We start from the raw sequence: 57,671 nt of genomic DNA on the forward strand, positions 1-57,671 counted from the left end.
TCTGGAGTATTTGGCATACTATGTCCATATTTTAATCCAATGGCCATAAGAGCGCCAGTTACAGCTCCACAGGTACTTCCACAAAACATTCCTCCTCCAAAACCAGAAGCAACCTTTTTTGCAGTAATATCATCTATGCCTAATTCTTCAGCTACACTACTAAGCACTACTTGGGAACAATCGAATCCTTGTGAGAAACACTTTAATACTTCTTCTTCTCTCATTCTAATATCCTCCATCTTTCAATTTAATTATAGCTTTTATTAAAATTATTATAATATATAGATTTTTAAATTATATAATATAAAAATCCTCAAGTAAATTCATTATAAAAATAATTTATACATAAATATCTGTGTATAAATTATTCTTATTTGACACATTTTGGTGAAAAATATACAATAGATTTAATTGTATAAAATTATTATTTTGAGAGGAGACCTATTAAATGAGTACATATTATGATCCAAAAGATTTAGCTAAATTTCCTACAATTGGAGAAGATGGTCCAGAATTATGGGGAAAATTCCTTCAATATTATGGACAAGTATTTCAAGAAGGAGCATTAACTGCTCGTGAAAAAGCTTTAATCGCTTTAGCTGTAGCTCATGCAATACAATGCCCTTATTGTATAGATTCTTATACTCAAATTTGTTTAGAAAATGCTGCAAATAAAGAACAAATGATGGAAGCTATTCATGTAGCTGCTGCAATTCGTGGTGGAGCTACTCTAGTTCACGGTGTACAAATGAAAAATGTAGCAGATAAATTAGAATTTTAATTATAAAGAGAGGTATTTCTATGACTTACAATTATCTAGAAAACTTAAATTGTATTCCTAAATTTGCAAGTAGGATAGAAAATAAAGAATTATGCAAAACTAATAACTCTTTATCCATAATGCAAGTAAATGTAGGTAAACTTTGTAACCTAGCCTGTAAACACTGTCATGTAGAAGCTGGTCCAAACCGTACGGAAATTATGTCCTTGGACACAATAAAAGATTGCCTACAAGTATTTAGAGAAAATAACTTTTCTATCTTAGATATTACAGGTGGAGCTCCTGAAATGAATCCTAATTTTGAATATTTTGTAGAAGAAGCTACAAAAATAGGAGCTAAAATTATTGTACGTTCAAATTTAGTTATATTAAATGAGGAAAAATATAAACATCTACCAGAATTTTATGCTAAAAATAAAGTAGAAGTAGTTTGTTCTCTTCCTTATTACAGTGCTAAGGATACAAATAGACAAAGAGGTAATAATGTTTTTGAAGTAAGCATTGCTATGTTACAAAAACTAAATAGCCTAGGTTACGGAAAAGATCCTAATTTAGTTTTAAATCTTGTATATAATCCAGGTGGAGCATTCTTACCACCATCTCAAGCTTCCTTAGAATCACAGTATAAACAAAAGCTTCAAAATGAATTTAATATAGTTTTTAATAATCTATTTACTATTACTAATAATCCAATTGGTCGTTTTGGCGCTTTTCTTAAAAATAGTAACAACTTAGAAAACTATATGACTAAGCTTTCTAACAGTTTCAACCCTTCTACCGTAGAAAATATGATGTGTAGGAATCAACTTTCTATTGGTTGGGATGGAAAACTTTATGACTGTGATTTCAATCAAACTTTAAATTTAACTGTAGAAGGTCCAAATCATATAAGTATGTTAAAAGGAAAAACTATCGAGAAACGTAATATTTGCTTAGGTAATCACTGTTATGCGTGTACAGCTGGAGCTGGTTCTAGTTGTGGCGGAGCAACTACGTAAAAGTATAATTTTCATAAAAGAAATGTATGTCTATAATAAAACCTTTATAGACATGCATTCTTTAAATTTTAGTTATCATATCTTAACTTTTTAACAGATAATATTAGTAATACTATGGATACTAAAATTAATAATAGTATTTCTTGTGACACATAACTTAAAGTCTCTCCATACAGCACTTCACTGCTAGCTACATTAATCCAAGTAGTTGGTATAACCTCTGATATTTTCTTTAAAAAGCTTGGCATAATATCTCTTGGCCAAAAACATCCACCTAGCATAGCAAAAGGTATATTAATTAAAGAACTTATAGCTCCAGATTGCCTTAAATCATTAGAATGACTAGATATAAATAAGCCTAGTGAAACTGTGAATACAGCAAATACTATAAATAACAATAATATGTTAAAAGGATTATCGCCTAAATTAAATTTAAATATATATTTCATAATTACAAAGAATAAAATAACCTGAGCTATTGAAACAGTTAAAAAACTTAAAAGATTTTCTGTAATATATCTTTTTCTACTTAAAGGTGTCGTAAAATATCTTGTAAATAAATTCTTCTCTTTATCTTTTATAATCATATTGGTAGTGGAAGTAGTTAAAAACAACATATTCATCACTATAAATCCAAGTGCCGCTGATGTTTTAGACTTATTCCCTTCACCTTTATCTACACTCTCATATTCCACTTTATTACTTCCATCTTTATAATAATTAAGTCCTTCATAAAATTTTTCTTTATCACCTTTAGATACAGAAGATATCTTTTTTACATTATTTAAATATGCATCTAAAGAAAGTTTTATAGACATAGATGTATTACCTTCCTTAGCCTCATAGCTTTTTAAAGAAATATCCTTGCCATCTATTATACCCTTCGTAAAACCTTTTGGTATTACTATAGCATAATCTATCTTATTATCTACTAAGTCCTTTTGAATACTTTCCTCTTTACCTAAAAACACTGTCCCTTTATTTTTTACATTATCTGTAAGCTTGCTTGAAAATTCCGTATTATCCTTATCTACTACTCTAACTTTTAGAGGTTCTTCGCCATTAGATCCTGAAAAAGCTACAATCATAAATACAAGAGGTAATATTAATATAAACATTAAATTTATCTTATTTCTAAATAATCTTTTTAAATTAGTTAAGTAAATAGTCATTATACTGTGTCCCTCCTTCCAGCTATCTTAGCGCCTATAAATAAAATTAAAGTTAAAACCCAAATTCCTAATATATTTAAAAATATTTCTTTTAAGTTTCCTCCATAAATACTTTTAAATATAGCATTTTGCGCTAAATAGTTTGGGGTTATGTGAGATAGTTTTCCTAGGAATCCATTACCAAAATCAACCTTTACAAAACCACCACCTAAAAAAGTAAGAATAGGCACCAATATATTTAAAAGAGCTAATCCGTATAAGCCTTTTTTAGTTATCATACAAGCACATATACCAAGTATTGTAGACATAATAGCTAATGATAATATAGTTATAAATATTAAGCTCATATTATTTCCGAAATTAACCTTAAATACAAATTTAGCAAATAGAAGTAGAATAACACTTTGCCATAATAGTGTAAATACAACCCCTATTCCTTCCCCTAAAAAAACTTCCCAAAGTTTTACTGGAGATGACTTAATTCTTCCACCTACTACACTATAATAATCCTTATCTATGGCAAAATTAGCATAAATAGCTCCAAACATTATAATCATAATGAGCATAGTTACAGCGTAATAATCTGTGGCTGTTGGTTTTTTACCTGAAACAGTTATTTCATTTGATTCTATATTGTTATATTTTTTAAAAGAAAAATCTCTAGTTTTTAGCTTGGATAAAGCCTCAAAACTATTTGCTTTGTCCACATAAGATTCCATTAAATTTTTAACTATAGACACCTTTAAACTATTATAATCGCTGCCAATCACTTTAAAATTTCCTTGTATATTTTCATCATATACAACTAAAGCTTCATATTCCTTTTTTTCAATAAGCTTTCTTCCCTTGTCTACATTATCTATTTTAGTAGGTTTTATAATATCAGAAAAATCCTTTAGGTTTATAAATTTTTCAAAGTTATCTCCATTTTTCCCAGAAACCTTATTTACATATAATAAATTTATACGCCCTATATTTTTAGCAGTAAAATCTCCACTATTTCCTAAAGCATTGCCTAATATAGCTATTAATACTACTGGTATTATAAGCATAGATACTAAAGATTTTTTATCCCTTATATATTGAATTATCCTATACTTAGCTATAGTAAGAAAATTCATAGTTTCACGCTCCTCTTAGTCTCTTAATTTTTTGCCAGTTAAACTTAAAAATACTTCTTCTAAAGTAGCCTTTTCCCCATTTTCCTTTTTTACAAGAGACTTTAATTCTTCTTTATTTCCCCTGGCTATAATTTTTCCATGGTCCATTATACAAATATCTGTACAAACAGCTTCTATCTCCTCCATGTAATGAGATGTGTATATTATAGTTGATCCTTGTTCATTTAACTTTTTAACTGTTTCTAATATATTGTTTCTTGATTGAGGATCAATTCCTACAGTAGGCTCATCCATTATTATTAATTTTGGTTTATGAACAATAGCACAGGCTATATTTAGCCTTCTCTTCATTCCACCTGAAAACTTTGTGAGAAAATCATTTTTTCTGTCCCACAATCCAACAAACTCTAAAGTTTCCTGTACAGATGATTTTAATTTTTCCCCTTTAAGTCCATATAATTTTGCAAAAAAAGTTACATTTTCATAAGCAGTTAAATCATCAACTAAAGCTAAATCCTGGGGAACTACCCCCATCTGTTTTTTTATATCAAAGGATTGCTTTTTTATATCTTTATTAAATATTTTTACGTCCCCTGAAAACTTAGTATATAATCCACTTAATATACTAATAGTAGTAGTTTTACCTGCTCCGTTAGGCCCTAAAAACCCAAATATTTCTCCTTCTTTTATATTTAATTCATTAATATCTACCGCCTTACAATCTTTATATTTTTTTTCAAGATTCTTTAACTCTACTAACATTTAACATTCCTCCTGTTCGTGAACGTTGTTCATTAAAATTATTATGTTCTTATTATGATATCTATAGCTTTACTTATCAAATATTATTTTTCCTTAAATAAAGTTATTATAAATGATTAACACCTCTATAGACTATTTTTTCTTTAATTTTATAACATTTCTAATATATTAAAATATGATTTATAAAAAATATCTTAATATATTATCCATTCTATATCATAATATACTTTTCACCTATTTATGGATACTTTATTCATTTTAATTTGTTAAGAAATTTGTAAGAAATATGTAAGGTTTTTTGTTAGAAACCTTTTATATAATTAGATAGTAGCTTACATAAGGAGGTAATAAAAATGGTATAATTTATTAAGTATAGAAAGGATGAGAAGTAAATGAGTAAATACAATGTTTTAATAGCTGATGATGAAGATGAAATAAGAGATGCTATAGAAATTTATTTAAAAAATGAAGGCATAAATGTTTTTAAAGCCAAAGATGGTATAGATGCTCTAATGTTATTAGAAGAAAAGGAAATTCATCTTATAATAATGGATATTATGATGCCTAGAATGGATGGAATTAAAGCTACATTTAAAATAAGAGAAAGTAAAAACATCCCTATAATAATGCTTTCAGCTAAATCTGAAGATACAGATAAAATATTAGGTCTTAATATAGGTGCTGATGACTATGTTACTAAACCCTTTAACATGTTAGAGCTAGTAGCTAGAGTAAATTCACAACTTAGAAGATATGTTAATTTTGGTAATTATAAAAAAAGTAAAGACAAGCTTATAGTAGGTGGTCTTATACTAGATAAAAAAAGAAAAATAGTAATTTTAGATGGAAAAGAAATAAAGGTTACTCCTATTGAATATAGAATCTTAGAACTTTTAATGGAGAACAAAGGAGTAGTTTTTTCTATTGATAAAATTTATGAAAGAGCATGGAAGGAACCTTACTATAATGGAGAAAACACAGTAGCTGTACATATAAGAAGAATACGAGAAAAAATTGAAATTAATCCTAGAGAGCCTAGGTACTTAAAGGTGGTATGGGGAATTGGATATAAAATTGAAGAATAAATTCATATATATTTTAACTTTTGTTATAGGAGTATATTTATTATCTCTTTCAGCTTTAACTGGTTATGATTTAATAAAAAATCAAAAGTACCTTGTTAAAGACTATTATTTTAAAAGTCCTCATTTCGATGAAGAATTATTAAATTATTCTAGAAATATATTGGCTTTTCATAAGGATTTAAAAAACTATGATAAAAAATCCTATAAAGAAAAAATAATAAACAAAAATATGATCTATAAAAAATCTGATTATACATTAAAATTGAAAGAAAAAAGTACACAAATAGAAAGTGAATATGAAGCTAAAATAAATAAAGCCCAAAATGAAGGTAATATCGCAGAATATGAAAAATTAATTTTAGAAAAAAACAAAAGAATAGAAGATTTAAGTAAGCTTACTCCCTTTAAGGAAGATGACATAAAAGATCAAGTTATTAAAGATACGGATAAGTATTATAATAACTTAAAAACTTGTTTAAATAAAAAGAATTATATTAAATATTATATTAAAGATTTAAGTAATAATAGCACTTATACTAATTTAAAAGAAAGTCCAAACGAAAATATAAATATAAAAAAATATACAAATTCTCCAAATTTATATGTAATAAAATTGCCTTATAATGATGGAAATAAATACCTTGAAGCTATAAACGCCTTGTTTAAAAATTATAATTATGAAGGATATTTTATGGTATTAAAACATTCATCAGAATATAATCCTTTAATTAATAACTATAAATACTATAATTCCATTAGGAATAGACTTATTAAAGAAATATTATTATGTACTTTTTCATTAATTATGGGATTATTTATAGTAATAAAAATAAAAAAACCTAATAACCTAAATAAACCATTTAAAATAATAAAATTATACGACTGTATGTCCTTAGATTTAAAAATATTTATGTTTGTGATTTATACAGCTATAATGGCAATTTATATAACTAATATAAGTTTTTTTTATAAACCCTTAGAAATTCAACATTTTTTAAAACTTTCAATAATATCTATTTATATTTTTTACTTTGTATATAATCTAAAATATATATTAGTATTAAAAAATAATAGGGGTTTACTGTCAACTCAATGTAATAATACCTTAATAAATAAAATGAAATATAAATTTGTTAATAAAAGCATTAAATATAAAATAATTTTTATATTATTATTATCCGGAATGATCGGTATACTCCTACTTTTATCTTTAGTATCAGGTATCCATGGCATATTAATAGCTCCTATAGGTGGTATCATTTACTTATCTTTACTTTTAATATATTTATTTAAAAAAGCAGATTATTTAAATGAAATAATAGAGGCTACCGAAGAAATGACTAAGGGCAATTTAAATTATATAATAACCAAAAATGATACTGGAGTATTGGGGAAATTAGCACTTAATATTAACAATATTAAAGAAGGATATAAAAAATCTGTAGAAGATCAAGTTAAAAGTGAACGTTTAAAATCCGAACTTATAACTAATGTATCTCATGATTTAAAGACGCCTTTAACTTCTATAATAAATTATGTTAATCTATTAAAAAATAACAATTTAGATAAGGATGAATTTAATTCTTATATTGCTATCTTAGATAGAAAATCTGAAAGACTTAAACACCTCATAGAAGACTTATTTGAAGCTTCCAAAATGTCTAGTGGCTCAATTAAATTAAATATTGAAAAAGTAGATGTAACTGCTCTACTTAAACAAGCCCTAGCAGAACTAGATGAAAAGTTAAAAAAAGCCTTCTTAGAAGTTAAATTTAACTATAGTAATAATAATATATATACAAATTTAGATGGCAAAAAAACCTGGAGGGTATTTGAAAATTTATTAAATAACATAATCAAATATTCTCAGCCTAACACTAGGGTATATATTGATTTAATAGAAGATAATCGTAAGGTAATTATAACTATGAAAAACATATCTTCTTATGAAATGAATTTTGATGCAGAAGAAATCTTTGAAAGGTTTAAACGTGGAGACACATCAAGAAATACAGAAGGATCTGGATTGGGACTTGCAATTTCTAAAAGCATAGTAGAACTTGAAGGAGGCACTTTATCTATTAAAATTGATGGGGATCTTTTTAAGGTTATAATAGAATTTAATAAAAACTAATTTATACTATACTAATTGCTTAAATAAAAATGCTAAGGTAAATATAATTTTATAGTACCCTAGCATTTTTATTTTTTATTTAGTTTTTCTAATAACTCCATTATCTAAAAAATTTTTAAAAGTTACTACGAAAATTAATGCCATAAACATAAATATTTTCATATTAACATATACTGCTACTTAGTAACTGTATTCTTATAACTATCTCTTTCATTTTTTGAAAAAACACATCCACAATAATCTTGCCTATATAAATTGTACTCATTAGAAAGTTCTATGGAACGTTTATATCCATTCTTCTTTTTAAAATCTGAATATAAATAATTAACACCATATTTTTTAGATAGCATTTCTCCAATTTCATTTAACTTCTTTGCATTCTTATAAGGGCTTATAGATAGAGTTGTTGTAAAATAATCATATCCTGCTTCTTTTGCTATAACAGCACTTTCCCTTAGCCTTAGCTCATAGCATTTAAAGCATCTCTCTCCACCTTCTTTTTCATTTTCCATTCCTTTTGCCATTTCATAGAATTTATCACTATCATATTTTCCTTCAATAAAATCTATAGCATATTTGGTATTAATACTTAAAATAAACTGTTTCTGCTCCTCTACCCTTTTTAAATACTCCTCTTTAGGATAGATATTAGGATTATAGTAAAACACAGTTATTTTAAAATAACTAGAAAGATACTCTAAAACATAACTACTACACGGAGCACAACAACTATGTAACAGTAATTTAGGTATCTCATTATTTTCCTCTAAATTTTCTATCAAAGAATCTAATTTTTTTTGAAAATTTATATTTGCATTCATCTACTTCATTCCCTCTTTAATTTATGCTTTATTATTACCAATTACTCACATACATTATAACAAATTTATTATAGTAAAAATATATTTTTTTAATTCTTATATATTTTAATTTGGCATAATCTTCTCTATTCATTAAAATTCAATCTTATAATATATACTTTTTTCAATATACATCTTTTATTTAGCTAACGTAAATCTAAGAATATTTCTTATTTTTAGTAAAATTATTTATAATCTACCTTTTATAACTTCACCACTTATAATAATATCTAATAAATCTTAAGTTTTTATTTATACTAGAGATATTAGGGTTGTTTCATTTATAATCATCTAATATAATATTTTTAGATAATTATAAAACTTATTAATCATTTTAAGAATGAAAGCATTAATAAATTAGACTTAATTATTTTTTTAATATGTATCTTTAAATTACAGAGAGGAATTTATATATATGATAACAAATGCAAAATATTTTATTGAAAAATTAGATATGATAAAACACCCTGAGGGTGGATACTATAAAGAATCTCTTATTTCCAATGAAATTATAAATGTTAATAATGGAAAAAAACAAAGAAGGCTTTGGACTAGTATTTATTTTCTATTACAAACTGGAGATGTATCACATTTTCATAAATTAGAATCAGATGAAATGTGGTATTATCATGGAGGTTCATCCCTTACTATATATATGATTGATATGGAAGGTAATCTCATTACTAAAAAGTTAGGATTAAATATAGATAAAGGAGAAGATCCACAAGTGTTAGTCCCTAAAGGATTTATTTTTGGATCTGCTATGAATAATGAGGGATATGCCCTAGTTGGTTGTATGGTATCACCAGGATTTAACTTTGAAGATTTTAAACTATTTAGCAGAGAAAAACTTTTAAAACTATATCCTGAACATTCAGATATAATATTTAAATTAACAAAAGAAGATTAAATATAGGATTTTATTTTTGGTATAATAGAAACCTTAATATAAGTTTTTCAATATCTCCTTATCACTTCTTATATGTCCGCATAACCTTATTTTATAGGTTGTTCGGGCATTTTTTCTATTGGTAGATACTTCACATTTCTTCTCATAACTCCTCATGTATTACCTTTCAAAAATGGTGAAATCCTATAGTATATTATGGTATTTATCCTTTTTATACATTATACATTCCTAAATGCAATATATAATTGACATATTGAAATATATAATGTATAATACCTTATAGAAAGGAGGTCTTTAGTTGAAAAATAAAAAACTGAAAGTCGCCAGAATTGAATATGATATGAATCAAGAGGACTTAGCTAACATTGTTGGTGTCACACGACAAACTATTGGTTTGATAGAATCTGGGAATTACAATCCAACATTGAAACTTTGCATATCAATATGTAAAGCTCTTAACAAAACTTTAAACGACTTATTTTGGGAGAAATCATAATGAAAATCAAAGATGAACGTGTTTTACAATTAAATAATAAAATTCAAAAGGAAGCCTATATTTTAGTATTATTCCTTGCTATTGCTTCTATCTGTATTAAATCCTATGTGATGGAAATGCCCTTCACTCAGTACATGACTGAACTTGGCATTATTATTTTATCAACACTTTACATTGCAGTAAGAAGTATGTTGCTTGGATACAACTTTATGAACAATTCTAAAAGCAGCAAAATATTAACTGTATCAGCTATTTTAGTTCTTAGTCTTGCTATAAGTATTATAAATGGAGTAAAAAACTATTCCCTGTATGGTAATAAATACACTGGTATATTAGACGGACATTTTATTACAGTATTAGTGGTTACTTTCATTTTTTCGGTTGTTTTTATATCTCTCATATTTGCTCTTTTATATGGTCTTAACGAAGCAGGACAACAAAGGCTTGAAAAAAAATTAAATGAAGAAGATGAAGATAAGTAAATATTTTTAATCAACTCTACTTTATCTGCTACGGAAGATATTGACTGGAGGAGTAGTATGAAAAATGATAAATTGATTTTATGCCTTATATGTAGAAATAAAACACTCCCTAAAATTAGGAAAAATATAATACTTGAAAATTTTCTGCTATTCTGTCCAAAATATGAACAAGATAACCTAATCAATGTGAAACAACTTAATGTATCAGTAATAAAATAGCAAGTATTCACAAATAATATTTATTTATGAATACTTGCTTCTTTGAGTATAATTTAATTATATGTTTTAAACATTATCTTTCACATTCATTATGGCATCCATTAGTAAAGTTGAACTATATGCCATAGCTGGACCTCCACCAAAGGCCATAGCTACTGTAGACGTCTCTAAGATTTCTTCTCTGTTAGCTCCTGCATCTAATGCATTTTTAGCATAGCATGTCCTGCTATGCAATATTGACGTCTAAAGTATTTTTTCAAAACATTTAAAAGGGAGATTTTTATGACTAAACGAAACCTCACCAACTATATTGTAACTACATTTATTATAAAAATTTATAGCATCTTCATTTTTGCAATAAGTATCTAATCTTATAGATTTATAACCATTTAATAAAGCCTTTTCCTCTACAAATTTCATAATATTTTTAGCTATACCCCTACCTTGAAAATCTGGTGATACAGCTAGTCTATGTATAACCAAACACTTTCCGTATTTCAACTGCCAATTTACATTTTCATATTCTGGTGCTTGCATTTGATTTAAAGCTATAGAAGCTACACAAACTTCTTTCTCTACTATTACATATAAATTCTTTTCTTCAATATCTAAACTTATTGTTTTTTTATCTGGATATTCTCCATCCCATTGGTCATTTCCTTTTTTTATCATATCCTTTTTACATTTAGAATACATATCCATAATTAAGTTTAAATCCTTGTCTTTTGCTAATCTTATATTCAAAATTATCCCCCCTTATTCGTATATTGAGAATTATATCATTAATTAATCCTTAAATGAACTAGTTATATATTTTTTATTTTAATACATATGAAGATATACATAATAATCTTAGATAATTAAAATAATTAAATACTAAATAAGGAAGGTCGTTTTGACCTTCCTTAAAATTATTTTTCCAATAATTCATCATATTTCCAACCAGATTGTCCATTTTCTAATATAAGTAATCTGTCTTCTTTTATTCCTTTTTCTTTAAAGTATTCATAAGTTCTTTCTGCACCTTTTTTACCTCTTGGGCAAACTATTACTACAGGATCTTCTGAACCCTTAACCTTGTCCATAACTTTATCAAGCTTAGCTTTATCTGTATCTTCTTTTACTGGGAATGCATTAGTTTCTATAGCTCCTTTAATATGGTGTTTCTTAAAGTCATCTTTAACTTGAATATCTACAATTATAACTGGTTCTTTCTTTTCTATTTTTGATTTTAACTCATCTGCTTTAATATAGTTAAATTTAGTTGCTTCTTTTTTCTTATCTTCTTGTTTTTGTTCTTGTTTTTGATCATTTTTGGCATCTTTCTTTTCTTCTGTATTTCCGCAACCTACAAGCATAAAAGAAAATAACGCTATTGCAGCTAATAATAAAGAAATTAACTTCTTTTTCATTTTACATTTCTCCCCTTTTTTACTTACTTTTTTCTATTTAGGCACTAATATTTTATCAAACTAATGGCAGAATTTCTACAATTATAAACAAACGTAATAGCTTATACACATATTATTACACTTTTTTATTAATGAAATATTATAAAGATTTAATTAATAAAACTGTATGTTATAAACATACAGTCTTAAAATATGATTTTAATTATTAATAAGATTAGATATGTCTCCAGTATAGAATATATATTCCATATGTAGAGCCCTTGTAAGTACCACATATAAAAGTCTTTTATCTAACTCATTATTGCCATAATTTTCTTCGTTACAATTATAAACTATACTACAATCAAACTCTAGTCCTTTTGTCATATAAGATGGTATTACTATATATTCACTTTTAAAATTACTTCCAGAATCTTTTATAAGCTCCCAATGGTACTTACTTTTCTTTAAAATTTTATTTATCTCATTACACTCTTTAAGATTTTTACCAATAACAGCTATAGTAATTTTCCCCTTACCTTTTACTTCTTTTACTATATTATCTAAAGTATCTATAAACTCTTCCTTTTTACTATAGTTAATTATTTTAGGTTCCATACCGTGTCTTAATACAGGCTTTGCTGGTTTTAAACTATTTTCTTGTTTTTCTAAAACTTTATTTGCAAAATTTACAATTTCTACTGTAGAACGATAACTTTGGGTTAATGGAATATACTCTATATTTCCATCATAAACTTTATCCATTAGCTTATTCCAATCATCTATTCCTTTATAATAATATATACTTTGTCCTGTATCTCCAACTATAGTAAAAGAGTTTCCACTGCTTATGTATTTCAATATATATATTTGTAATAAACTATAATCTTGAGCTTCATCTATTACTACATGTTTAAATAGTTCATCATCTACTCCCTCTACCATAAATTTTAAATATAGCATAGCTGCTAAATCATCACTATCTATACGCTTACTCTTTATATTATTATTTAATTCTTCCCTCATATAATTTGCTAACGCCTCTGGAATTTTACCATCAGTTATTATATCAAATATGTCTTCATCATTATACATATCTAAATATAGCTTTTCTATATTATCATATTGCCAATCATTAAAATATTCCTTTACAACTTTTCTTAATTCTTTTCCTAAGGATTTCTTTTTTTCATCTCTTTCATCATAAATCTCAACTATTATTCTTCTCTTTTCTTCTTCGTCTCCTATAGACTCCTTTATATCTCTTATACGATTTTGGTAGTCTAAATCTATTTTTTCTGATATAATAGCCTTCTTTTCTCTTAGCTTTCCTTTAAAATATCTCTGTATTTCCTTTTTTCTCTTTCCTATAGGTAAATGCTTTAAATCCTTCATAAATAATCTACTAATTTCTCTAGATGTAAATAATATCTGTCCAAAAACTTCTATATCTCCATGATCTAGATCTTCCATTTCTAAAAGTCCTATATATCTATCAATAATGGTTTTATACTGTATACTACCTTTTATTTTGCTAGCATTAGTAATAAACTTTACTAATTTTTTATCTGTTTGTTCCATAACATCTGCCAACTTAGCATCTTTAGTATAAACCCTATATTTTAATTTTAAAAATTCTAAAGCCATATTTTCAAAAGTCTTTTGTTGAACTTTATTAGCTCCTAAACTTGGTAATACATCTGATATATAATCTAAAAATAGCTTATTAGGTGCTATTACAAGTACATCTTCTCCGGATAAAATATCCTTATATTTATATAAAAGATAAGCTAATCTATGAAGGGCCACTGTAGTTTTTCCTGAACCCGCAGAACCTTGAACTATTATAGACTTTCCTATATCTGCTCTTATTATTTCATTTTGCTCCTTTTGAATAGTAGCAACAATATCCTTAAGCTTTTTACTAGCACTAGATTCTAAATTTATCTTAAGAAAATCATCTATAAGCTCATTTTCTTCATTGCTTTCTGCAGATTTCAATATTATTTTATTAATTCCCTCATCAAATACATCTAGAATCTCACTATTTTTTATGATAAACTTTCTCTTTAGAGAAAGCTCTCCCTCTACAACACCTATAGGTGCTTTATAAAAACAAGTACCTTCTGTTCCGCTATAATATAGATCCGCAATAGGAGCTCTCCAATCTATAACCATCTCCTCACCTTTATCCATATTATCAAGGCCTATCTTTCCTATATAAAAGCTTTCTGTATCTCTTCTTTTTTCTCTGAAATCTATTCTTGCAAAATAAGGATTTTCCGTCGCCTCTTTATATTTTTCTAAAGTGTTCTCTTGGTTTTCTTGATTTTTTAAAAGTACATCTAATTCATAATTATATTTTCCACCAGAGGATTTTTTTAAATCACTTATTTTCTTTTCTAAATTTAAATTTTCTTCATGAATTTCATTAATTCTATTATCTATCCATTTTTTAGTTTCTTCCAATCTATTTTTTTCAAAAATAAATTCTTCACTAGATACAGCCATGTAAGTCCCTCCTTAGTATCTAAACATAACAGCTGATTTTAATACTTATTTTAAAGTATTTTGTTTCAAAAAATAATGTTATCCTAGAACTTATAAAATGTCAATAAATACCCACCAGCTTAGCTGGTGGTTTTATCTATGGACAACAAAAATGCATTGTTCTTCTTAACAATGCATTCTAAATTCTTAATTCCAAAAATCCTTATATACCATTTTTATATTTTCTTTAGATCTAACCTTTATATTAAAATGTCCTGATGCTTTCTTTCCTACAATTCTAATTAGATATTTTCCCTTATGCGGCGTTACAAACTCTAAGTTTTTATTCTCATTTTCCTCTTTTATTGCTACATCTTTATAATTAGAATCCAAAACAACTATATAAAATTTACCTTTATTAATTTTAGACTTATCCTCTATAGTAATTTTATTATCCTTAGGGGAATCAAATTCAAAAACTGACCATTTTCCATTGAATATTTTAAAATCAAACTTTATACTATCACCTGTAACCTTTTGATTATAATGACCTGTAAAAGATCTCTGTTCCTCATTACTACTAGTTAAATAAGTTTTAGATAAATTTTTAGACCTAAATATATTAAATAATGCTAATATGGTCGCTACAATAATTACTAGTACAATTATAACTTTTTTACTAAATAAATTCTTCATATTTTATTCTCCTTCCTAACGTGTACATTCTTTTAAGTCATATAAACATTAATTCCCGCCAATCTAGTGGAATATAATAAATTAAGCACAAACTAACACTATTCGCTTTTAATTATATTTGATTCTCACTTTTTAGTAAATGTAAAAAAATAACACATGGTAGTATAATTTTGCTAACCCAATGTACTATTATTAGTTCTATACCAATGAAAGAGGATATTTTTAACTTTTTCTCTTAAAAATAAACAAGTTAACTATAATCATAAAAAATATTATAAATAATAATTCATACTTACCTTTAAAAAACTTTCCTTTAGTTAAACTAAAAAGATATAACTCCTTTGTATATTTACCCTTAGTTATATATCCCATAAAATAATGTCTAAAAGCATTTCTTTTAACGGTACATCATAATTTTTTCTTATATAATCTATACTTTTATTTCTTAATATTGTAAATAAGTAGGTCTTAAAAGAATACTTTTCATTATATCTTTCTTTATATACATAAATATAAGCAAAACTTTCTTGGGCAATATCTTCTGCTATATAATAATCATGAACAAATCCTTGGCAAAAATTTATAGCATTTTCCCTATACTTAATGACAAGAAGTTCAAAACTTTGATTATGTCCATTTTTAAATTTCTCCATTAACAATAAGTCATGTTCCACCTTATTCCCCCTCCCCTTACCTGAATTTCTTTAAAATATAAATTTCTAATGTTACACTATTTATTCGAAGATATTTAGAAAAAGTTACACCATAAACAAAAAAATCTAAAAAAATAATAGCTATAGTCCCAAATGTATAGCTACCATTTTTTATTTTTAATTATATTTTTTTCCATAAATCATATAAGTAAGCAATGCACCAAACACACTAAATACAAAAACCATACTTGCCATAACTGCATAAGGTCTCCAAATACCCATATCAAAATTAAATCCTGTTACTTCATTTATTACCTGTGATGCTGCCATTGGAAACATATTTAAAATAATTTGTGAAAACTTCCACGGCATCTTAATAAATAAAGCTATAATATAAAAAACATTTATACCAATTCCTATTGCTATAGATAAATCTGTCTTTCCTACTTTATAAGATATTAAAGACATAATAGTTGTTATAGCTAGTATTCCTAAGAATTCACTTACAAACATCAAAAATATTCCATGCCATAATGTAAAATTAGTTAATGAAAATAAACTAAATACTTTCAAACTACTCTTTAAAGGCTTTAAACCTGTAACTGAACCTATAACTAAAATTGTACTAAGTGTTGCCACTAAAGTTATTAATAATCCATATATTATAACAGTTATAAGACGCATAATCATAGTTTTCTTACCTAATCTTGTAGCTTGAATAATTTCCATACTACCATCTTCTATACTATCAGAGTAAATGGATGCAGCAAAAAATGTTGTCATAAACATAATTATTATATAAATCAATTTAAGATTACCAATTGCTAAGTTCCAAAAATAAGATCCTTGATATTTAACAAAAGGTGTCTTTACTTTATCTAACTCTTTTATTGCCTTTGTTCTATTTTCTTTAGGAATTTTATTTATAAGTACTATAAATTTTTCTCTCCAACATTTATAAAAGTTTTTGGCATATTTATCTGGATAATCTTCAATTCTATTTTCATAATATAAAACTCCAACGTGGTCACACACTAATCCATCTATAAAGGTTATAAGTGGGGTGTATTTTACATCTTTTGATTTTTCATCCCTAACCTTTTTAAGACCTAAATATAATTTATCTTCTGTCATTTCCCCACAATAAGTAGCTTCTTCTTTTAAAACCTTAGGTAAATTTTTATTTTTTTCTATAATCATTGAATTTAAAGAAAAGGTCAGAATAAATATACCTACTATTGATAAAAGCATGTACTTTGTAAAAAGCCCTCTTTTTAGTTCCTCATATAACATTTATTTACCTCCTCATATAGTTTAATAGTGTAAATACCATACTGAACAAAAATATAATTACACTTGATACTATAAAAATTGAACTTACAGAAAATACCTTACCCATAAATGTTATAAACGGAAACTCAAATCCTATATCTGAAAATACTATTCCTCCTGGTATAAATATCTTAATTATATCCATAATAGGATTATCTATCTTCACAAATACAAATATCAAAAAAGCTCCTATTGTTGTAAGTACTGAAATCTCAATAGCCCTTGAAGATTTTTTTACTATAGATGAAATCCAAGTAGAAAAACTTGCTGTAGTTAGAGTTCCTATAGCTCCAAAAATGAATGTCTTTTTAAGAAGTTCTAAAACATTATATGGAAGAAAGCTTGTTATACCTAAAACTTGTATTGAGGTATTTAAAGCATTTTTAGGTAACAAACTTTTAAGTAATAAGATATAAATACCCACTCCACATAAATATATAACAACCGACATAATCAAAGGTATAACAATCTTTGCTACTATAAGATTTCTTCTGCCTTTAGGTGTACTTTTAATAATTTCATCCACTTCGCTTTCCTTATCTGAAGCTATAATAGATCCTGAAAAAACACCTATTATAATCATAAGTACAAATGAAAAAAATACTATATGGGCAATTCCATCATCCCATATCTCAAATCCACTATAATAGGTGTAGGGTTTTTCCACCTTATCCCACATAGCTAAAGCTATGGTTACTTCCTTCTCATTTTTTGCATTTTGATTAATATAATTTTTATAATATAAATCCTCATTTTCATAAAAGTGTCTTCCAAAATCTTTAGAGATATGACAAACGTCCTTGGTAGATTCCCCACGCATCTTCTTTAATCTGAAATTTTGCATAACTAATTTATCTGAATAGACAGCATATTGTAATAAGTCCTTAGTAATTTTTAAATCACTTTCATCATTACCCTTTAATGCATTAAGAAATATTTCACATCCTTTTTGGAATTTATCTTCTGTCATTTTTCCTGCAGTAACATTTCTATCCTTAGCTGCTAACTCTATTGCTCCTTTACCCCTATGGCCTTTATAACATCCTGTTTGCATGAAATCTTCAGTAGCTGATCCTACAATAAACCAAGTCCATAATATAGCTAACATAATTACAATTAATATATAATTTATGAATCTTTTAAAATTAAGCTGCCTTTTTATCTCTTGCAAAAACACATCCATTTTTATACCTCCTTAACCTTTGAAAGATAAAAATCATTAAGGGAAGGCTCAACTAACTTACTATTAGGTAATGGCTCATGAGTGATATAACGAATTAAAATCTTCCCAATATCCTGATTATGAAAATTTACAATTTTATATTTATTTTCTAACTTTGCCATATCACTTTCGGAAACCACTGTTTCAAATACCTTCCCTTGAAGGCTTTCAATTAAAGATTTACTTTCTCCTTTTGCAATTACACTGCCTCTTTCCATAATAATAAGATAATTAGCAATAAACTCAATGTCCGAAACAATATGTGTAGATAAAACTACAATTTTTTCTTTACTTATTTTAGTTAAATATTGACGAAACTTTCTTCTATATCTAAACCGGCAGTAGGCTCGTCTACAATTAATATGCTAGGGTTATTTAGCATAGCCTCACATATTCCAACTCTACGTTTCATTCCACCAGAAAGATTATGAATCTTTTTTTTTCTAACTTCTGATAAATTAAATTCAGTTAATAATTCACTTATTCGTTCATTTCTTATCTTTTTACTAATTCCTTTTAATGCCCCTATATAATGGAGAAAACCTTCAACTGATTGATTCTTATCATATCCAAATTGCTGAGGTAAATATCCTATTTTATCTAAATATACACCTCCCAGTTTATTAATATCTACACCATTCAATATTATTTCTCCAATACTTGGTTTTATATTTCTAACCATCATTCTCATTAATGTGGTTTTTCCCGCACCATTAGGTCCTAAAAGTCCCCAAATTCCTGGAGTAAATTCAATTTTTACATTATCTACAGCCTTTAAATCTTTAAATTCTTTAGAAACACTATTAACAAATAAATTCATATATTTTGCCTCCTTATAAAAATAAAAAACCTCTCTTTTATCTTCAGTATAACTAAGATAAAAGAAAGGTTTATTCATAAATTATTTAGTATTTATAAAGATTTTATTAAGATTTTGGAAGGGTAATAATAAATACAATATGACCCTTGTTACTTTCAGCCTCTAATGAACCTTCATGTTTTTCCACAATTTTACGTGCAATAGCTAAGCCAAGTCCTGCTCCAGCCTCCTCACTTCTTGACTTATCTCTTCTGTAAAATTTTTTAAATATAAGCTTTAATTCCTCATGACTTATTACGTCCCCATCATTTTCTATAAATAATTGAATAGTATTTTCATTTATTTTCCCGTTAATTTCTATAATAGAATCCTTATAACTATATACTATAGCATTTTTTAATAAATTATTTAGCACCCTAGCAAATAAAGATCCATCAACATAAATCTTCATATTGGGAGGCAAATTCATATGAAACTTTAAGTTTTTCTTAATAAGTAAAGGATATAGTTCCTCAATCAACTGTTCTAAAAAAAACTCTGCATCTAATAAACTTTTATTTAAAGGAATTTCCTGAAGTCCAAAACGAGTAATATCAAAAAATTGATTAGTTAAATCTTCTAATCTATAGGATTTTTCTAAAAGTTTTTTTATATAATCTTTACGAATGTTCTCTGGTATGTCAACTTCATCTAAAATTGTTAGATATCCAATAATACTTGTTAATGGAGTTTTTAAATCATGTGCTAAATAGGTTACCAGATCATTTTTCTTGTTCATTTCTATTAACATTTCCCTTTTAACAAGTTCATTATCATGTATAATCTTATTTACTCCAGAATCAATTAGCTTTAGTTCTTTAACTTCTTCAGGTACCTGTCCTTTACTTAATAAATCTATTCTTTTCTCTAACTGATTTATTATCTTTTGTTCACTCTTATTTTTTGAATATTTTAATGTAAAATAAACAACAATCTCTAAAAGAAGAAATCCACCAATGGCCATATCTATCAAAACGTCTTTAAATCTAGGCCAATAAAAAGTTCCTCTTGTACGGTCTGTTCCACAAAATGCTACCCTTTCTTTATCAAATAACATTGTTCTTTCAAAATATTCAGCTACAACTCCCTCTAATTTAAAATCAATAAATACCATTACTCCTATAAATATAATAAAAGCTAAAATATAATAATTTATTTTCCATTTTCTACGTTTCAATAATATAACCTGCCCTTCTTTAGAGTCCATATATTTTTCTATGATTCAATAATATAACCTACTCCCCAAACAGTTTTAACATATTCAGGATGCTCAAAAGATTCCCCCATTTTTTCTCTTAAATTCCGAATATGAACTGTTACTGTATTAGTAGATTTTGAATAATATTCTTCTTGTCTTAATAAATGAAATAACTTTTCTCCACTTACTACTTGTCCCTTATTTAGCAATAATATTTCAAGAATATTAAATTCTGTAGGTGTTAATTTAAGTTCTTTATCATTTAAATTAACTTGTCTACTTTTTCTATCTAAAATCAATCCCTTATAAAATATAATATTTTCTTCTTTTGTATCTTCTCCATATTCTTTATATCGTCTTAGCTGAGCTTTAACCCTTGCTAAGACTTCTAAAGGATTAAAAGGTTTTGTAATATAATCATCTGCTCCATATGTGAGTCCTATTATTTTGTCTTGATCTGCTGTCTTTGCAGTAATCATAATTATAGGATACTTATATTTAGTACGTATACTTTTACAAATGTTTAAACCATTTATATCCGGTAGCATTAAATCCAAAATAACTAAATCCGGTTCTTTATCCTGGAGAATTTCAAAAGCTTTTTTACCATTTTCTGATTCCCATATTTCAAAGGATTCTGATTTTAAATAAATTTTTAATATATCTCTAATATCCTTATCATCTTCTATAATTAAAATTTTGTCCATTGTTTCCTCCATATGATTGCATTAAAATCTAAAAATTCCTATTTTGTATTTAATTATATCAAATAAGTTTAATGAAGTCTGCCTTACTTGAAGCTAAATATACATTTGCAGTTAATAAAAATAAACTACAATACAAAAAGCATCTCTATGGATGCTTTTAAGTACTTCAATAAAATATTAATATCTAGATTTACTTAGATTGTCTAATTTATCTGAAACTAGTTTCATGGCTATAACATCATCTAAATATCCTAAGGGGAAAACATAATCGGGAATAGTATCTGTAGGAAGAATAAAGTATAATAGCCCACTGCCAATTACAGCTCTTTTTTTAGGAGAAATATCTTTGTTACAAAATTCTTTATACATTTCCTTCAATTTTTTTATATAAATGCCTATACCACTTATTTTAACTATTTTATCTTGAAACTTTTCTAATATAATTTGAGTTCCTTCCTCAGTTAAAGCATATTGTTCATATTCAATTAATTGCTTTTCAATACATTCTACAAAATATTTCTCATCAGAAAACTGAAAATACTTAAGAGCTTCCTCAATAGCACTAGATATAATTTGTGACTTTCCTTTATTACCTTGTAAACTTTCCATATTATATCCTGCTGCCTTTAAAAGTTCTGCCATAGGTATATGTAGATGTTTAGAAAATTTATACAAATGATTAAGATTTGCTTCTTGTTTTCCATTGGTTATTCGAGAAATAGTTGATGTATCAATTCCTGTAATCTGGCTAAATTTACGCATAGATAAACTTTGCTGTTTTAATGTGTCTTTAATAACCTCCCCTAATTTTGAAGAATCCCCTTTATTTTTATCCATTTTATATTCCCCCATCATATTCCATAAACACTTATTAAATTATATGTATATAATTTAGTATTATTATAAAATTTCTATTTATTTATAACTTTATTGATATTATTTCAACATTATCTTGATATATAAGAAACATTATTGAGTTTATAGAATAGTATGGTATTAAAACTTAGGAGGGATTTTATGATAAACTCATTATTATTAGCAATTTCTTGTTCCTTAGATGCTTTTGTAGCTAGCATTGCTTATGGAACAAATAAAGTTTATATACCTTTTGGATCCGTACAAATAATTAATTTAATTTGTTCTTCTTTTCTTGGAATATCACTTTTTTTAGGTTCATTCATCAGAAGATTTATTCCTGAAAAAATAAGCATTATTATAAGTTTCATAGCTCTTTTAATATTAGGTGGTAGGTACATTTTACAAAGTGTAGTTAAACGATATGCTAAATGTAATCCTAATTCAAAGAAGATCTTAAAGTTTAATTTATTTGACTTGAATTTTGTTTTAAATATATATACAGACAATGATAGTGAAAAATTAGAAAGTAGTACAACAATTAAATCTAAAGAAGCTTTTTATCTTGCAACGGCTCTTTCCTTGGACTCCTTAGCTGTGGGATTTGCCGGTGGTCTTGGAAATATAAACTGTTTTCAGGTAGTATTATTTTCTTTAGTTACTGATGCTATAGGAGTATGGCTAGGACTACTCATAGGTAGGAAATTAGTAGAAAAAACTAATCTAAACCTATCCTGGTTATCTGGATTAATATTAATAGGGTTGGCTTTTTCTAAATTATAATATATTATAATTTAAAAATTAAACCTATAACTACTAAAATAGCTAGCTATAGGTTTAGATACATAGATTTTATTATGTTATATATTTATTTTTGGTCTATGGTTTTAACTTAAGTAATTCATCATAATCCACTTCATCTATATCTTCTGCCCCTGGCACCATAAACCCACTTAGATTCATAAATTCTTTTTTAAATATATCAAAAGCGGCCATATCTGACTTAAAGTTTTCTTTGTTTAATTTAGAAAAAAGCTCTAAAACCTTTTTCTGAGTGTCTTCTTCAAGTTCTAAACTATCTGCTCTTAAACGTCCTTTTTCATCATAAACTGGAGAATCCCCATACATCATAGTTCTAAACATTCTATCTTTGTGCATAATTGGAGTTTCATGTGTTCCCATCTCTTTCATAACCTTATATAATGCTATGCAGTAAAGAGGCATTATTGGAATGACACAACTTGCCTTTGTAGTAACAGCCTTTGATACGCATATTAAGGCTTTCCCATTTATATCTTTTAATTTATTGTTTATAGAATCCTTATGAATCTCTGCATCAGCCTTTGCAAACCCAAGAGTTCCCTTATGATAAAAATCATATGTAACTTTAGGCCCTATATATGAATAAAGTACAGTTTTAAATCCTTCATTTAATACATTTGCATCTTTTAATGAGTTTATCCATAATTCCCAGTCTTCTCCTCCCATTACTTTAATGGTATGTTGAATTTCTTCTTCTGTAGCAGGTTTTACTGTTTGCTCAAATAAAGTTTCCGTTTCAAGATCAACATTAAATCCTTTTATTTCTTTATCTATAGTCTTAATTACAGAAGTATAAATTTGTCCAGTATTAGGATCTATCCTCTTTGGTGAAGCAAGACTATATACAACTAAATCTATTTTTCCTCCAAATTGATTTTTTATATAACTAATTACCTTTTCTTTCATTTCATTACTAAAGGCATCTCCTATGAAATTTTTAGCAATTAGATTTTCCTTTTGAGCAAATTCTTTAAAGTATATATTATTATACCATCCGGCACTACCAAGCATTTCTTCATTCTTTGGTCCACGTTCAAAAGATACACCTATAGTATCAGCTCCAGCACCAAAGGCAAGAGAAATCCTACTTGCTAATCCATAGCTTGAAGATGCTCCCAGTATAAGAACCTTTTTAGGTCCATTGTATTTACCCTGTTTTTTTATATAATTAATTTGATTAAGAACTTCTTGGCGACATCCAAGGGGATTAACTGCTCTTGAAATATTTCCCTGTAATTTCGGTTTTACCTTAATTAATTTACTCATTTAAAAACTCCTTTACTTTAATAGTTTCCTATTGTTAATTTACCAAAATTGTTTATAAAATACAACATTTTAATATTATAAAAGAAACTAACTAATTTAAACTATCCCACTTATATATATTAAAATAAATTAATTGAAATTTTTACTTTTCTTAAATTATTATTTTTGTTACAATAGTTAATAATTTATAAAATAGCGTTAAAAACTATTATCTTTACTTACACTTATACATAATACACTATTACCCAAAGGAGGTCTTTTGTGGATATTAGGCAACTTGAATACTTTATTACTATTGCGGAAAATGGATTTAATCTTACTAAAGCCGCTAAAGCTTTAAATATTTCTCAACCTGCATTAAGCAAGCTAATAAAGAATTTTGAGAGAGTAGAAGGAATAAAATTATTTACATATAATAAGGGAAAACTCACAGGTCTTACAACTGCTGGGGAGAAATTTATACATAAAGGTATCTCCATAAAAAAAATGTATAATGAAATGTACCAAGAATTAAGAGAAGCAAACCGCTGTCTTAGAGGAACTGTAACTATTGGTATTCCTCCTGTTATTTTGACAGTTTTATTTGGAGAACTTATTCCAGATTTTATTATTAATAATCCTGATATAAAACTTAATATAGTTGAACTAGGAGCCTATGAATTAAAGAAAAAGTTATTACTAAATGAAATTGATGGAGCTATACTTATTGATCCTGTAAATCTTCAAAATATGAAAACTACGTTAATTATGAGTGATTCTGTATCTATATTCATGAATGAAAATCATAGTTTGGCAAAAAAGAAAGGAGCTCTATCTTTAAAAGAAATACATAGGGAAAAACTTATGATTTTAAACGATTCTTTTATGTTAACTCATCAAATAAGAAGACGATTTGATATGGAAAACTTACATCCTAATATATTTTTCCAATCTGGTTCTTGGGATTTGCTTATAAACATGTGTAATAAAACTAATGGAATTTCAATTTTACCTACACCTATAGGTGATTTCTATTCTGAATCTATAGTATTAAAACCTTTTAAACCAAACTTTGATTGGAAGGTTGTTTTTTGTAGAAATATAAACACTGTAAAAGATAAGCACCTTTTAGAATACGTTGAAGAATACTTTATTAACTTTTTTAATAATAAAGAACAAAAATAAGGTGTTGAAATTTAAATTTCAACACCTTATTTTTATTTATTATATTTTTTACTTGTTTCTGGAAGGGTTAATACCATTACAAGATATAAACAAGAAGATACAATATAGAATACTGATGCAGCATTCCAACCATATTTTCCAAGAATCAAACTCCAAATTACTGTAAGTACTGTATAGAAACTATATGCTATTGCCCATAAAAGTCCAAAAATAATTGTAAGCTTTTGTGGTGACATATCCTTCATTTCATGAGCAAGATTCATGTATATAGGATACTGTATAAACATAAAGAAACCTGATATTGCTGCAAAGACATATGCTATACTTGCACTTATATTTGAAAAATATAAGACTATAGCAAAAGATACAATCATTATAATTCCTGATATAAACATTGTCTTTTTACGAGAAATATCTGTAAGTCCTAGTTTTGTACCTAAAACAGTACCTAATATTGCAAATCCTGTTACAAGAAGGTTAATCATACTTCCATTAATTTTAGGAGCATATTGTGGAAATGCCGCTGGGAAACTTGTAATTGAAAGTATATATAAGAAAACAAATCCCGCAAATCCTAATGAATATTTCCATACAAATGAATCCTTTAATCCATCTAAATAAGTATATTCAACTATTGAATTACCTGTAACATTTGTTTTTGTATCAAAATCTTCTGATCCTGCAATCCATATAATGAATAAAACTACAGTGATTATTGAAACAGCTGTCATTGTAACTCTCCAATCAGCACGCATAACTTTATTCATACTTAAAAATAATATAGCAGTTAAAAATGCACCAAAATTATAAGATACAGTATTTAATGCATTAGCTATCATTTTCTTTTCAGGTGATACATAATTTGCAACAACCGGATTCATATAAACAACTATCATGGATCCACCTAGAGCCATTATCATACGTGCTACAGTATACGCCCAATAATTTGGCATCCAAACTGCAACTACAGATAACATTAGAAGCCCTAGAGCAATTCTAATTGCACGCTTTGGTCCTGTTTTCATTAATATAAGCGCTGCAATGAAATTTGCAAAAACTCTTGCTGCAGTTATTGTATAGTTAATAACTTGAAGAATGACTGGTGGTACTGGACCATTGAAGAAAGTTTTAACTACCTCTCCGCCTAATGTAGAACCTGTTACCCAATTAATTGCAAAGGCAACATAGGCAAACCATAAAACTATCAGCATTAACATGCCTTTAGAACTATTTTTTTTATTTAACTTTTCCATTTTATCTTAATCCTATCTCCTTTTCAGATGTATCTATTTTTTATTAATATAGGGTAGAGTCTGAAAGCATTTATTCAGACTCTATAATTAATTTATTAATTTAATCCCATTTTCTCTTCTTTGAAAATTCTTGCATCCATTTCACAAAGATCTTCTGATATATGAGGTTTGAAACTCATGTGAGCTAATATATCTTTTTCAATATCCATACCCTTAGCATATTCTATTAAAGTAACGCCTTCAGCTGTAAGTTTAAATACTGCTCTTTCTGTTACATAGTAAACTGTTTGCTCATTAGAAATTGCTGTTTTTCCACTGAATGTAATTTGTTCTACTGCTTCAACGAATTTTTTGCTTTTTCCTTCTTGAACAATATTTAATTTACCATCTTCAACACTTATTTTTAATCCGCCTGCAGTAAATGTTCCACAGAAAATTACTCTATTAGTGTTTTGAGTTATATTTATAAATCCACCAGCACCTGCTATTTTAGGTCCAAACTTAGATACATTTATGTTTCCTTGCTTATCACATTCTGCTAAACCTAGGAAAGCTATATCAATACCGCCACCATCATAAAAATCAAACATATAGCATTGGTCTATTACAGATTCAGGTGCTACAGAACATCCAAAATCTAAACCACCTTGTGGAACTCCCCCAAAGCTTCCTGGTTCAACTGTTGGAGTAAACTTTTCATTTATTCCTTCTTCTTTTAAAACTAAAGAAATTGTCTCTGGCATTCCTATTCCATAATTAACTATTCTATCTGTATCATTTAAAAATAATGCACATCTTCTTGCAATTATCTTTCTTTGATTTAAAGGTATATTTTCACTTTCAGACTCTTTAATCACATTAGTCTTTACAAATTCAGAATTAAATTGAGTTGCAAAAGTTTGCATGTGTTTTGATTCATCAGAAACTTCTACTACATAGTCTACTAAAAGACCTGGTATTTTTATTGATTTTGGATCTAGAGATCCTTTGCTTACCTTATTTTTAACTTGAACTATTACTTTACCGCCAGCATTATGCGTAGCTATAGCAATTGAAGTTGACTCAAGTGTTAAAGGTTCATCTTCTAAGGAAATATTTCCATTTTCGTCTGAATAAGTTCCTCTAAGAATAGCAAAATCAGGTTTTACTAACTTATAAACCAGGTAATCTTTTCCATCAAAATTCTTTTTTTCTACTAAATCTTCAGTAGTTATTTTATTTAATTTTCCACCTTGAAAATCAGGATCTACAAATGTTCCAAGCCCTACTCTAGAAATATGAAACGGCTTGTGAGATGCTATGTCTCTAAACATTTGTGATAAAACTCCTTGAGGAAAATTATATGCTTCAATTTCATTTGCAGCAACTTGTGGTTGAAGCATTGGAGCTAATCCCCAGTGACCACCTATAACTCTTTTTAATAATCCTTTTTGAGCATAGTGGTTAAGTCCTCTATCTTTACCATCACCTATACCAGCAGCATAGATAAGAGTTAAATTTCTTGGATGACCTGTTTCTTTAAAGTATTGTCCAATAGATTCGTGTATTTCTTCCGCTACACCAGTTCCTATAAATCCACCAACTGCAATAGTAGATCCATCCTTGATAATTTCAGCAGCTTCTTTACTTGTAATAAATTTCACTGTCATAACTATCTTCCTTTCTATGGTTTTAACTTAATTAATTCGTCATAATCCACTTCGTCTAAATCTTCTGCGCCTGGTACCATAAACCCACTTAAGTTCATAAATTCTTTTTTGAATGTATCAAAAGCGGCAATTTCTGACTTAAAGTTCTCTTCATTTAATTTTGGAAGTATTTCTAAAACTTTCTTTTGAGTATCTTCATTAAGTTCTAAGCTATCTGGTCTTAAACGTCCTTTTTCATCATATACTGGAGAATCTCCGTACATCATAGTTTTGAACATTCTATATTTGTGCATAATTGGAGTTTCATGAGTTCCTTTTTCTTGCATAACTTTATATAATGCTATGCAGTAAAGAGGTAATATTGGAATAACGCAGCTTGCTTTTGTAGTAACAGCTTTTGATACACATATTAAAGCTTCTCCGTTTATATCTTTTAATTTCTTATTCATAGCATCTTTGTGTGCTTCTGCATCAGCTTTAGCCACCCCTAAAGTTCCTTTATGATAGAAATCATATGTAACTTCAGGTCCTATATAAGAGTATAGAACTGTTTTGAATCCTTCATTTAATACTCCAGCACCTAATAATGCATTTATCCATAATTCCCAGTCTTCTCCGCCCATTACTTTTATAGTTCCTTCGATTTCTTCCTTTGTAGCAGGCTCTACTGTTTGTTCAAATAAAGATTCAGTTTCAAGATTAATGTTTAATCCCTTTACTTCCTTATCCATAGTTTTTATTGCTGAAGAATAAACTTCTCCTGTATTTGGATCTATTCTCTTTGGAGATGCTAGACTATATACAACTAAATCTATTTTCCCGCCAAATTCTTCTTTTATATAATTTATTACATTTTCCTTCATTTCGTTGCTAAAAGCATCTCCTATGAAGTTCTTTGCAATAAGGTTTTCTTTTTCCGCAAATTCTTTAAAATATATGTTATTGTACCAACCAGCTGTACCTAACATTTCTTCATTCTTTGGTCCACGTTCAAAAGATACACCTATAGTATCAGCTCCTGAACCAAATGCAAGAGATATTCTACTTGCTAAACCGTAGCTTGAAGATGCTCCTAATACAAGAACTTTTTTAGGTCCCTTAAATTTACCTTGTTCTTTTACATAGCTTATTTCATTTAAAACTTCTTGACGGCATCCAAGTGGATTAACCCCTCTTGATATATTACCTTGTAGTCTTGGCTTAACTTTAATCATATTACTCATTTGAAAACTCCTTTACTTTAAAATTATATATTTACAAATGCTCCTATCTTGGTGGAATTACCTTTGCAGTACCTTCAATTACAGTTTGACCATCTTGATTTACAACAACAGTATCCATTATAGCTATTTTAAATTTCTTCTTATCTAAAATTTCTCTTACAATAATCTTTGCACTTATTACATCATCAAATTTAATAGGATTAACAAATTTAAGTTCTTGACCTAAATAAATTGTTCCAGGTCCTGGAAGTTCCATTCCAAGAACTGCGGATATAAGTCCGCTTCCTAACATACCATGAGCAATTCTTGTTTTAAACATTGTACCCTTAGCATATTCTTCATCAACGTGAGCTGGATTCTTATCTCCTGTAACTTCAGCAAATAAAGTAACATCTTCTTCAGTAACACGCTTAGATTTTTCGGCTTTCATTCCTACTTTTATCTCGTCTTGAGTTATTGATTTGTACTTTTCCATATTGTTCACCTGCTTTTCTAAAATTTGAAACTTCCTTGCTAGTTTGTAAAAGCAAAGATAATATTAATATTTTTTACATTTTGCCCTAAATAAATTAAAAATCCTTGTTAATATTTTGTTGCTCTTTTTGGTTCTTTATTATTTAAGCTTATTGTAATTTAAAAAACTTCGTTTGAAAAATATCAATTTTTCATTAAAACTATAACTTGAAGTTATAGTTATTTAATTTTAAGCCTTATAAAGTCATTTTTTGTGTAAAAAAATTTATTTTTACTATGTTTATAATGTTAAATTTTAATCAAAAATATATTTAAAAGTAATTTTAAGTTGTTTATATTTAAATACAAAGACATACAGATTAAATAATCTAAATCTAATTTTTTATATAAAAAAAGTACTACGTCTGCCAAGACGTAAGTACTTTTTGCATAATATGGTTTATTCAATTAAAAAATTATTATTCTAATGCCCCTTATGTTTTTCTTTCTTTTTAATCTGCTTTAGTTGGAACTTTCTCTCTTCCATTTTATTTTTTCGCTCTTTATTAATTCTTTTATGGATTAACTTACTTTCTTCATACTGTTTTTTTAGGGCTATTTGAGCTTTAGTGCCTATACCTTCATTTTTGGTTTCTTTTCTAACTTTTCTTTGCATCCTTTTTGGATTTTCTCGTTTTATAAATAATTTCTTATCTAGATTGGATATTATACTACTAAACTTTAAATTTTTGAATTTTTTTAATATAAATTGATGAATCTCTTCATCTTTAGGCTCCGCTCCAAAGGTCACTTTACATACTCTGTAACCCTTATTCTCATATACTTCAAATACACCTATCCAAAAAGGTTCATTAAAAAGAACTGTTAATTTAATTGATGTTATCATAAACATCTCCTCCTGTTAAATTTAAATTTCTAGAGAATGGACAACCCCAGGAGGGCAGGTTACTGCTATATTAAATTCATATAGGTTCTGACTACCAACAGAAACTGTGTTTTTATCTCTACTTATTAATTTACCAAAATTGTTCACAAAATACAATAAACTATATATTTTTTAATTTTATACTTAACATAATAAAAGAGCTAATTTATTTAAAACTAACTCCTCTTATTATGAAACATTATACTATTTTAGTTGTCCAATCCTCACAATTCCATATTTCATTTACCACACCTTCATAAAATTCCCTTTCGTGGCAAACTAAAAGTATAGAACCTTTATATTCATTTAATGCCCTTTTTAATTCATCTTTAGCATCTATATCTAAGTGATTTGTAGGCTCATCTAATATTAATATATTAGTCTCTGAATTTAATATTTTACACAATCTAACCTTTGCTGCTTCTCCACCGGATAAAACTACTATTTTAGATTCTATTTGTTTTGTAGTTAATCCACATTTTGCAAGGGCTGCTCTAACTTCATATTGAGTATATACGGGGAATTCTTTCCAAAATTCTTCTATACAGCTATTATAATTTCCTTCTCTTTCTTCTTGTTGAAAATATCCTATATGTTGATAATCTCCTAAAGTGACTTCTCCAGAGAAAGGTTTTATAATTCCTAATAAGCTTTTTAATAAAGTAGTTTTTCCAAGGCCATTAGCTCCTACTAAAGCTATCTTCTGTCCTCTCTCCATTTTTATATTTAATGGTTTAGTTAAAGGTTCATCATAACCTATTACTAAATCCTTTGTTTCAAATATAAGTTTTCCTGATACTCTGGCTGGTTTAAAATAAAACTCTGGCTTAGGTTTTTCTTTTGTAAGCTCTATTTTATCTATCTTATCTAACTTCTTTTGTCTTGCCCTTGCCATACCAACTGTAGCTACTCTAGCTTTATTTCTAGCTATAAAGTCCTCTAGCTTAGATATTTCTGCTTGTTGTCTTTCATAAGCTAACTCTAGTTTTTTCTTGTTTTCCTCATATAACCTTTCAAACTCATGATAGTTGCCTACATATCTAGTAAGCTTTTTATCCTCTACATGATAAATTAAATTAATTACTTCATTTAAGAAAGGTATATCATGGGATATTAATATAAATGCATTTTCATAGTTTTTAAGATATTCTTTAAGCCATAATATATGTTCTTCGTCTAAATAGTTGGTAGGCTCATCTAAAAGTAATATATCTGGGTTTTGTAATAAAAGTTTTGCCAAAAGTATTTTTGTTCTTTGTCCACCAGACAGATCACATACATCCCTATCAAGTCCAATATCTGAAATTCCAATTCCCTTTGCCACTTCTTCTATTTTTACATCTATAATATAAAAATCATTATGTTCTAACATATCCTGAATAACAGAGGTTCTTTCAAGCATTTTATCCATTTCTTCTTGAGATACATCTCCCATTTTCATATAAAGATCATTCATTTCCTTTTCAAGAGAAAATAGATAATCAAATGCTTCTCTTAAAACTTCTCTTATAGTTTTTCCTTTAGTAAGTACTGCATGTTGATCCATGTAACCTACTCTAGCATCTTTTGCCCATTGAATTTTACCTTCATCTGGCATAAGCTTTCCTGTTATTATATTCATAAATGTAGATTTACCTTCTCCATTAGCTCCAATAAGACCTACATGTTCTCCCTTTAATAATCTAAATGAAACATCTTCAAATATAGCTCTGTCTCCAAAACCATGATTTATATCTTTAACTGTTAGTATACTCATCTTATCTATTTCCTCCTTTAAAAGTGTCACTTTAAACTTTAAATTATGAATAAATTTATGTCAATAAAAATCATAAAAAATGAGCTTTTTTGTAGAGGATTTTTAGATATAGCATTATTTGTTATGTTAATTAAAATACAAGTTGTAAAATTACATATATTGTAGTAAAATTTATTCAATGTGTAACTTAAAATTATTTTGGAGGTTTAAAACGTGTCTAAAAAAAGAAAAATACCTTATATAGAGTTTTTACCCATACTTATTATATTATTTATACTCTTTAAGCTTATAAATAATATAGAAAATGTTTATTCTTTTATTAAATCTATTTTAACTATAATAGTACCTTTCATATGGGCATTAGGTATAGCTTATATATTAAATCCTTTAATGAAATACCTAGAAAAAAAGTTTAAATTTAAAAGATGGTTAAGTATATTAATTACATATGTCATAGTAATTGGACTGATTACTTTATTTATAAACACATTTTTACCTAAAATAGTTAAGAATATGGGTGATTTATTCGTTCATGCTCCTGATTATATAGATGAAACTGTAAAATGGTTTGATAGTAATGTACGTCATTCGCAAATATATAGTGCATTAATGAATAATTCTAACGATACAGTATCTAACTTATTAAATAAAATACCAGCTCTTACTAATAGTTTTATAAATACTTTTTTAAATAAAACTATAAAATTTACATCTTCTTTAATTAAGTTTGTATTTGGACTTATAATATCCATATACTTCTTATTGGATAAGGAAAGTCTCATTAAAAATCTTAAAAAGCTTTTATTAGCTATAAGTGGATATAAACATTATTCTTCAATAATAAGCTTTTTACAAGAAGTAGACATAGTGTTTTCTAAATATATTATTGGTAAATCTATTGATTCTTTAATTATAGGTTTAATGTGTTTCGTAGGGTTAACTTTCTTAAAAGCCCCTTATCCTGCTTTAATAGCATTTATAGTAGGCTTAACTAACATGATACCTTACTTCGGTCCTCTTATAGGTATGATACCAGCCTTTATTATAACTTTATTTTTTAGTTATATAAAAGCTTTTTGGGTATTAATATTTATAATACTTCTTCAACAATTTGATGGTTGGTATTTAGGACCTAAAATTCTAGGTAACAGAATAGGTTTAAGTCCTATATGGATCATCTTTGCTATAACTATAGGTGGGGGAGCTTTTGGAGTTTTAGGTATGTTTTTATCTGTACCTATAGCGGCTATAATTAAAACTTATATTGAAAAATTTATAAATAGCAAATTAAATAATAAAACTATAGAATAATAAAAAGTAACTTTCAGTGATCTTAATATTACTGAAAGTTACTTTTTATTTTGCAATTTCAATATTACCATTTTTCGTGGTTATATTAATTTTATTTTTATCTTTTTTAACTAAACCTCTTATCCTATTGTTATTAAATTTATCTTCTATGTTAATAGGATAAGAACAACTTATATCTCCGTTTTTACTTTCTGCATTTAGATAGAACTCTGAATTCTCTTTTAATTTTAATCTAACCTTTCCGGATTCAGTTTTAATATCTATGTTATTTTTAAAGTTTTCATAAGAAATATTAAAATTTCCAGATAAACTGTCACCTTTAAAATCTCCATTAAAATTACTTATATCCATATCTCCAGTAGAAGTATTTACATTAGTAGTTTTAGTAGATAAATTTCTACTTTTTAAATCTGCAGAAGATAATGTTAAAATTAAATTATCTATAGTAGAATCATTTAATTTTATATGACCTGAACTTGAATCTATAGTTAGTTTTTTTAAATTTAACCCATTTTTCATACTTATTTGACCTGAAACATTCTTAATATATATGTCTTGCTTAAATTTTTCTGGTAGATATATATCTAACTTTAAGTTAGAAAAAAATATATTTAGAGAGTCTTTATTATTTTCTTTAAAGTTTATATAAATTTCGTTTCCCTTAACTATACTATTTAAAGTTAAATTACTATTTGCAATTAACTTCCCATAATAATTTAATTGTATATCTTCTCTAGGTTCTACAATTAAATTTATATCTGCTATAGTATTTTCTATATTTATTTCTTTTATATTTTTTATATTATAATTTTCCTTATCTTTTATACTATAATATTTTTTAGGTATATTAGATGAAACTGGTTTCTTTTTATTAAACTTTAAAGCTAAAAATAGCGTTAAAGATACTAAAACTACTATACTTAAAGTTGTCATTATCTTAGTACTTTTTTTCATAATCTGCACCTTTCTTATACACAACTTATTATTATATTATAGTATATGAATTCTTTTACGTTGAGTAAAAGAACTCATTAAACAATTAATTTGTTTTAGTTGAAACTTTCTTTTTAAAAAACCAATTTTTTATATTATTTTTGCTTAACGAATTACCAGCAGAAAGCTCTGTTTTATATATTAATTTATCATCACTTAATACACATAATGTACCAAATTTATCACCTTTTTTTATTTTCCATTTTAGTTGTTTTGGCTTTACAACTTTAATAGAATAATCTTTTCCGTTTTTAAAAGGTATTATTATATCTTTATTTGCTACTAATTTTACAGTACCCTCATCAAATACAACTTCATCTACTACATCACCTTTAGAATACATCTTATTAAAATCATAATTTTTCTTTACATATTTAAATATCTTATCTGTTTCTTTCCACCTAGGAGTACAATTTAATACTACTATTATAACTTCACTATTATCTATTTTAGCAGAAGTAACTAAGCATTTACCTGCTTTTCCTGTATATCCTGTTTTAACTCCATTAGCTTCTGGAATCCTCCATAATATTTTATTTATATTATTATAACTTCTTGTAAAATTATTTTCTTCCTTTTTTATTTCTTTGGCACCTACTATATCATTAAATAATTTATTTTTTTTAGCTTCTGCTGTAGCTAATGCTAAATCATATGCTGTAGAGTAATGTTGATCTTTATCAAGGCCATGTGGAGTTTGAAAATGACTATTTAAAAGTCCTATTTCTGTTGCGTATTCATTCATAAGTTTCGCAAATTCTTCTACACTACCTGCTACTCCTTCTGCTATTGCAATAGCTGCATCATTACCTGATCTTAACATTAATCCACATAAAAGTTCCTTTAAACTTACCTTTTCCCCTTTTTTATAACCTACAGTAGATCCTCTTATTTTAGAGGCTTTTTCTGATATTTCTATTTTTCTATTTAAATCTCCGTATTTTATGGCTACTAGACTAGTTATAATTTTTGTAGTGCTTGCTATAGGAACTAAATCTTGAGCATTTTTTTCATAAAGAACTACCCCTGTATCCTTGTCTACAGCAATTGCACATCTTGCATTTATATATGGAACCTTTTCTTTTTCTTCTGCTTTAACATTTATAGGTACTAGATTAATCAAGAATATAGAAAATAATATTAATATAAAACTTTTATTTATTATTTTTTTCATTTATATCACTCCTATGTAGTTACTATTTTTTATTTTTCTCAAATAATTTATTATTAATACATTTTAGTTTACTTTTTTATTATGTTTACATAATTTACTGTATGTTAAGTTATATTATTTTTGTTTTTTGGCAATAATTCTTAATGTTTAAATAGGAGGAAATTTCTATGTTTTTTTATATTTTATTATTTATCATTATTCTTTTTATATTTTTACCTATTCCCATCAAAATTAGCGTAGTTTATAAAAATAATTTATTAAAAATATATATCTTTAATAAGACTTTATCGCCTAAAAAACCCGAAAAGAAACTACATAATAAAAATAAAACCCCGCAAAAAATCGATAAAAGATCGTTACTTAAAATTAAAATAATGATAAATTTATTGAAATCTATTAAATTAAAACCTAAATCAAAGTTATATTTCAATTTAGATTATGATTTAGAAGATGCTTCCCATACCGCTATCATTTATGGAATTTTATATAGTTTTTCTCCTATAATACATAATTTTTTTAAAAATATGTTCAGTATTAAAGAATTTAAACTGATGATTTCTCCTTTGTTTAAAAATGATTTTTATATAAACTTTAAATTTAACGGTATATTTTATATAAGTTTAGTTAAAATTATCTATATAACTATATTGTTTAAACGTAAGTTAAAAAATATAAATTAATTTATTAAAATAATTTCAAGGAGGTATTTTCATGGAATCTCATCCTATAGAAAATTTAATGAAAAATACTATGGAAAATATAAAAGATATGATAGATGTAAATACCATTGTAGGAGATGCTTTAAATACTAGCGACGGTACTACTATTATACCTATATCTAGAGTTTCCTTTGGTTTTGCATCTGGTGGTTCTGAATTTTCCTCACAAAAACAAAGTGAAGAAGATATGTCTGAATATCCTTTTGGTGGAGGTTCTGGTGCAGGGATCACTTTAAAACCTGTAGCTTTTTTGGTTATAAAAGAAGATAAAGTACGTCTTTTATCTTTAGATCAAAAAAATAGCTGTGATAGACTAATAGACAACGTACCACAAATAATAGATATGTTTAGAAATAAAAATAGTGAAGATGATATAGATTTCAGCTGCGATTTTGAAGATGAAAATTAAATCGGTTTATATTTTATAAGAATATAAATAAAAACCTTAACTAATACCTTTTTAATTAAATATAATATAAATCTTTAATATTAGTTAAGGTTAATTCTATTTTTCCTCAAAATTCTTTAATATATCTTCTAATCTAGGCATTGAGTCTATACTATCTAATCCAAAATACTTCAAAAATTCTTCTGTAGTTCCATATAAAATGGGTTTTCCTGGAACTTCCAGTCTTCCACATTCTTTTATTATACCTTTTTCCATTAATGTAGCTAATGCTCTATCACTTTTAACCCCTCTTATTTCATCAATAGCTACCCTTGTTACAGGTTGTTTATAAGCTATTATAGATAAGGTCTCTAAGGCTGCTTGTGATAAAGATTGACGCACATTAACATTTAAAAGTTTTTCTATATATTCACTATTTTCTTGTTTTGTAACTAACTGAACTTTATTATTATGTATAATTATTTTTATACCTCTATTAATGTTTTTATAATCTTGTTCCATTTCCTTTATAATAGTATTTGTCTTCTCTTCACTACATTTTATTATAGAACCTATTTCCTTTATACTTATAGCATCTCCACTCATAAAAAGTATAGATTCTATTATAGATTTATATTTATCGCTTTTAGAAACCTTGTCCATTTCTAATTGTCGTACATTATCCATTATTGATTTTCCGTCCCCTCTACATATATTTCTTTAAAATTACTTAACTGATATACTGTAATACTCTTTAATTTTATAAGTTCTAACACTGCTAAAAATGTTACTACTACTTCTAATTTGCAATCACATTCTTTTATTAAATCATCAAATAAATACTTTTGTTTTGATTTCATTTTACTTTTTATATATTTAATTTTATCCTCTATTTTGTATTTATCTAGATAAATCTCTCCCTTAAATTCTATATCCTTATTCATTTTATTACTATAATAGTTGATTAATTCATTATAAGTATTATATAGTTTAAGCAAGGTAATATTTTGTAATAAATCTACTGCTGTATGTTTTTCTTCCTTCTTTTCAATTATTTCCGGTTTTTTACTAAAACATATTCCACAGCTTTTTTGTTTACCTTTTAAAAATTCTGCTACAGCTTTAAACTTTTTATACTCTAAAAGCTTATCTACAAGTTCTTTTGTAGGATCTGTCTGTGTATCTTCCTCTTCCTCTTGTTTAGGTAAAAGATATTTAGATTTTATTTCAATTAATGTAGCTGCCATTACTATAAATTCAGAAGTAATTTCTAAATCCAATTCCTCCATTTTATTTAAATATTCCATATACTGATTAGTTATTTCCTGTATTCTTATGTTATATATATCCATCTTATTCTTTTTAATCAAATGAAGTAATAAATCAAAAGGCCCATCAAAATTATGTATTTTTATATTTAATGGCATATTTAATCTCTCCTATATTGCTTTCTACGAATTTTTTATTAATTATATACTGTTACACTTCTTTCTTATTTTAAGCATATCACAAAATTTTAATGCTATATATTTGTGATATACATAATTATCATTGACTTTTACTAAAATAATTATATAATTATATTCAAAATTGTACAACTTACTTTAAAGGAGAATACATATGAATCTAAAAATTAACCCTCCTAAAAATGCTGCTCTAGCAGTAAAAATGCTATTGAATTCTGGATTTGAGGCAGGATTTGTAGGAGGATGTATACGAGACGCTCTTATGAATAAGACACCTAATGATTGGGATATTTGCACCTCTGCTACTCCTTATGAAATACAAGAGGTGTTTAAAGATTTTAAGAAGCTTACTATAGGTTTAAAGCATGGTACAATAGTTGTTATTATAGATAAGGAACAAATCGAGATTACAACCTATAGAATAGATGGAACCTACTCAGATGGACGCCATCCGGATAAAGTATGCTTTACAAGAAATCTTTTAGAAGATTTAAAAAGACGTGACTACACACAAAATGCTATATTTTTTAATGAATTTCAAGGAATTATAGATCCCTTTAATGGTATTTCTGATATAAAAAATAAAACTATAAGAGCTGTAGGAGAACCTAATAAGAGATTACAAGAAGATGCTTTAAGAATTCTAAGGGGAGTTAGATTTTCATCTACTTTAGGATTTAACATTGAAAAATATACTAAAAAAGCTATGTTTAAAAACAAAGAACTCTTAAAAAATATTTCTCAAGAACGCATTACTGTAGAATTTATTAAGCTAATTCAAGGTAAAAATATAGTAAATGTATTAAAGGAGTTTAAAGATATCATAGCTTATATTATACCAGAGATGCAGGATTTAATAGATTTTTCTAAAACTTATGACTTATGGATACCCACAATTATTTCTGTTAATGATTCAAAAGATTTAATATTAAAATTAACTATGTTATTTCGTAATATTGGAAAACCTTATTGTTATAGCAAAGATAAAAAAGGTAATATAATATTTCATGATTCAGAATCAAGATCTTGTCATATTGCCTCCATAATTTTTAAACGTATGAAAATCACTAACGCTGAAGAACTAAATAAAAATGATGTAAAAGATATTATAGAATTAATTAAATATCAAAACATTCTTATAGAGCCCAATAAAAATAGCATAAAAAAAATCTTATATGAATTGAGGGGTAATAAGCTACAATTTAGAAGATTACTTGAAATAAAACGAATAAGTATTCTCAGTGAAAATCATAGTAATTCAAAGGACTTACTAAAAAAATATGATAATATTGAAAAAATATTTTGTGAACTATTAAGAGAAAATACTTGTGTATGTTTAAAGGATTTAGATATTAACGGTAAAGATTTAATATCTCTTGGAATTTCACCAGGTATTAGAATAGGAAAAATATTAAATGAATTATTGAAGGATGTAATAAACGAAGTTTTACCTAATAATAAATCTGCATTAATAAACGCTGCTAAAAAGTATCTTTCTTAAAAATACATTGATAAAATTAAAAAGCTAACATTTTAATATGTTAGCTTTTTGTTATATATTTTTTAACTATAGTCTATTAAATAGCATTATTTGTTACTTTTTCAAAACCGCTTTTTAGATGATTAAAAAATCCTGATTTTCTTATATTTCTATCAGGTACCACTTTTATTTTTCCCGCCAATTTTCCATCTACATATATTTCACAAATACCTGCTTCTTGATTCATTTTATATTCTTTAACATTAGAGTTAATTACACATTTTTTAGTAATTTTATTTTCTTTTCCTTTTTCAATTATTACACTAAAATCTTCTCCAGCCTTAGCCATGAAGTATTTACTTCCTTTGGAATTTAAAGGAACCTTTGCTATAGCATCACCTTTTTTAATAATACTTTTTAATTCAAACTTAGAAAAACCATAATTCATAAGCTTTCCTGCATCTCTATTTCTTACCTTGTAAGTTGGTGATCCCATTATTACAGCTAACATTCTAACTCCGTCTCTTTTAGCTGTAGCTGATATACAATACTTTGCTTCGTCTGTAAATCCTGTTTTTAATCCATCACAACCTTTAAAGAATCTTACCAATTTATTATGATTAACAAGTCCTATTGGACTTTTTCTTCCTTCAGATATGGTTTCCATATATGTTCCTGTATATTTTAAAATTTGTTTGTGTTTTAAAAGTTCTCTAGACATTATTGATATATCATTTGCAGAAGTTTTATGTCCTTCAGCACTAAGTCCAGTACAATTTTTAAAACTTGTATCTTTCATATTTAAACTTTGAGCTCTTTCATTCATCTTTTTTACGAAAGACTCTTCACTTCCTGCTATGTATTCTGACATAGCAACTGCCGCATCATTTCCAGATGCTATGGCTATTCCTTTTAATAACTCTTCTACAGTTCTCTCTTCTCCTACATCTAAAAGCATAGAACTACCGCCCATTTTCTTTGCATTTTCACTTACAGTAACCTTATCTGTAAACTTAATTTTTCCTGAATCTATAGCCTCCATAGTTAAAAGCATTGTCATTATTTTTGTAACAGAAGCTGGAGCAAATTTTTCATGAGAATTTTTTTCATATATTATTTGCCCTGTAGTAGGTTCCATAAGTAACGCTGATTTAGCCTCTACATTTAACGCATCCTGCTTTTCTTTACCATGTTCATCCTTATTTTGCTTTTCTTCTTCTTTTGTTTGGTTCATAAGTGTTCTTGCATTAACAGGTTTTGCAAATATACCAAATATAAAGGTTATGGTAATTATTACACTAAATAAACAATAAACTTTTCTTTTCATGTTTATATGTCCCTCCTTCACAAGTATTTTCTCCATTTTTTCATAATATTATCACGGAAAATTTTTCTGAATTGTAAATTAGAGACATATAACTAAATATTCAATTAAATTCAAAAGTTATTTAATTGATTCAATCCATCTAATACCTCATCTAAAGGTAAGTTACCTTTTTCAAGTTCTTCTTCAGATTTACATTTTAATCTTTCATAAAAATCTTTAGCCTTATTAATTATTTCTTTATTATCATTATTTTTATCTAAAATTTCAAAAATCATATCCTCCGCCCTAGAGTATTCTCCTTTAACTTCATAATATTCAAATAGTAGAGATTTACTATATAAAGGTAATTCATACTGCTCTGTTATATCTATAATATCATCAATTTTACTAAAGAATTCCTGTGTGCATAACTTGTTTTCCCTAAGAATTAATTCTATAAGTATATTTAAACTTTTTATGTATATATTAAAACTTTTTATACTTTCCCCTTTTAATTCATATAGATTAGCTTTTTCCTTTAACAGCTCTGAAAGAATAATGGATTTTCCTATATTTATTTTTCCACTACTACTTATAATAGACATTAAATCTTTATATGGAAGAATGTCTATTGTCTCAAATCTTAATCCTAAAAATTGTTTCAGAGAATCATTTATTAAATTCATAGATTTATCTAAATTCTTTTCTTTTTTTAACTTTTTTAACTTATCTAAAGTTATATATAACTCATTTAACATAATAGATGTATAATCATTTTTTATCATAATTTTTGTTCAGTGAACTAATTCACCAAATCTACCCTCCTTTAAATTTATACACTTAGTATATAACAAATATCCATTGTGTTACATATAAGTTATATATTTAATCTTTTATCGTGAAAAAATTTATTTATAGAGTTTTTAAACTTAAAACCATTTAAATCTGATTTAACCCCTATTAAATATTTACTATAAGGTAAAAAACTAATTACATAAAAAATAAATGTATTTATAGTTACTGTTAATACCAATAAAATAATTGGCGAATATAAATTATTCGTTTAATGTGTATTTTTATCAAAGTAAGTTGCTTGTCCCCCTAAATTTCAGAATCCCATAATCCCATCATCATCACCAACATTAGAAACTCCATCCATATTTTTTAATTGATTAAAATCTCTTTTATCAAATGGTTGTACATTCTCATCACTATTAATACCTTTGCTTTCAAAAGTTATATTTATAGAATTAACATCTGTAGGCTCATCAGCAACGGTAATATGGATCATTAGTTATAGCTCTTCTTTTTAGGATATTCTTTTTTAATAATTGCAGCATTTCTAGAAGCATATATTACTCCAAGATTTATAAAATATATTTAAATAATTTAATCTTAATAAAGGAGATTTTCATGAGAGATTTAGTACTATTACTTAAAGATTATAAAAACTATTTCAGTAAAGATAGTATTAAATCAACACCCATTTTATTAACAATTTACATAATTTTAAATACTTTTAAAATCTATATTAGCGTTTATTATGTTACCAATAATTCTAGTATAAATAAATTATTTGAAGTATTTCTAATCCCAAAACCGTTTGTTATTGGAATAATGTGTTTAGTTTTAATTATATTCTTAATATTAACAGTTAATATAAATTATTTTTTTATATCAATAATGAATAGTATGTTTGAAAAAAATCATTTTAATAAATCTTCACTTAAATCATTAATATATACAACTCAATATCATATTCTATTAAACAATTCATATAAATAATCTTTCGTATTATAAAATGGATATTTTATAATACGAAAGATATTATTGCTGATATAATAATTATTATAATAAATATAATCAAAAACTCCTTACTGTTATTTGATTTCATTTAGTTATCCTCCTTATAATTTAATTATTTATTAAAAATAATTCTTCTACTTTCGTTTTTAACATTTTTGATAACTTTATTGCCAATTCTAAACTTGGATTATATTTATTATTTTCAATTGCATTAATTGTTTGTCTAGTTACATTAAGAAAATTTGCTAAATCTTCCTGTGTATAATTATTTTTCTTTCTTAGTTCTTTAATCCTATTCTTCATTTCTAGCACCCATTTTTTTCTAAGGATAAGTACACTTATATACATTACAATATTTTGAGTTAAAAATAATATAAAAGGTACTCCAAACTCAGAATGTTTAACATATTGATAAATACACCATATAACTAAAAAAGCTGATGTATATATCCATGATATTTTTATGCTTTTTAATGTTATGGCTGCTTCCATTTCATCCACCTTTTTCACATGCACGCCCCTAAGTATTGGAATTACTTTACATTTATAGTTTATTGTTACCAGTAAAAATTGTCAAGAACCTTTTACATTTTTTAGATATAACATATAATTAATAAACTATAAAAGTTCTTAAATAAATATAATTTTACTTAATATAGTTTTTGGCACACTGATAAAATAACATATAATACTTATAAATACAGGATATTTTATATTTATAATAAAAAAGAGAATAAGGGAAATATGATACCACTTACTAATTAGTAAGTGGTAAGTTAGCTGTGGCAACTATATTTCTATCTTAAAAAAGTGATATTATTTTAAGATTTTTTTAACTCTGTTTTAACTCTATTTGAACTCCATATGAGTCCTAATTACATCCATTTTTACTCTACTATAACTAAGTTATATCTGTTTATTTCTTAAAATTAGGAGTTATTGCTAAGTTTATATAGATTAAATAATCTATTATTGTTTTTAATTATAATAACTCTCACATCGATTTTTAGCCTCTTTCTGTTTCTTTTCTTATACACTCTATATGAATCTTATAAATCATATCTAATTTCTTAACAAATAAAATATAAATTTTATAGTAGTAGAGTTTGCCCCGCTGTGCATCTAAAATTTCCATAGATAGTGTGTAAATTTAATATATTCTAGCTTTTAAAATTAATTATAGATAGTTTTATACCTATAATGCTAAAACTATCTTAAAATGCTTTATAATTCATAATAAATACATAAAAAAAGTAACTATAAAGCTACCCTTAATATCTTATACTTATATATTTTTATAATAAAAATTTATCAAAAACTTTCTTTTTTATTATTTTATATAAATTATTAAAATGTTCTACTAACAATCTTTCCTCCTTATTAACTTTTTTTCAGACACTCTTTTACTAAATAATTTTTATGTTTTGAAAATCTTAAATTTATTCCTTCTAATATTGTCATTCCTATATAAAAATTCTTACTATTATTATTTTTCTGTATTTAAGTTTTCTATGTGTTTTATTGATAAGTATCCAGATAATATTCCTAAAGATGCAAGTGACAAAGGAATCGCTATTATAGAATTTAGTGAAAATCCATTGTTGTAAGAGCAGACAATAGATACTAAAACAATAGATGATAAGATTGTTACAAAAGTTGATTTCTTAATTATTCCTAAATACATAGATATTAGGTTCATAAGAGACGATGTAATTGCATACATAAATAAAGTTAAAGTGTTGATCGTTATCATATTTATATTTAATTTGTTAGGTACTAGATTAAAAATTTTATCTAAAAAATAAAAACTAATTTCTAGAAAAATATTTGATAACATTATTGTTAAGAAAGTAAACATAATAACAATAATAATTTTAGATATAATTATGTTTCTTATATCTATTGGATGTGAAAATAATGTATTCATTTTTTTATTTTTTAAATCCTTAATAATGATATTTGAAATAAGTACACTAGAAAAAATCATAAAAGTCGCTCGAACCAAACTATCTATTATAGCAAAAATAATTGAATAATTTGACATTGGAGTTATCTTTAAATCTTTCATTGGATAGGTGATAAGAATTAAAATACCTAAGATAATAATATTCGCAATAATTACATTTTTTATATATTTCCCGAAATTTAACCTTTTTAATTCAGATTTAATTAATTTAATCACTTCATGCCCCTCCTTATTAATTATTTAAAAAATCCTCTGTACAACACTTTTCTTTAATATCTTTTTCATAATAAAATAAATTATATGATATCTCTTTAATAGTCCTTTTAAATATTGCCTTGATATATAATATTTCTAAAAATATTCTGTTAAAAATAATCGTATTTGCCTTAGATCAGCTAAACTTATAATCTTTTAAAAAATTTCATTAGAATTAAGATTTGCAATTTTACTTTCAATATCCATTAAGTAACATACATTTTGCATAATGGATAAAATATATTGATTCAATACCAATTGCCATTAGACTATAAAATCCTTTCGAATTTGTTCCTATAATTAACACAATTTGCATAATAAATGTAACAACTAATTTAATAATTGGACTCAAATATTTTTTATTATTTTTAAGATGATGTGCAAAAAATTAGAGTTATTGTAATTATACTTTTACATTTTTTCTTCAAACAAAAATACTAGTATTTATTCAAATATACTTCTATGAGAAAGGTGTACATCAGTAGTTGAATTTATTTTTATATTTAAATTACCTCTAGAACCTTTACCGACAATCCTAATAAAATATTTACCGTTTTCAGGTGTAGTTAAATTTAATGATGCTTTCCCATTTGATTTATGAGTAGCTATAGCTTTATATTCCGAACTTAAAACTACAATGTAAAGTGTTCCTTTAGTGATTTTAGAGTTATCTATTATTTTTATTTTATTATCTTTTGTTGATTGAAATTCCATCAAAGACCATTTACCATCAAATCTATCAAAATCAAATTTTCTACCATTTTTAGTTTTTTCCTCATTAAACATCTTTGTAATACTTACATTATCTTCTTTACTTATTAAATAATCAATAGAATCAATATTAGGTACTGTACTTTTACGTATTACTATGCCAAAAATTATAATAATTACAATAGCACAGATGCTAGTCTAAATATTTATTTTCTTCATGTTAACCTCCATATTGCCATTACCACTGGCAATAAAAATATTAATAAAAATTTATATACTTATTTGTTCATCTAAAGATAACAAACTTATGTACATCTTATCAATCAGACATTTTTATTAAAACAAAAAACACTAAAATGTGTACTTGATTGAGTTAGAGACTCCCTAATATAAAATTTCCTTACTATCCATTCTGTTAATTCTATATTTGAGAATAAAATATAGAAGATATAAAACTTATAAAAAAATTTAAAACTTCTTATTTGTATTTTCTGGGAAATATATAAAAATACACTTAAGAAGTTCTAAATAAATTTATTATTTTCAATGCTGCCTATAAAAGAACTTTAAGTTCCAAGAGATTTAAATTATGACACTATATCATGAATTAATGGAACTTTTTCATTACAAGTATTCTCTATAACATAGTTGTTTATTATATCTTTTACGGCTTTTTCACCTTTTGCCTTATCATTTGCATGAACGTAAGCTATAGTATCTCCTTTTTCTACTTTGTCTCCTCTTTTTTTGTTTAGAACTATTCCTACAGCTAAATCTATTACGCTTTCTTTAGTAGCTCTTCCTGCTCCAAGTTCCATAGCTACTATTCCTATATTTTCAGCATGTATTTTATTTACATAACCTTCTTTTTCTGAAATTACAGGTATTATATAATCTGCTTTTGGAAGTTTTTCTTCACACTCTACTAAAGTTTCATCTCCACCTTGGGACTTTATAAATTCCTTTAATTTTTCTATAGCTGTACCTTTTTCTATAGTGTTTAAAAGCATAGATTTTGCTTCTTCTATAGTTTTTGCCCTATTGGCTAGAACTATCATATTACTACCTAATGTTAAGCACAATTCTAATAAATCCTTAGGACCCTTTCCTTTTAAAGTATTTATAGCTTCTTTAACTTCTAAAGCATTTCCTATAGCAAATCCTAAAGGTTGATCCATATCTGATATTATAGCCACGGTATTTCTTCCTACTGTTTTTCCTATGTTAACCATTTCAGTTGCTAACTCCCTAGCATTTTCCACAGTTTTCATAAAAGCTCCTTCTCCAACCTTCACATCTAAAACTATAGCGTCTGCTCCCGCAGCTATTTTTTTACTCATTATGCTAGATGCTATTAATGATATATTATCTACTGTAGCAGTAACATCCCTTAATGCATATAATTTCTTATCTGCTGGGGCTAAATCTGCTGTTTGACCTCCCACTGCTAATTTTATATTATTTACGTTATTTATAAACTCTTCTTCTGTCATTTCTACTGAAAAGCCTTTAAACGTTTCTAATTTATCTATAGTACCGCCTGTATGACCTAATCCTCTTCCAGACATTTTAGCTACAGGTATACCTAAAGCAGCTACCATAGGTCCTAAAACTAAAGTAGTAGTATCTCCTACTCCACCTGTACTGTGCTTATCTACTTTTATACCTTGTATTTTTGATAAATCTAATATATCCCCAGAGTTTACCATGGCTTTTGTAAGGTCAACAGTTTCTCTTCTATTCATCTTTTGAAAATATATTGCCATAAGCAATGCTGAAGCTTGATAGTCCGGTACATTGCCTGCTGTGTACTCCTTTACAAAATAATTTATTTCCTCTGTAGTAAGTTCATTACCATTTCTCTTTTTTAATATTAAGTCGTACATTCTCATAAATTTGTCCTCCTTAAAATACAGAAATAGATTTTAAATATTACTTGTTATTTCTTTAATTGTGGATACAGAAAAATTAGGTATATTAATATAACTTATAATCTTTTTATTTTGTATATCGTCCACAATATCTCCAAGAGCAGAACCTAATATTATAGCTATATCTATATTTTCATTGTTTACATTTTTAATATATTCTTTAGCTTCATTTATACTCTTTAGTAAATCCATAAGATTCCTCCTAAATGAACTAACTATCTATATAAAACATAAACACATTTACATATTTTTTATAATTTCTTTTACTAAAGTAACAAAAGTATTTTTTACCCTATTTGAGGTTTCTATTACTTCTTCATGATTTAATGGCTGATCTAATATACCAGCTGCCATATTTGTAATACAAGATATTCCTAAAACCTTAATTCCACAATGATTTGCTCCTATAACTTCTGGTACTGTAGACATACCTACCGCATCCGCTCCTAAAAGTCTTAACATTCTTACCTCTGCAGGTGTTTCATAAGTTGGACCTGTCATCATTGCATAAACACCTTCTTGAAGTTTTACATCTAATTTGCTTGATATATCTTTAGTTAATTTTATTAGTTCTCTGTTATAAGGTTCAGACATATCCGGAAATCTTGGTCCTAAATCATCAATATTTTTTCCAATTAAAGGATTGTCAAATGAAAAGTTTATATGATCTTTTATTATCATAAGATCTCCTGGATTAAAACCTTCATTTACTCCACCAGCAGCATTAGTAACTATTAATTTTTCTATACCTATTTCTTTCATTATGTAAACAGGAAGTATTACATCTTCCATTTTATTTCCCTCATAATAATGAACTCTTCCTTGCATCATAATTACCTTTTTTCCATTTAAATCTCCACATACAAATTGACCTTTGTGACCTGCTACTGTAGATACTGGCATATTAGGTATATCACTATATTTTATTATTTGTTTATTTTCTACAAGTTCACCTAATTCACCTAGCCCAGATCCTAATATAATACCTATTTGTGGTGTTTCTTTTAAATTTTCCTTTACAAATTCTACGCTTTCTTTTAATTTCTTTAAGTCCATTATTATTCCTCCTCTTGCTCTTGTTTTAATCTATAATTATTAATATTTACTTTTAGTTAAATTATGCCCTAGGATGTGCATTTTTATATACTTGTGCTATTTTGCTTTTTCTTGATATAGTTGAATAAATTTGAGTAGCTGCTAAATCTCTATGACCTAATAATTCCTGTACAGATTTAATATCTGCTCCATTTTGAAGAAGATGTACTGCAAAAGAATGTCTTAAAGTATAGGCATTTATAGCTTTATCTATACCAGTTTCCTTTGCATAATGCTTAATTATTTTCCAAAACCCTTGTCTTGTAAGTTGTGTGCCTTTCAAATTTAAAAATAAATAATCTAAATTATATATGTTTAACTCTGGTCTAACTTGTAAATATTCTTTTAAACAATTTACTGCATAGGAACCTATCGGAATTATTCTTTCCTTACTTTTAGTCCCCCTACATTTTATATAATTAAACTTTAAATTTATATCATATATAGTTAAATTTAAAAGTTCTGTAACTTTAGTTCCTGTAGCATACATAAGCTCAAGCATTGCTTTATCTCGCAGACCTTTTTTAGAATTATCTGGAGAATTTAATAAAGCATCTACTTCCTCTACAGATAGTATTTTAGGTATATTTCTTTGAACTTTTGGTATATCATAAGATAATGTAGGGTCTTCTAGTACAATTCCTTTTTTTATTAAATACTTATAGAAATTCCTTATAGATACTATGTTTCTAACTATAGATGAAGTAGCATGTCCAGTTTTTTCTAAGTGTTGAACATAAGCCATAATAGTAACGGTGGTTGCAGATTTTAAATCTTCCTCTCTAGTAGTTGCAAATTCCTTAAATTTAGTTATATCTCTATTATACGCATCTATAGTATTTTTACTTAAACTTTTTCTTTGAAGTTCTTTTAAATATCCTTCTAAAACGCTACTCATTCCACATTCTCCTATTATTTCAGACTTATTTATTATATTCAACAAATTTTTTTAAAAACCTTTAAAAAAATTACTGAAAACTAATATATAGTTATAAATTAATTTAACTTTTAAGTTTAATCTATTAAAAACTAGAGTACTATTTTCATAAACATGATTTTTCATAAAAAAATTATAAAGAAATAAATCCATTATTTTTGGAAGCAAGATGCCAAAAAACAATAAAATAATAAAACATTTTATTGCAGTAATCATGCATTCTTTATATTCGTAAAAAATCATGCCATAAACATCCCCATTCTTTCTACTACTAACTTTATCATATTAGGGGTTATATATGATTCAAGTAAAAAGCCCACAAACATAATAATTGCAATAAACATAAATGAAAAAGAATAAGAAGTTACTTTAACCCACACATTTTTTTCCCATAATCTATTGGTTTTGTTTCTTAATAGATTTACAGAAAACTCCATGGCTAAAACTGATGCAAATATTACACACGGAATATATATTAAGTTTTGAGGAAGTACACCTAAAAAAGACATCCAAACTCCTTTTATCCCTAGAGCGTTTACTATAAAACTAGTTGTAAATCCTATAGTGAAACCCTTTATTATATCTATAATAAGAATAACTGGAATGCCTATCATAGTTAATCCTAAAAACCATATTCCTATTATAAGAACTGCATTATTTTTAATAGTTTCTATTAATACAGATTTTGAATTTATGCCTCTATTATTTAAAGTGTTACTAAAATTTTGTAAATAACTTGATAAATCACTTTTTTCAAAAGACCCCATATATTTTACAGAATAAATACCCAAAACCACCCCTGTACATATACAAAGTAAGCTTACTACATAGAGCCAAAAGTTTTCCTGCACATGTTTATTTATGCCATATAGAAGTTTGTTTTCCATAATAATTTATCCCCCTTTTGTTAACTATCTTTTTTATATTTATGATAGTAAAAGAAGTTATATGTCTAAATTAAATAATCAAACATTATAGCACTTATACTTTTAGCATCTATTATTTTACCATCTTTAATTAAAGATTTTAATTTCTTTTTATCTATTTCCATTAAATTTATAAATTCATCCTCATCCTTTAGACCATCCTGACCTTTATAAAGTTCTGTAGCTTTATACATATATATATATTCATCTGTAAATCCTGGTGATGTAACTATTTTCCCTAAGTATTCAAGTTTTTTTGCTCTATATCCGGTTTCCTCTTCTAACTCCCTTTCAGCACAAGTTCTTTTATCCTCACCTTCTTCAATTTTACCTGCAGGTATCTCTAAAATCTCCATGTCTATAGGTTTTCTAAATTGTTTTACAAATATCAATGTATTTTCATCCTTATAAGTTAATACCGCTACTGCTCCTGAATGTTTTACAATTTCTCTCATAGATTCTTTTCCATTAGGTAATTTAACCTGTTGTTTCACTACATTTATTATTTTGCCTTTGTATATTGATTGTTCATTTAAAGTTTTTTCATAAAACTCCATAAAACTCCCTCACTTTATATATTTTAAATTTATTAAAAGATATGATTTCTAATATTCTTAAATAATTATAAGATTTATTATATGCTAAAATTAATAAAATAATGTAATTTAAAAGAAGCCAAATCTAATGATTCTACCTTCCTCTATGTAAATTATTTATCTTGTATTTCTTCACCGCATTCCTCGTCGCAGTAGGTCTTAAATCCTCTTTTAATATGATAAAAATTCCCAGTATTAATAAGGTGTTATTGATAAACTTAGTTAATTTTTCCTAATAACTCTCCTTTCTTTAAACTAAATTCCTCCTCCGTTAAAACGCCTTCTTTTCTTAATTTATCCAATTTGTATATTGCATTAATATTTGGATCTATATTAGCTTCTCTATCTTGTAATAAGCTCTTTTCTTTTTCGGGTATTAACCTAAAAAAACATCATAATCACTAGATTTAAACTTAATAATTTTTTTGTTCCCATTATCATCTAGTAATTTTATTATAGTTGTTCTCTTATCTATTACTTCAGTTTTAATTTCTTTTATCCTATCCCTATCTTTTTCTCCTTCTATAGCTGATCTAATAATGGCTAAGTCAGTACCTCCACCCCTAATATTAGTGTACATATCTCCTATTCTAGTAAAATACATTATTCTATCTATAGGTATTGTTATTTTTCCATAATCATTTCCCCCTATTTCATCTGCTATAAAATATATATTATTTTCATCTTTCCATACATATGAGACTTGACCATCCTGGCCATTACTATTTACACATACGCTACCAAACTCAGTATCTACTATAGTAATTAAACCTGCCTTTTCTCCCAAACCATATTTTTCTTCAAGTTGTTTTCTTGTGATTTTTTCTTTTTTAATTGTTAAAATAATAAATAGTATAATAATTAGTGTTATCATTATAATTCCTCCAATCAAAATATTATCTAATAGATTACATCACTACAAATATTCTATATTTTATGGTAATTTACTTCTAATATTTTTATATTTTTCCTATTTATTAGTCAAATTTGACAAGTTTTTATTGATATTAAAGAAGAACACTTTCTATTAAAATTTAATATTTTCATAGAAAGTGTTCTTCTTTAATATATAAAAATTAAAAATTATATTTTTTCTTTAAACCTAATTCAATTTTTAAAAAGATGAAACATCCTTCATTGTATCTGAATTAGTTTCTCCTATTTTTTCCTTTTTTAAATTTTTTTTCAGCCAAATGGCCATTATTAAAGTTTCTATAAAGGCTAATCCATCTGCTGCAGTTTGACAGAATATTACCCCTTCTAATCCTATAAACTTAGGTAATATAAAGATTAAAGGTATATAAAATATCCCTTGTCTAGAAACAGATAGAATAAATGCTCCAAAAGCCTTACCTAAAGCTTGATATAATACTGAATACGTATTTACATATCCAAATAAAGGAAATAATAATGATGCAGCTCTAAAGGCTTTTACCCCTATATCTATAACTTCTTTGTCCTTTGTAAATATAATCATACAACCTCTTGCAAAAACTATAAATAAACCAGATATAATAATACCAGCTATAGTACTCCATTTAATAGATATTTTAACGGCTTCTTTTAATCTATTAAAATTTTTGGCTCCGTAATTATATCCTGCAACAGGTTGGAATCCTTGTCCTATTCCAAATACTATATAAAATCCTATAGACATAACTCTAAATACTATACCCATAGCTGCTACTGATGCATCTCCATAAGGCTTTGCACCTAGGTTCATAAAACCTAAAGCAAAACTTCCTAATACTTGAGTTACAAAAATAGGAATACCTATCTTAAGTATTTCAAAAAACATATTAAAAGTTGGCTTTAAAAACTTTATTCCTAATTTTATATAGCTTTTCTTAGAATAATAATACCTTAAAAGAAAAATAAAAGATACTATCTGTGATATAACTGTAGCAACTGCTGCACCTTTTATACCCATACCAAGTTTAAACATAAATATAGGATCTAGTATTATATTTATAACCCCACCTATACAGGTAGCTACCATACTATATCTTGAATTTCCCTCAGCTCTAATGGTGTTACTCATTATGGCTGTTCCAATGGTGAAAATAGATCCCAATACTATTGTATATCCATATTCCTTAGCATAGGGCATTGTACTTTCTGTTGCTCCATACATCAATAAAAATTGATCTAAAAATTTTATAGAAATCACAGTAAAAATCAAGCTAAATATACACCCAATCACTATAGTAGATGTAAGTGTTCTATCTGCCTCCTTTTTTTTCTTTTCTCCCAACAATCTTGATAGATAAGAAGCACCTCCTGCTCCAAACATAACTCCTATAGCCCCAATAAACATAAACAATGGGTATACTATAGATACTGCAGCAATAGCACTAGTATTGTTAAGCATACCAACAAACATAGTATCAACTATATTATAAATAGCAGTAATTAACATAGCTATTATTGCAGGTACTGATAACTTTAAAAGTACCTTAGGTATACTCTCCTTCTCCATCATTTCTGCTGTAGATATTGTGTCTTTCATATTCTTTTTTGCCTAATAAAAGCCTAGAAAAGCTTAGACATTCCTCCCCTCATATTTTAAATTTTTATAATAAAGCTAGGCTTTGGATTTAGTCTTATTTTTATAAACTTAATTATTAATATAACTAATTAAAATTAAAATAGTTAGTATTTAAACTATTACTCAAGTACAAAACCAAACAAATACTCAATATCCAGTATATGTATCCTTTGATCTACAATATCAATTATTTTTTCTTTTTTCAGTTCACTAAGGATACGATTTACACTGTTTCTTGTGGAAATACCACAAAATCCCGCTATATCCTCATTAGTTATTGGAAAGTCAATTAAATATCCTACTTTTTGTTTTTTACCAAATTTACTAATCAAATTATACAAAAATGCACAAACTGCGCCCTTTTTACTATTCATAATCATAACTTGCTGATTATGTATACTTTCAGATAATTTAGATCTATAATAATCTTTTATGTATTGTTGTAATTCTAAATTATTATTTACATATTGCCAAAATGTAACCCGTGGAATTTTATAAAAAATCGCTTCCTCAGATTCAACTCTTACATTAAATGGTGAAGATGTATAATTACTAACTTCATCTCTTAATAAGGAGATAATATCAGGAACACAAATATAAGAAATGTTGAACTCGCGTCCATTCTTTAAGATAATACTTGTTTTAATTATTCCTTTTTTCAAAACATAAGTATATTGTTGTTCTAATCCATAATAAGTTAAATATGTATGATATTTCTTGGTAATAGTTCTTGTGTTTCGTTTTTCTAAAAATTCAATTAAAAACTTTGAATCCACACTATATCCTCCTAAATATTAATAAATTACTTAACTATACAATTTAAAAATCCACAATTTTTTCTACAATTATGCCTCTAACATTTATAAAAATTTTAATTAAAATAAATAAAAATTAACTATATATTTAAAGGAAATAGTTCAAATATACAATTTAATATCAAATGAGGTTAACATTTGTTAACCTCATTTGATATTTTATCATATTTTATTTTAAATTACACTAGTTAACGTTAAAAAAAAGGAGATGAGGATTATGTTAAACTTCAAATTACCATATGATTCCAAAACAATAAATCTTGAATTAGAGGAAAAAAACTTTATAGGCTTATTAGAATCAAAGCAAGGAACTTATGAATCTAAAGAAGATGAACGTGAAATTGTTGAAAAATCTTTAGATAATCCAATAGGTGGTCCTTCCTTAGAAAAATTAGCTAAAGGTAAAAAAGATATTGTAATCATAAGCAGTGATCACACTAGACCAGTTCCTTCTCATATTATTACACCTATTTTATTAAGAAGAATTCGTACTGTAGCTCCTAATGCACGTATTCGTATTTTAGTTGCTACAGGTTTCCATAGACCAAGTACAAAAGAAGAATTAATCTCTAAATACGGTAAAGAAATTGTTGACAATGAAGAAATTGTAATGCATGTTGCTACAGATGATGCATCTATGAAAAAGATTGGAACTCTACCAAGTGGTGGAGAATGTATAATTAATAAAATTGCAGCTGAAGCTGATTTACTTTTAGCTGAAGGTTTTATTGAAGCACACTTCTTTGCGGGATTTTCTGGTGGCAGAAAATCAGTGTTACCTGGTATAGCTTCATATAAAACAATTATGGCAAATCACAGTGGAGAATTTATTGATAGTAAAAATTCTCGTACTGGAAACTTATCTAAAAACCTAGTTCATGAAGATATGGTTTATGCTGCAAAAACTGCAAAACTAGCTTTCATCATCAATGTTGTATTAAATGGTGAACATAAAATTATCGGATCTTTTGCTGGTAATTTAGAAAAAGCTCATTTATCAGGTTGTGAATTTGTAAATAGTTTAGCTTGTGTAGATAAAGTTGATTGTGATATAGCTATTTCTACAAATGGTGGATACCCATTAGATCAAAATATTTATCAAGCAGTTAAGGGAATGACTGCTGCAGAAGCAACTTTAAAAAAGGATGGAATAATCATTATGGTTGCTGGATGTAGAGATGGACATGGCGGACAAGCTTTCTATGATAACGTGGCTAATGTTAAAGATCCTCAAGAATTCTTAGATTTAGCTGTTAATACACCTAGATTAGAAACTTTACCAGAACAATGGACATCACAAATCTTAGCTAGAATTTTAGTTAATCATAAAGTTATTATGGTTTCTGACCTAGTAGATCCTTCATTAGTTACTGGCTTACACATGGAGGTTGCAAAAACTATTGATGAAGCTTTAGAACGTGCCTTTGAATTAAAAGGAAAAGATGCAAAGGTAGCTGTAATCCCTGATGGACTAAGCGTTATAGTTAAAGGTAAAAACTAAATTTTATTTGATAATCATCACATTTATTTAATATCTTATACTTCGGTTTCAAGTATAAGATATTAAATAAATTAATGGAATTATTATAGATTTATAAAAATATGTAAAACTTATTTAATATTTAATTACTGTTAATTCATTACATTTATTTTTAAATAAAAAATTATATAAAACATAATAGGAGGAAAAGAATATGTTTGAACATTTACTTGCTGAATTTTTAGGTACTGCGCTTATGATTATATTCGGTGTAGGCGTACATTGTGATGAAGTACTAAAAGGTGCTAAATATCGTGGAAGTGGTCATTTGTTTGCCATTACAACTTGGGCATTTGGTATCACAATTGTTTTATTTGTTTTTGGAGGAGTTTGCCTTAACCCAGCTATGGCATTAGCTCAAAGTATATTAGGGATGATTCCTTGGTCTTATTTTATACCTTATTCTATAGCAGAATTTTTAGGTGCCGTTGTTGGTGCATTAATTGTATACGTAATTTATGCTGACCAATTTAAAGCTAGTGAAGGGGAAGTAGATCCAATTGCTGTTAGAAATATTTTTTCTACTAACCCAATAATTCGTAATTTACCAAGAAACTTCTTTGTAGAAATGTTTGCAACTTTCGTATTTATATCTTGTATTTTAGGAGTTGCAATAAAAAATGAAACAATGTTACCAATAGCAGTAGGTCTTTTAGTTTGGGCAATTGGTATGGCATTAGGTGGTCCTACTGGTTTCGCAATGAACCAAGCCCGTGACTTAGGTCCAAGACTTGCTTTTCAATTATTACCAAT

60 protein-coding genes (2 of these 60 cut by a window edge) are annotated in these 57,671 nt (G+C 26.5%); 16 read left to right on the plus strand and 44 right to left on the minus strand.

Going from position 1 to position 57,671, the window contains the following annotated elements:
* A protein-coding gene (locus BN1711_RS07435; RefSeq protein WP_050607533.1) for a C-GCAxxG-C-C family protein crosses the window boundary here: on the minus strand, positions 1–224 show its 5' portion. 205 nt of this gene lie to the left of the window's left edge; 224 of the gene's 429 nt are visible here — the first part of the coding sequence; it begins with the start codon at positions 222–224; its stop codon lies beyond the left edge, outside the window.
* 224 nt (positions 225–448) lie between these two features.
* Between BN1711_RS07435 and BN1711_RS07440 the strand changes: the two genes are divergently transcribed.
* Both BN1711_RS07440 and arsS read left to right on the plus strand, forming a co-directional pair.
* Positions 449–781, plus strand: a complete 333-nt coding sequence (locus BN1711_RS07440; protein ID WP_050607534.1) for an arsenosugar biosynthesis-associated peroxidase-like protein — start codon at positions 449–451, stop codon at positions 779–781.
* Between the two features lie 20 nt (positions 782–801).
* Positions 802–1,779, plus strand: a complete 978-nt coding sequence (arsS, locus tag BN1711_RS07445; RefSeq protein WP_050607535.1) for an arsenosugar biosynthesis radical SAM (seleno)protein ArsS — start codon at positions 802–804, stop codon at positions 1,777–1,779.
* 68 nt (positions 1,780–1,847) lie between these two features.
* Here arsS and BN1711_RS07450 read toward each other — a convergent pair whose 3' ends face one another.
* Genes BN1711_RS07450 through BN1711_RS07460 form a run of 3 tightly spaced genes read right to left on the minus strand, consistent with a single transcriptional unit; the run spans position 1,848 to position 4,834 of the window.
* Positions 1,848–2,951 (minus strand): ABC transporter permease, encoded by a 1,104-nt coding sequence (locus BN1711_RS07450; RefSeq protein WP_050607536.1) that lies wholly within the window; start codon positions 2,949–2,951, stop codon positions 1,848–1,850.
* Positions 2,951–4,072 carry an ABC transporter permease gene (locus tag BN1711_RS07455; RefSeq protein ID WP_050607537.1) on the minus strand — a complete coding sequence of 374 codons (1,122 nt, stop codon included), beginning with the start codon at positions 4,070–4,072 and terminating at the stop codon, positions 2,951–2,953. Before BN1711_RS07455 ends, BN1711_RS07450 begins: the two co-directional genes overlap by 1 nt.
* Before the next feature lie 15 nt (positions 4,073–4,087).
* Positions 4,088–4,834, minus strand: coding sequence for an ABC transporter ATP-binding protein (locus tag BN1711_RS07460; protein WP_050607538.1), 747 nt, complete (start codon positions 4,832–4,834; stop codon positions 4,088–4,090).
* 392 nt (positions 4,835–5,226) lie between these two features.
* Here BN1711_RS07460 and BN1711_RS07465 point away from each other — a divergent pair, with 392 nt between their 5' ends.
* Both BN1711_RS07465 and BN1711_RS07470 read left to right on the plus strand, forming a co-directional pair.
* A complete protein-coding gene (locus BN1711_RS07465) occupies positions 5,227–5,919 on the plus strand; it encodes a response regulator transcription factor (RefSeq protein WP_050607539.1) in 693 nt (230 codons plus the stop codon).
* Positions 5,897–8,053 (plus strand): sensor histidine kinase, encoded by a 2,157-nt coding sequence (locus tag BN1711_RS07470; protein ID WP_050607540.1) that lies wholly within the window; start codon positions 5,897–5,899, stop codon positions 8,051–8,053. The genes BN1711_RS07465 and BN1711_RS07470 overlap by 23 nt, the downstream gene beginning before the upstream one ends.
* Before the next feature lie 176 nt (positions 8,054–8,229).
* Here BN1711_RS07470 and BN1711_RS07475 read toward each other — a convergent pair whose 3' ends face one another.
* Positions 8,230–8,874: an epoxyqueuosine reductase QueH gene (locus tag BN1711_RS07475; protein WP_050607541.1), complete on the minus strand. Its 645-nt coding sequence runs from the start codon at positions 8,872–8,874 to the stop codon at positions 8,230–8,232.
* Positions 8,875–9,331: 457 nt separating this feature from the next.
* Here BN1711_RS07475 and BN1711_RS07480 point away from each other — a divergent pair, with 457 nt between their 5' ends.
* The 4 genes from BN1711_RS07480 (at position 9,332) to BN1711_RS07495 (ending at position 11,020) form a co-directional block, all read left to right on the plus strand.
* Positions 9,332–9,823: a cupin domain-containing protein gene (locus BN1711_RS07480; protein WP_050608462.1), complete on the plus strand. Its 492-nt coding sequence runs from the start codon at positions 9,332–9,334 to the stop codon at positions 9,821–9,823.
* Between the two features lie 298 nt (positions 9,824–10,121).
* Positions 10,122–10,319 (plus strand): helix-turn-helix transcriptional regulator, encoded by a 198-nt coding sequence (locus BN1711_RS07485; RefSeq protein WP_050607542.1) that lies wholly within the window; start codon positions 10,122–10,124, stop codon positions 10,317–10,319.
* Positions 10,319–10,801: a DUF6773 family protein gene (locus tag BN1711_RS07490; protein WP_050607543.1), complete on the plus strand. Its 483-nt coding sequence runs from the start codon at positions 10,319–10,321 to the stop codon at positions 10,799–10,801. Before BN1711_RS07485 ends, BN1711_RS07490 begins: the two co-directional genes overlap by 1 nt.
* A gap of 57 nt (positions 10,802–10,858) precedes the next feature.
* Positions 10,859–11,020, plus strand: coding sequence for a cysteine-rich KTR domain-containing protein (locus BN1711_RS07495; protein ID WP_050607544.1), 162 nt, complete (start codon positions 10,859–10,861; stop codon positions 11,018–11,020).
* Between the two features lie 66 nt (positions 11,021–11,086).
* On the opposite strand, the gene BN1711_RS12915 is transcribed toward BN1711_RS07495, so the two are convergent.
* The 13 genes from BN1711_RS12915 to BN1711_RS07550 all read right to left on the minus strand — a co-directional run bounded on the left by BN1711_RS12915 (position 11,087) and on the right by BN1711_RS07550 (position 22,405).
* Complete coding sequence (locus BN1711_RS12915; RefSeq protein WP_164995923.1) at positions 11,087–11,254, minus strand: carboxymuconolactone decarboxylase family protein; 168 nt, start codon at positions 11,252–11,254, stop codon at positions 11,087–11,089.
* Between the two features lie 9 nt (positions 11,255–11,263).
* On the minus strand, positions 11,264–11,764 hold the full coding sequence (locus BN1711_RS07500) for a GNAT family N-acetyltransferase (protein ID WP_050607545.1): 501 nt from the start codon (positions 11,762–11,764) through the stop codon (positions 11,264–11,266).
* A gap of 167 nt (positions 11,765–11,931) precedes the next feature.
* On the minus strand, positions 11,932–12,432 hold the full coding sequence (locus tag BN1711_RS07505) for a rhodanese-like domain-containing protein (protein ID WP_050607546.1): 501 nt from the start codon (positions 12,430–12,432) through the stop codon (positions 11,932–11,934).
* Positions 12,433–12,630: 198 nt separating this feature from the next.
* A complete protein-coding gene (helD, locus tag BN1711_RS07510) occupies positions 12,631–14,922 on the minus strand; it encodes an RNA polymerase recycling motor HelD (protein ID WP_050607547.1) in 2,292 nt (763 codons plus the stop codon).
* A gap of 186 nt (positions 14,923–15,108) precedes the next feature.
* The gene (locus BN1711_RS07515; protein ID WP_050607548.1) at positions 15,109–15,597 is read right to left on the minus strand and encodes a hypothetical protein; all 489 of its coding nucleotides are present in this window, start codon (positions 15,595–15,597) and stop codon (positions 15,109–15,111) included.
* A gap of 359 nt (positions 15,598–15,956) precedes the next feature.
* Complete coding sequence (locus BN1711_RS07520; RefSeq protein WP_050607549.1) at positions 15,957–16,271, minus strand: RNA polymerase sigma factor; 315 nt, start codon at positions 16,269–16,271, stop codon at positions 15,957–15,959.
* Between the two features lie 156 nt (positions 16,272–16,427).
* Positions 16,428–17,543 carry an ABC transporter permease gene (locus tag BN1711_RS07525; RefSeq protein ID WP_050607550.1) on the minus strand — a complete coding sequence of 372 codons (1,116 nt, stop codon included), beginning with the start codon at positions 17,541–17,543 and terminating at the stop codon, positions 16,428–16,430.
* 4 nt (positions 17,544–17,547) lie between these two features.
* The gene (locus BN1711_RS07530) at positions 17,548–18,765 is read right to left on the minus strand and encodes an ABC transporter permease subunit (protein WP_050607551.1); all 1,218 of its coding nucleotides are present in this window, start codon (positions 18,763–18,765) and stop codon (positions 17,548–17,550) included.
* 2 nt (positions 18,766–18,767) lie between these two features.
* A complete protein-coding gene (locus BN1711_RS12735; RefSeq protein WP_243128225.1) occupies positions 18,768–19,022 on the minus strand; it encodes a hypothetical protein in 255 nt (84 codons plus the stop codon).
* 83 nt (positions 19,023–19,105) lie between these two features.
* Positions 19,106–19,624, minus strand: a complete 519-nt coding sequence (locus BN1711_RS12740) for an ATP-binding cassette domain-containing protein (protein ID WP_243128227.1) — start codon at positions 19,622–19,624, stop codon at positions 19,106–19,108.
* Positions 19,625–19,730: 106 nt separating this feature from the next.
* A complete protein-coding gene (locus tag BN1711_RS07540) occupies positions 19,731–20,870 on the minus strand; it encodes a sensor histidine kinase (RefSeq protein ID WP_243128229.1) in 1,140 nt (379 codons plus the stop codon).
* Between the two features lie 8 nt (positions 20,871–20,878).
* Positions 20,879–21,568, minus strand: a complete 690-nt coding sequence (locus BN1711_RS07545) for a response regulator transcription factor (protein WP_050607552.1) — start codon at positions 21,566–21,568, stop codon at positions 20,879–20,881.
* A gap of 177 nt (positions 21,569–21,745) precedes the next feature.
* Complete coding sequence (locus BN1711_RS07550) at positions 21,746–22,405, minus strand: DUF1232 domain-containing protein (RefSeq protein ID WP_050607553.1); 660 nt, start codon at positions 22,403–22,405, stop codon at positions 21,746–21,748.
* 180 nt (positions 22,406–22,585) lie between these two features.
* Here BN1711_RS07550 and ytaF point away from each other — a divergent pair, with 180 nt between their 5' ends.
* Complete coding sequence (gene ytaF, locus BN1711_RS07555) at positions 22,586–23,206, plus strand: sporulation membrane protein YtaF (RefSeq protein WP_050607554.1); 621 nt, start codon at positions 22,586–22,588, stop codon at positions 23,204–23,206.
* Positions 23,207–23,302: 96 nt separating this feature from the next.
* Here the strand turns inward: ytaF and fabV (BN1711_RS07560) are convergent, their stop codons facing one another.
* A complete protein-coding gene (fabV, locus tag BN1711_RS07560; protein WP_050608464.1) occupies positions 23,303–24,499 on the minus strand; it encodes an enoyl-ACP reductase FabV in 1,197 nt (398 codons plus the stop codon).
* Positions 24,500–24,772: 273 nt separating this feature from the next.
* Here fabV (BN1711_RS07560) and BN1711_RS07565 point away from each other — a divergent pair, with 273 nt between their 5' ends.
* The gene (locus BN1711_RS07565; protein WP_050607555.1) at positions 24,773–25,675 is read left to right on the plus strand and encodes a LysR family transcriptional regulator; all 903 of its coding nucleotides are present in this window, start codon (positions 24,773–24,775) and stop codon (positions 25,673–25,675) included.
* A 32-nt stretch (positions 25,676–25,707) separates the two neighbouring features.
* On the opposite strand, the gene BN1711_RS07570 is transcribed toward BN1711_RS07565, so the two are convergent.
* The 6 genes from BN1711_RS07570 to BN1711_RS07595 all read right to left on the minus strand — a co-directional run bounded on the left by BN1711_RS07570 (position 25,708) and on the right by BN1711_RS07595 (position 32,955).
* Positions 25,708–26,928: an MFS transporter gene (locus tag BN1711_RS07570; RefSeq protein WP_050607556.1), complete on the minus strand. Its 1,221-nt coding sequence runs from the start codon at positions 26,926–26,928 to the stop codon at positions 25,708–25,710.
* A 95-nt stretch (positions 26,929–27,023) separates the two neighbouring features.
* On the minus strand, positions 27,024–28,577 hold the full coding sequence (locus BN1711_RS07575; RefSeq protein WP_050607557.1) for an acyl CoA:acetate/3-ketoacid CoA transferase: 1,554 nt from the start codon (positions 28,575–28,577) through the stop codon (positions 27,024–27,026).
* A 14-nt stretch (positions 28,578–28,591) separates the two neighbouring features.
* Positions 28,592–29,788 carry an enoyl-ACP reductase FabV gene (gene fabV, locus BN1711_RS07580; RefSeq protein WP_050608465.1) on the minus strand — a complete coding sequence of 399 codons (1,197 nt, stop codon included), beginning with the start codon at positions 29,786–29,788 and terminating at the stop codon, positions 28,592–28,594.
* A 55-nt stretch (positions 29,789–29,843) separates the two neighbouring features.
* Positions 29,844–30,275: a MaoC family dehydratase gene (locus BN1711_RS07585; protein ID WP_050607558.1), complete on the minus strand. Its 432-nt coding sequence runs from the start codon at positions 30,273–30,275 to the stop codon at positions 29,844–29,846.
* Between the two features lie 462 nt (positions 30,276–30,737).
* The gene (locus BN1711_RS07590) at positions 30,738–31,160 is read right to left on the minus strand and encodes a YjdF family protein (protein ID WP_050607559.1); all 423 of its coding nucleotides are present in this window, start codon (positions 31,158–31,160) and stop codon (positions 30,738–30,740) included.
* A gap of 238 nt (positions 31,161–31,398) precedes the next feature.
* Positions 31,399–32,955 (minus strand): ABC-F family ATP-binding cassette domain-containing protein, encoded by a 1,557-nt coding sequence (locus BN1711_RS07595; RefSeq protein WP_050607560.1) that lies wholly within the window; start codon positions 32,953–32,955, stop codon positions 31,399–31,401.
* 213 nt (positions 32,956–33,168) lie between these two features.
* Between BN1711_RS07595 and BN1711_RS07600 the strand changes: the two genes are divergently transcribed.
* Entirely contained in the window at positions 33,169–34,266 is a 1,098-nt protein-coding gene (locus tag BN1711_RS07600; protein WP_050607561.1) for an AI-2E family transporter, read from the plus strand.
* A gap of 45 nt (positions 34,267–34,311) precedes the next feature.
* Here BN1711_RS07600 and BN1711_RS07605 read toward each other — a convergent pair whose 3' ends face one another.
* Together BN1711_RS07605 and BN1711_RS07610 are read right to left on the minus strand one after the other, a co-directional pair.
* Positions 34,312–35,220: a DUF4097 family beta strand repeat-containing protein gene (locus BN1711_RS07605; protein ID WP_050607562.1), complete on the minus strand. Its 909-nt coding sequence runs from the start codon at positions 35,218–35,220 to the stop codon at positions 34,312–34,314.
* Between the two features lie 85 nt (positions 35,221–35,305).
* A complete protein-coding gene (locus BN1711_RS07610) occupies positions 35,306–36,433 on the minus strand; it encodes a D-alanyl-D-alanine carboxypeptidase family protein (protein ID WP_050607563.1) in 1,128 nt (375 codons plus the stop codon).
* A 167-nt stretch (positions 36,434–36,600) separates the two neighbouring features.
* Here BN1711_RS07610 and BN1711_RS07615 point away from each other — a divergent pair, with 167 nt between their 5' ends.
* Both BN1711_RS07615 and ytfJ read left to right on the plus strand, forming a co-directional pair.
* Positions 36,601–37,113, plus strand: a complete 513-nt coding sequence (locus BN1711_RS07615) for a DUF2953 domain-containing protein (RefSeq protein ID WP_050607564.1) — start codon at positions 36,601–36,603, stop codon at positions 37,111–37,113.
* A gap of 31 nt (positions 37,114–37,144) precedes the next feature.
* Complete coding sequence (gene ytfJ / locus BN1711_RS07620; protein ID WP_050607565.1) at positions 37,145–37,561, plus strand: GerW family sporulation protein; 417 nt, start codon at positions 37,145–37,147, stop codon at positions 37,559–37,561.
* Between the two features lie 96 nt (positions 37,562–37,657).
* Here the strand turns inward: ytfJ and scpB are convergent, their stop codons facing one another.
* Both scpB and BN1711_RS07630 read right to left on the minus strand, forming a co-directional pair.
* Entirely contained in the window at positions 37,658–38,227 is a 570-nt protein-coding gene (scpB, locus tag BN1711_RS07625; RefSeq protein ID WP_050607566.1) for an SMC-Scp complex subunit ScpB, read from the minus strand.
* Positions 38,227–38,967: a segregation/condensation protein A gene (locus BN1711_RS07630; protein ID WP_050607567.1), complete on the minus strand. Its 741-nt coding sequence runs from the start codon at positions 38,965–38,967 to the stop codon at positions 38,227–38,229. Before BN1711_RS07630 ends, scpB begins: the two co-directional genes overlap by 1 nt.
* Positions 38,968–39,160: 193 nt before the next feature.
* On the opposite strand from BN1711_RS07630, the gene BN1711_RS07635 reads away from it, so the two are divergent.
* On the plus strand, positions 39,161–40,507 hold the full coding sequence (locus BN1711_RS07635; RefSeq protein WP_050607568.1) for a CCA tRNA nucleotidyltransferase: 1,347 nt from the start codon (positions 39,161–39,163) through the stop codon (positions 40,505–40,507).
* Positions 40,508–40,583: 76 nt separating this feature from the next.
* On the opposite strand, the gene BN1711_RS07640 is transcribed toward BN1711_RS07635, so the two are convergent.
* The 15 genes from BN1711_RS07640 to BN1711_RS07720 all read right to left on the minus strand — a co-directional run bounded on the left by BN1711_RS07640 (position 40,584) and on the right by BN1711_RS07720 (position 55,339).
* Entirely contained in the window at positions 40,584–41,813 is a 1,230-nt protein-coding gene (locus BN1711_RS07640) for a D-alanyl-D-alanine carboxypeptidase family protein (RefSeq protein WP_050607569.1), read from the minus strand.
* A 110-nt stretch (positions 41,814–41,923) separates the two neighbouring features.
* A complete protein-coding gene (locus BN1711_RS07645) occupies positions 41,924–42,577 on the minus strand; it encodes a DUF6483 family protein (protein WP_050607570.1) in 654 nt (217 codons plus the stop codon).
* 323 nt (positions 42,578–42,900) lie between these two features.
* Positions 42,901–43,083, minus strand: coding sequence for a hypothetical protein (locus BN1711_RS07650; protein WP_050607571.1), 183 nt, complete (start codon positions 43,081–43,083; stop codon positions 42,901–42,903).
* 623 nt (positions 43,084–43,706) lie between these two features.
* The gene (locus tag BN1711_RS07660; protein WP_050608466.1) at positions 43,707–43,901 is read right to left on the minus strand and encodes a helix-turn-helix transcriptional regulator; all 195 of its coding nucleotides are present in this window, start codon (positions 43,899–43,901) and stop codon (positions 43,707–43,709) included.
* 1,183 nt (positions 43,902–45,084) lie between these two features.
* Positions 45,085–45,780, minus strand: coding sequence for a hypothetical protein (locus BN1711_RS07665; protein ID WP_050607573.1), 696 nt, complete (start codon positions 45,778–45,780; stop codon positions 45,085–45,087).
* Positions 45,781–46,263: 483 nt separating this feature from the next.
* Positions 46,264–46,605, minus strand: a complete 342-nt coding sequence (locus BN1711_RS07670; RefSeq protein ID WP_050607574.1) for a hypothetical protein — start codon at positions 46,603–46,605, stop codon at positions 46,264–46,266.
* A gap of 512 nt (positions 46,606–47,117) precedes the next feature.
* Positions 47,118–48,422 carry a pyrimidine-nucleoside phosphorylase gene (locus BN1711_RS07675; protein WP_050607575.1) on the minus strand — a complete coding sequence of 435 codons (1,305 nt, stop codon included), beginning with the start codon at positions 48,420–48,422 and terminating at the stop codon, positions 47,118–47,120.
* Between the two features lie 33 nt (positions 48,423–48,455).
* A complete protein-coding gene (locus BN1711_RS07680; RefSeq protein WP_050607576.1) occupies positions 48,456–48,653 on the minus strand; it encodes a hypothetical protein in 198 nt (65 codons plus the stop codon).
* 48 nt (positions 48,654–48,701) lie between these two features.
* Positions 48,702–49,517: a purine-nucleoside phosphorylase gene (locus BN1711_RS07685; protein ID WP_050607577.1), complete on the minus strand. Its 816-nt coding sequence runs from the start codon at positions 49,515–49,517 to the stop codon at positions 48,702–48,704.
* Positions 49,518–49,578: 61 nt separating this feature from the next.
* Positions 49,579–50,454, minus strand: coding sequence for a site-specific tyrosine recombinase XerD (xerD, locus tag BN1711_RS07690; protein ID WP_050607578.1), 876 nt, complete (start codon positions 50,452–50,454; stop codon positions 49,579–49,581).
* A gap of 278 nt (positions 50,455–50,732) precedes the next feature.
* Positions 50,733–51,380: a stage II sporulation protein M gene (spoIIM, locus tag BN1711_RS07700; protein ID WP_050607579.1), complete on the minus strand. Its 648-nt coding sequence runs from the start codon at positions 51,378–51,380 to the stop codon at positions 50,733–50,735.
* A gap of 65 nt (positions 51,381–51,445) precedes the next feature.
* Positions 51,446–51,976: an NUDIX hydrolase gene (locus tag BN1711_RS07705; RefSeq protein ID WP_050607580.1), complete on the minus strand. Its 531-nt coding sequence runs from the start codon at positions 51,974–51,976 to the stop codon at positions 51,446–51,448.
* Between the two features lie 415 nt (positions 51,977–52,391).
* A complete protein-coding gene (locus BN1711_RS07710; protein ID WP_050607581.1) occupies positions 52,392–52,889 on the minus strand; it encodes a hypothetical protein in 498 nt (165 codons plus the stop codon).
* A 240-nt stretch (positions 52,890–53,129) separates the two neighbouring features.
* Positions 53,130–54,524 carry an MATE family efflux transporter gene (locus BN1711_RS07715; RefSeq protein ID WP_050607582.1) on the minus strand — a complete coding sequence of 465 codons (1,395 nt, stop codon included), beginning with the start codon at positions 54,522–54,524 and terminating at the stop codon, positions 53,130–53,132.
* A 158-nt stretch (positions 54,525–54,682) separates the two neighbouring features.
* A complete protein-coding gene (locus BN1711_RS07720) occupies positions 54,683–55,339 on the minus strand; it encodes a Crp/Fnr family transcriptional regulator (RefSeq protein WP_050607583.1) in 657 nt (218 codons plus the stop codon).
* A gap of 256 nt (positions 55,340–55,595) precedes the next feature.
* Between BN1711_RS07720 and larA the strand changes: the two genes are divergently transcribed.
* Together larA and larD are read left to right on the plus strand one after the other, a co-directional pair.
* Positions 55,596–56,879 carry a nickel-dependent lactate racemase gene (gene larA / locus BN1711_RS07725; protein WP_050607584.1) on the plus strand — a complete coding sequence of 428 codons (1,284 nt, stop codon included), beginning with the start codon at positions 55,596–55,598 and terminating at the stop codon, positions 56,877–56,879.
* A 193-nt stretch (positions 56,880–57,072) separates the two neighbouring features.
* A protein-coding gene (gene larD / locus BN1711_RS07730; protein WP_050607585.1) for a D/L-lactic acid transporter LarD crosses the window boundary here: on the plus strand, positions 57,073–57,671 show its 5' portion. Its footprint extends 112 nt past the window's final position; only the first 599 of its 711 coding nucleotides appear in the window; the start codon lies at positions 57,073–57,075; its stop codon lies off the right edge, out of view.

The sequence above is a fragment of the Clostridium niameyense genome (genome assembly GCF_001243045.1).
Classification (GTDB): Bacteria; Bacillota; Clostridia; order Clostridiales; family Clostridiaceae; genus Clostridium_F; species Clostridium_F niameyense.

What these genes read in the sequence shown, in the direction of transcription:
- BN1711_RS07440 (WP_050607534.1), top strand. Translation starts at nt 449, where the DNA reads ATGAGTACATATTATGATCCAAAAGATTTAGCTAAATTTCCTACAATT.
- arsS (WP_050607535.1), top strand. Translation starts at nt 802, where the DNA reads ATGACTTACAATTATCTAGAAAACTTAAATTGTATTCCTAAATTTGCA.
- BN1711_RS07450 (WP_050607536.1), bottom strand. Translation starts at nt 2,951, where the DNA reads ATGACTATTTACTTAACTAATTTAAAAAGATTATTTAGAAATAAGATA.
- BN1711_RS07455 (WP_050607537.1), bottom strand. Translation starts at nt 4,072, where the DNA reads ATGAATTTTCTTACTATAGCTAAGTATAGGATAATTCAATATATAAGG.
- BN1711_RS07460 (WP_050607538.1), bottom strand. Translation starts at nt 4,834, where the DNA reads ATGTTAGTAGAGTTAAAGAATCTTGAAAAAAAATATAAAGATTGTAAG.
- BN1711_RS07465 (WP_050607539.1), top strand. Translation starts at nt 5,227, where the DNA reads ATGAGTAAATACAATGTTTTAATAGCTGATGATGAAGATGAAATAAGA.
- BN1711_RS07475 (WP_050607541.1), bottom strand. Translation starts at nt 8,874, where the DNA reads ATGAATGCAAATATAAATTTTCAAAAAAAATTAGATTCTTTGATAGAA.
- BN1711_RS07490 (WP_050607543.1), top strand. Translation starts at nt 10,319, where the DNA reads ATGAAAATCAAAGATGAACGTGTTTTACAATTAAATAATAAAATTCAA.
- BN1711_RS07495 (WP_050607544.1), top strand. Translation starts at nt 10,859, where the DNA reads ATGAAAAATGATAAATTGATTTTATGCCTTATATGTAGAAATAAAACA.
- BN1711_RS07505 (WP_050607546.1), bottom strand. Translation starts at nt 12,432, where the DNA reads ATGAAAAAGAAGTTAATTTCTTTATTATTAGCTGCAATAGCGTTATTT.
- helD (WP_050607547.1), bottom strand. Translation starts at nt 14,922, where the DNA reads ATGGCTGTATCTAGTGAAGAATTTATTTTTGAAAAAAATAGATTGGAA.
- BN1711_RS07515 (WP_050607548.1), bottom strand. Translation starts at nt 15,597, where the DNA reads ATGAAGAATTTATTTAGTAAAAAAGTTATAATTGTACTAGTAATTATT.
- BN1711_RS07525 (WP_050607550.1), bottom strand. Translation starts at nt 17,543, where the DNA reads ATGTTATATGAGGAACTAAAAAGAGGGCTTTTTACAAAGTACATGCTT.
- BN1711_RS07530 (WP_050607551.1), bottom strand. Translation starts at nt 18,765, where the DNA reads ATGGATGTGTTTTTGCAAGAGATAAAAAGGCAGCTTAATTTTAAAAGA.
- BN1711_RS12735 (WP_243128225.1), bottom strand. Translation starts at nt 19,022, where the DNA reads ATGGAAAGAGGCAGTGTAATTGCAAAAGGAGAAAGTAAATCTTTAATT.
- BN1711_RS12740 (WP_243128227.1), bottom strand. Translation starts at nt 19,624, where the DNA reads ATGAATTTATTTGTTAATAGTGTTTCTAAAGAATTTAAAGATTTAAAG.
- BN1711_RS07540 (WP_243128229.1), bottom strand. Translation starts at nt 20,870, where the DNA reads ATGGACTCTAAAGAAGGGCAGGTTATATTATTGAAACGTAGAAAATGG.
- BN1711_RS07545 (WP_050607552.1), bottom strand. Translation starts at nt 21,568, where the DNA reads ATGGACAAAATTTTAATTATAGAAGATGATAAGGATATTAGAGATATA.
- BN1711_RS07550 (WP_050607553.1), bottom strand. Translation starts at nt 22,405, where the DNA reads ATGGATAAAAATAAAGGGGATTCTTCAAAATTAGGGGAGGTTATTAAA.
- ytaF (WP_050607554.1), top strand. Translation starts at nt 22,586, where the DNA reads ATGATAAACTCATTATTATTAGCAATTTCTTGTTCCTTAGATGCTTTT.
- BN1711_RS07570 (WP_050607556.1), bottom strand. Translation starts at nt 26,928, where the DNA reads ATGGAAAAGTTAAATAAAAAAAATAGTTCTAAAGGCATGTTAATGCTG.
- BN1711_RS07575 (WP_050607557.1), bottom strand. Translation starts at nt 28,577, where the DNA reads ATGACAGTGAAATTTATTACAAGTAAAGAAGCTGCTGAAATTATCAAG.
- BN1711_RS07585 (WP_050607558.1), bottom strand. Translation starts at nt 30,275, where the DNA reads ATGGAAAAGTACAAATCAATAACTCAAGACGAGATAAAAGTAGGAATG.
- BN1711_RS07590 (WP_050607559.1), bottom strand. Translation starts at nt 31,160, where the DNA reads ATGATAACATCAATTAAATTAACAGTTCTTTTTAATGAACCTTTTTGG.
- BN1711_RS07595 (WP_050607560.1), bottom strand. Translation starts at nt 32,955, where the DNA reads ATGAGTATACTAACAGTTAAAGATATAAATCATGGTTTTGGAGACAGA.
- BN1711_RS07605 (WP_050607562.1), bottom strand. Translation starts at nt 35,220, where the DNA reads ATGAAAAAAAGTACTAAGATAATGACAACTTTAAGTATAGTAGTTTTA.
- BN1711_RS07610 (WP_050607563.1), bottom strand. Translation starts at nt 36,433, where the DNA reads ATGAAAAAAATAATAAATAAAAGTTTTATATTAATATTATTTTCTATA.
- BN1711_RS07615 (WP_050607564.1), top strand. Translation starts at nt 36,601, where the DNA reads ATGTTTTTTTATATTTTATTATTTATCATTATTCTTTTTATATTTTTA.
- ytfJ (WP_050607565.1), top strand. Translation starts at nt 37,145, where the DNA reads ATGGAATCTCATCCTATAGAAAATTTAATGAAAAATACTATGGAAAAT.
- scpB (WP_050607566.1), bottom strand. Translation starts at nt 38,227, where the DNA reads ATGGATAATGTACGACAATTAGAAATGGACAAGGTTTCTAAAAGCGAT.
- BN1711_RS07630 (WP_050607567.1), bottom strand. Translation starts at nt 38,967, where the DNA reads ATGCCATTAAATATAAAAATACATAATTTTGATGGGCCTTTTGATTTA.
- BN1711_RS07635 (WP_050607568.1), top strand. Translation starts at nt 39,161, where the DNA reads ATGAATCTAAAAATTAACCCTCCTAAAAATGCTGCTCTAGCAGTAAAA.
- BN1711_RS07640 (WP_050607569.1), bottom strand. Translation starts at nt 41,813, where the DNA reads ATGAAAAGAAAAGTTTATTGTTTATTTAGTGTAATAATTACCATAACC.
- BN1711_RS07645 (WP_050607570.1), bottom strand. Translation starts at nt 42,577, where the DNA reads ATGATAAAAAATGATTATACATCTATTATGTTAAATGAGTTATATATA.
- BN1711_RS07650 (WP_050607571.1), bottom strand. Translation starts at nt 43,083, where the DNA reads ATGATCCATATTACCGTTGCTGATGAGCCTACAGATGTTAATTCTATA.
- BN1711_RS07660 (WP_050608466.1), bottom strand. Translation starts at nt 43,901, where the DNA reads ATGAAGAATAGGATTAAAGAACTAAGAAAGAAAAATAATTATACACAG.
- BN1711_RS07670 (WP_050607574.1), bottom strand. Translation starts at nt 46,605, where the DNA reads ATGTTTAATGAGGAAAAAACTAAAAATGGTAGAAAATTTGATTTTGAT.
- BN1711_RS07675 (WP_050607575.1), bottom strand. Translation starts at nt 48,422, where the DNA reads ATGAGAATGTACGACTTAATATTAAAAAAGAGAAATGGTAATGAACTT.
- BN1711_RS07680 (WP_050607576.1), bottom strand. Translation starts at nt 48,653, where the DNA reads ATGGATTTACTAAAGAGTATAAATGAAGCTAAAGAATATATTAAAAAT.
- BN1711_RS07685 (WP_050607577.1), bottom strand. Translation starts at nt 49,517, where the DNA reads ATGGACTTAAAGAAATTAAAAGAAAGCGTAGAATTTGTAAAGGAAAAT.
- xerD (WP_050607578.1), bottom strand. Translation starts at nt 50,454, where the DNA reads ATGAGTAGCGTTTTAGAAGGATATTTAAAAGAACTTCAAAGAAAAAGT.
- spoIIM (WP_050607579.1), bottom strand. Translation starts at nt 51,380, where the DNA reads ATGGAAAACAAACTTCTATATGGCATAAATAAACATGTGCAGGAAAAC.
- BN1711_RS07705 (WP_050607580.1), bottom strand. Translation starts at nt 51,976, where the DNA reads ATGGAGTTTTATGAAAAAACTTTAAATGAACAATCAATATACAAAGGC.
- BN1711_RS07710 (WP_050607581.1), bottom strand. Translation starts at nt 52,889, where the DNA reads ATGATAACACTAATTATTATACTATTTATTATTTTAACAATTAAAAAA.
- BN1711_RS07715 (WP_050607582.1), bottom strand. Translation starts at nt 54,524, where the DNA reads ATGAAAGACACAATATCTACAGCAGAAATGATGGAGAAGGAGAGTATA.
- larA (WP_050607584.1), top strand. Translation starts at nt 55,596, where the DNA reads ATGTTAAACTTCAAATTACCATATGATTCCAAAACAATAAATCTTGAA.